The organism is Secundilactobacillus malefermentans, from assembly GCF_008033155.1.
Lineage (GTDB): Bacteria > Bacillota > Bacilli > Lactobacillales > Lactobacillaceae > Secundilactobacillus > Secundilactobacillus malefermentans.
Window position 1 is genome coordinate 1,038,085 of record NZ_CP042371.1, and the last position, 57,671, is coordinate 1,095,755.

Below are 57,671 nucleotides of genomic sequence, written 5' to 3' on the forward strand. Positions count from 1 at the left end.
CAAGCATCATCAAACACCACCTACATAAAAGTTGTATTCATCGATTCACTCATCTCAATTTTCAATACACGACTTTAATAGCCAACAGACTTCGAGCGAGCTCATTGGTGAACCGGATGAAGTTGCCGTTTTTTGTTACGACGTCACCGTAAGGTGCGCCAAAAAGCAATTCGACATGTCAACTTCATTTCCACTTTAACAGAATATAAAAGTGGTGAATCATAATTCCGTCGAATTATGATTCACCACTAATGTTAGTCAGTTTTTGTATATTCAAAAGTAAAAATAGGTCAAGGTAGTTAAATTGGGTATCTGAGCATTGCACAAATATCTGAATTTACCGGCATTTGTTCCTTCTGGAGGACAATCAAATGACCGCTGTTCTCTATCACACAATTAGCAATGTCATTATATAGATTGTTATGTTGTGAGTATTCAGATTCAAATTCTAGACCACCAGAAGTAAGTGAACCGGAACTAAACGCACCCTCACAAACAATTAAGGTTTCAATTTGACCTTTAAGGGCACAATCAACGATTTGACTGAGATCTTCAGTGGTCTGTTGAGCGTCATTTAAATTCTGATAGTCAGTTTGAAGGTCAACTAATGAATGCTCGACACCTTTTTTAATGACTGAAGAAACGCGTTGTGAAATTTCAGCCAGTGAAAGTTTAGAAGGTGAGCTTGGTTCAGTTAAGTGACTGATTAAGGAGTCATCGTTCATCGCTTCCCTAAACACAGCAATATTTTGCGGTAAGGCAAATAATATTACCGGTAGTTTCGTTAATGGATAGTGATCAGACAAATATGCTGCAATTTTTTGATAGTAATTTAGTTGATCATTCTTAACTTCTTGGCTTTTCTCGTTATTTCCGTGGAAATTAACGCCGCCATTGAATGATCGTAAATTCAATTGCCCACCCTTTAGCTCATTACTACCAAGGGTCTCTGGTAAAGTACCAGGAGCATCATCGTGTAACGAAAGTTCAACTAAATGATTGTCAGTACCTTGGAAGACTTTATAACTGTCCTGATTTAACGCCAGAATTAAGTGTTCCTGTTCTAACGTATTCTTACCAAGTGTTAACCAATCAGGGTGATCTGAAACAGATACGATAGAAGCTGTTACCTCGTGGTTTAAATCAACCACTTGAAGGTTATCGGGACCAATGATGATGGCACAAGACGGGCTTGTGACGTCAGACCAGTTATTGATGTCTGATAAATAGGGTCCCAATTTATCGAGATAATCACTCATATCAATTCCAGGATAGATTTGCATAAGCTGTTCAGTTGCATCGGATAGGACCTGCTTCATTTTGATTTTGGCCTTACTCCGATCACTGACAGTATTGGGATTTGGCATAACAACCGTTAAATACGGACCAGTAGTCGTACTAATAATATTTGTTAATCGATTTATATCTCGCATATGGTCGCCTCCTAATAGTATGGGGGTAGCTCTACTATGATTTAAGCGTAACATATTGAAATAGGTGACAAAATAAAAACGCCTAAGGAAACCTTAGACGTTTGCTATTACGATTTCCAGTAGGCGTACTGGTACTGAATGCCAGATAGTGCGGTAAAACTGATGCCACCTAATCGTTTATCAACTAGGTTAGATTGAGCAACCTGGTATAAAGGAACGATACCTTGCTGTTGCATAAGATACTTGTCGGCTTTGATCATTAAATCATAACGCTGTTTTTCAGAATATTTCGTTGTATCATTAATTTGGCTAATCAATTTTTGATAGGTGGCATCCTTCCAATTTGAGAAGGAGAGGGCGTTGCCGTACTCTGCCATTTGGAGAAAATCAGCAGGATCATACAAACCGGTAGACCAGCCATCCAAATTAATTTCGTAGTTTTTGTCGCTACCCATTTGGATGTGTTGCGCTTGAGGAACGGCTTTTAACGTTAAGGTTAGTCCTGGTAATTCCTTTTTGACGACGGCTTGCATATATTCACCCACTTGTTTGCTGGCATCATCATCGCCAGTCAGCAATTGAACGGATATCTGCTTTTTACCTAATTCGGATTGAGCCTTTTTCCAATACGACTTAGCGGCCTTTGTGTTGACTTTTAGTTTGTTGCCCACTTCTTTTGCAAAATCTTCACCGGTTGTTGGATTCGTTGCATCGCCTTGCGGAACCATGCTCCAGGCTGCTACTGAACCATCCTGAAGCACACTCTTGGTGAGCTGCTCACGGTCTAATGCGTAACTAATCGCTTTGTGCAAATTGGTATTATTAGTTGTTTTACTTTTGCTATTAAATTCAAGATACGCATTTCGCAAAATTTTAGTTGTTTTCAACGAAGAATTGTTGGCATTAGCTTTCACCAATTGTCCCGTTAATTGCGTAATTTGTACCTTATTCGCTTTAAATAGGTTCAATGCAGTGCTGCTGTCCTTTTCAACCTTAACGTTAACAGTCGAAATTCGTACTTTACGAATATTATAGTTAGGATTTCGTTTTAATTTAAAAGAGGTACTCGTCCCATTCCATCCGATCAATTTGTAAGGGCCATTTGTCACTAACTTATCGGAACTAGTTCCGTAAGAGGAGCCGAACTTTTTAGCTGCGGACTGGTTAATTGGGTAGTAATCCGTTAGCAAATAATTGAAATAGGGAACTGGAGCAGGAAGTTGGATTTCAAAGCGATATTTACTAAGGGCCTTGACGCCAAATTTAGAAACTGGGGCCTTCCCGGTTGAAACAGCTTTGAAATTCTTGATAAACTTGTAGTTTGCGAGTCGCTGGGACTTCGTTTTAGGGTTAACGGCGCGCTGAAATCCCGCAACAAAATCTTTTGCAGTGACTTCTTGCCCGTTGCTCCACTTCGTTTTCCGTAAGTTAAAAACGTAGCGTTTACCACCATCAGTTGGCTTCACAACTTGTTTAGCGACACTAGAAACAACCTTTCCTGAAGAACTCAATGTATAAAGTCCCTGCATCGTTTGCGAAACAATCGTTGAACTATTAACGTCGGTCGTCTGCGCGGGATCAGCTGTTGCTGGTTCACCACTCAAAGTTACCGTCAGCGGGCGATTCTTGTCCGAACTGGCACTGGACTGACCACACCCCGTTAAAACGATTGCCACTAGAACACTACTAAACAATGTTGCGATATATTTAATTTTCATGAAAAATTTCTCCGATCTCGAGAGACACTTGCAACAATTCTACAAGTGACTATGATGTCGAGATCCTTTATTGTTTAGAGAAATATCGCATGAAAATTGCCAAATTATGGACATGTAAACTCACCACTTTCTTTTTAAGTTGGACTAAACTTATCACACGAAAAATGAGAAGTCAATGAGGAAAATAGAATTAAAGCTAATTTCGTTTTAATTAAGTCACAAACGAATAATTATGCTAAAATATGAAAGTATGGTTTTAAAATAATTAAAAATAGGTAAGGTATAAAGGAGAATATTTATGAAGCGGTATCGAGCTTATCGATTGACCTTGGGGTGGCAAATCTTAATTGGTCTTGTTTTGGGGATTATCCTTGGTGTTATTTTCTATCAAAATAAAACGGCCATTACGGCTATGCAGAACATTGGAACCATGTTTATTAGTCTTATCCAAATGATTGTGCTGCCAATCGTTGTTTCGTGTTTGACGGTTGGGATTGCTAATATGGGTGATATTAAGAAACTGGGCCGAGTTGGTGGCAAGACTTTAATCTATTTTGAAGTGATGTCAACGATCGCAATTATTTTGGGTATGATTGTTGCGAATGTGTTTAAACCTGGTGATTTTATCAATATTCATGCATTACATAGTCAAGACATTAGTGCCTATGTCCAAACTGCAAAGCATGCTTCTGATAGCGGGATTTGGTCAACGATTATGGGCATTATTCCGACCAACTTTTTTAACTCATTAAGTACTGGAGACATGATGCCTGTCATTTTCTTCTCCGTATTCTTTGGTTTAGGAACGGCCGCAATTGGCAAACAAGGCAAGGTCATTATTGATCTCTTGGATGCCATTTCTCAAGTGATGTTTAGAGTCACTAACTGGGTGATGCATGTGGCGCCAATTGGTGTTTGTGCTTTGATTGGTGTAACGGTGGCACAATTGGGGCTATCAGCACTTGCACCACTTGGCTACTTCATTTTGTTAGCCTACGCGACGATGGCACTATTTATCGTTGTTTTCATGGGAATTGTGGCAAGAATTTTCAAATTTAGCATTTTTGATTTGCTACGAGTGATCAAGGATGAAGCAGTTCTAGCATTTTCAACTGCCAGTTCTGAAGCAGCACTTCCAAAAATGATTGATAAAATGGACAAATATGGTGTCAGCAAGGGGATTGTTTCCTTCGTTATTCCAACGGGGTATACTTTTAACCTAGATGGGTCAGCAATTTACCAGTCACTGGCAGCTTTATTCCTCGCTCAGGCCTATCATATCCACCTGAGTCTCGGTCAACAGCTAACACTGCTAGTTGTTCTGATGATTACCTCAAAAGGAATGGCCGGCGTCCCAGGGGCCTCATTTGTCGTTCTGCTAGCGACTGTCTCAACAATTGGTGTTCCAATGGCCGGATTAACGTTTATTGCCGGAATTGATCGGTTGGTTGATATGGGTCGAACAGCAGTCAACGTTGTGGGTAATTCATTGGCAACTGTTGTCATTGGCAAGTCTGAAAACGAATTTGACGAGGAAAAGTCAGAGGCGTACTTAAAGAAAATTAAAGCAGATAAGGCGAAGGCCTAAGCTGTCTAAAAGACTACTCATATGAGTGGTCTTTTTTTGCAACAAAAATGGTGAGGGTCATTGACCACTCACCATTGGAATTCTATTTGTCGTTATGGCGATCATCTAAATCGTTAGCCTTATCAGCTACCTTGTCTTGTGCCTCGCCAGTCCGTTCCTTAATGTTACCCTTTGCCTTTTGGAGTTTACCCTTAAGCTCGGTACTTTCGTTACCAGTTGCTTTGCCAAGTTTTTCTTTAGCAGAGCCCATTAATTGGTCCTTCTTACCATCAAGTTTTTTAGGCATAATATTGCTCCTTCCTATGGGGGATAATTTTAGTGTAAACGAATTGGGTGAGGTGTGGCAATAAATATACCTACTGAAAAGTTGCGAAATAAAAAAGGAGCTCCATTCAAATGAAGTTCCTCTTATGCCGGCGTCATCACCATCTACACCAAACACATGGCAGGTTGATTCCCATCAATCTATGTTTGTGTTTGCTGCTATCATGATGATAGTGACAACGTTATAGTAAAATTTATTGTGATTCACGATCAATTCTCCAAGCTGACGAGTGGTACAAGCAGTAAATGCCAATTCCTCCGAAGGTTCCCCAAACGGAAAGTGCCATGTTTCTATTCTGTACGATCACGTCAATGATCTTAGGCGCAGAACGACACTGAAATTAAAATTTAATGCTTACTCAATCAGCTAGAATAGAGACTTTGCAATAGACTGCTAACGATATACTAGAGGTTTTCGCTTATCGATCGACTATAACGCCAATCACGAAATTAAAAGCAGTGATCTATGCAAAACTCAATCAGTGAATCTAGCTTGATTACTTGTGTAATCCGGGAAAATTGGATCAACACATGTGATTTAGGCCACCAAATCATAAGAGGCGTTGATAGCCAACTTTCCCTTCAGCTGTTTATAATTAGACGATCCAGGGTCTTGTAATTCAGTTGTCATATCAATCACCTCCTAAAGTGGCTCGTTAGTTAATCAAAAAAGGCATCCAGCCCACAATCGGCTGGATGCCATCGAAATCGTTCTTCAATGCACCTGTTACCACCCCAATTATGGAGTGGTAGCGCCAATCGTTGAGCTTTAGCACTATATGGCGTAGTTATCATACAATAACAGCTACATTAGACCAAGCCTTGTTTTAACTTGGACAGCTGACTCATTGGCGTTTTTCGACGTTTCTGAGCAGTAGCATTTTCCATATAGGATCCTCACCCAACGGCCTATTCTTTCTATCATTAATTATACACTATTTTTTAAAAGAATACAATATAATGCTTGAATCTAGCACAAAAAAATCTCATCTTTCTATTGGCGCTCAATTCTTAAATAAGTTGAATAGTCAGAAATTTAACAATCCCTTGTTTGAGACCTATAATGAGGGACGAGAGGCAAAAAGGATTGTTAAATTGTAGTCGCAGAATTAGGTCAAATGAGGAGGATTACTGATGTCAGAGGACGCAACAGTTACTGTACGGCAATTGAGTGATGCAGCAAAACATCACGCGGTCGGATTATTTGCTAAATTTTATATTCAAAGTTTTCGTCGTAACAAATTGGAAATTCTAACGGATTATCCAATTGTGCCTGAAATGGAACAAATTAATCACTATATTACTCAAAATAACAGTTTCCATCCAGAACAACTTTTGAGCCAAATTCAACAAAGCTATGGAAGTTATTTTTATGATATTTTGATTCAATTGAAACAAAATTTTCGGGATGACGGCACACCATCTGCAGGTTCATGGACAAAGTGGTACTCAGAAAAGTTTCAAGGATTAAGAGTGGAAGAATAATGGATAAAACGAGTTCTCTTGTTAGAGAACTTTTTATTTTGCCTTGAATCGATTTTTAAACTGCGGTACGGTTAGAATGGTTCTAATTAAGTGAAAGGAGTGTTCGAAATGCACAAGAAATATTTTGGAAATCAAATTAGGGGGGTAAAAGATAATGAGTAAAGATATTGAGCCAAAGCAAAGCCATAAACTGATTGAGTATGCTAACGGACCATCGCTGGAAGAAATTAATAGTACGGTGAAGGTTCCACAGGGAAAAGGGTTCTGGAGGACGTTACTCGCCTATTCAGGACCTGGAGCTTTGGTAGCGGTCGGCTATATGGACCCTGGTAATTGGTCAACGTCAATTACGGGTGGTCAAAATTTTCAGTACTTGCTCATGTCGGTGATCCTGATATCAAGTTTAATTGCGATGCTATTGCAATACATGGCGGCTAAACTTGGAATTGTGATCCAAATGGATTTGGCACAAGCCATTCGAGCGCGTACGAGTAAAACGTTGGGAATCGTTTTATGGCTTTTAACTGAATTAGCCATAATGGCGACGGATATTGCGGAGGTTATTGGAGCGGCAATTGCGCTGTACCTTCTATTCCGTATCCCACTAGTTATTGCGGTATTTATTACCGTTTTTGATGTTTTATTGCTATTACTATTAACGAAAATTGGCTTCAGAAAAATTGAAGCAATTGTCGTTGCTTTGATAGTGGTAATTTTTGTGGTGTTTGCATACGAGGTTGCACTATCAGACCCTAATTGGGTGAGTGTCGCTAAGGGATTAATTCCTCGTGGTGCAGCATTTTCAACGCATCCAGCAATTGGCGGACAAACACCTCTAACTGGTGCGCTGGGAATCATAGGTGCTACGGTGATGCCTCACAATTTATACCTGCACTCTGCAATTTCACAGACGCGCGATATTGATCATCATAATAAAAAAGAAGTGGCCCAAGCAGTTAAATTCTCGGCCTGGGATTCAAATATTCAACTGACTGTTGCCTTTTTTGTTAACGCATTACTTTTGGTAATGGGAGTTGCCGTATTCAAAAACGGTGCAGTAAAAGATCCATCGTTCTTTGGACTTCATCAAGCACTCTCGAATACCTCGATGTTGAGCAATGGTATTTTAATTGGAGTTGCTAAAACGGGTATTCTTTCAACGTTGTTTGCAGTTGCTTTGCTAGCTTCTGGCCAAAATTCAACAATCACAGGAACCCTTACCGGACAAGTGATTATGGAAGGATTCATTCACATGCGGATGCCATTGTGGCTAAGACGATTAGTGACGCGTTTAATTTCAGTCATTCCCGTTTTGATTTGTGTTGCAACGACAAGTGGCAAATCGGCAATCGATCAGCATGAGGCGTTGAACACCCTGATGAATAATTCACAGGTGTTTCTGGCCTTTGCCCTACCATTTTCAATGTTACCTTTACTGATGTTTACGGATAGCCGAGTTGAAATGGGGAATCAATTTAAAAATGCATTTTGGATTAAAATTCTCGGTTGGATTTCAGTGATTGGATTAACTTTCCTAAATATGGAAGGATTGCCTGGACAAGTTGAAGCCTTTTTTGGTGCTGGTGCATCAAAAGGACAACTGGCCTTTGCCGATGGAATTGCGTACATCCTTATTGTCATTATTTTGCTTTTACTCATATGGGTAATTGTGGACCTGCATCGTGGTAACAAACGATATGAAGCGCAATTAGCATCTGAAAATGAAAAAGGTCGTGATTAGAATGATGAATGAAATGAATCCAAAGCAGTTTAGTCATATTTTAGTTGGTGTTGACGATTCCGCCGATGCCCAATTGGCATTTAGGTATGCGATGAATCGGGCAAAAAAAGATGGGGCTAAGTTGACGATTGTTTCGATATTGGAATCTGATGAAATGAACGTTTATCAAGCGATGAGTAAGGATTACGTTCATGGTCAACGGGCACAATTAGAAAAGCACATTGGAGAGTATCGAAAATTAGCAGAGCAGTTTGGCGTAAAACGGGTTGAGACGGTCGTTTCGGAAGGTGATCCGGGAGAAACCATTGTCAAAAGGGTTATCCCAGCAGTAAAGCCGGACCTTCTAGTAGTTGGTTCGTTGTCTAAAACTGGGATTCAGAAGCGATTTGGGTCCCAAGCGGCCTACATGGCTAAGTACGCTCCAATATCGGTTTTGGTTGTTAGATAAATTTATGAAACGCTTTTGTAAAATACAAAGGCGTTTTTATTTTAGTTCTATCCCGGAACAGATATACTAAAATAGGAGGTGCTAAGAGATGAAAGTATTTGTAATTGGAGCACATGGGAATGTCGGCCATTTGGTCGTTTCTCAATTAAAGATGGCGGGACACGAAGTTACCGCTGGTATTCGTAAACCTGAGCAAAAGGAATCATTTGAAGAAGAGGGAATCAAAACGGTTCACGTTGATTTGCTAGACAAACCAGAGGCGTTAGCAGTTAATTTGGATGGTTACGATGCCGTCGTCTTTTCAGCTGGATCGGGTGGTAAAACTGGTGACGATATGACGATGCTCATTGATTTAGATGGTGCAGTCAAAAGCATGCAAGCAGCTGAAATTGCTGGTGTTAAACGCTACGTCATGGTTAGTGCTTTATTTGCCGAAGACCGAAATCGGTGGAATAATATTAAACCATATTATGCGGCTAAATTTTATGCAGATGAATGGCTTCGTTATCGAACGGGCTTGGATTACACCATATTGGAACCTGGCCGCCTAACGTTTGACGAAGGAACTGGCAAGATTAACACCGACGGAATTGAAGGCGGCGCTATCCCTCGGGAAGACGTTGCTGCAGCAGTCGTTGCTAGTTTAACGACGCCAGAGACGATTAAGAAAACGATTCCGATGGTTAGCGGGCAGAATGGAATTAAAGATGCACTTGCTTCAATTTAGGTAACTGCACTCAATTAAGGAGGTCAGCATGATGGCAAAAGAAATAAACTTGGATCCACAAAAGGCAAAGCTATTGGAACACCATTTAGACGAATGGACAAAGTGGCGGCAACAAGTTGATCCGGATACCGCTGACACCGATTGGGATACATTTATTTTGAAGAGTCAGCAAAAGGCAAAAGCTGAACAATTGCAAATGGACCGTCAAATTGCTGAATGGCAACAGCTACATGACCTGCAAACGGAGTTAAAGAGCCGAATTGCGGGGGATGCGCACGGCGGACAAACGATGCAATAAAAATAAGCGCTCAACCACTAATGACTAGTGGTTGGGCGCTTATTTATTTTTTGTTTACGATTCCTCATACATATAATCACGCGTCATTGGCAATCCTTCACCACTTGGTGCCTTTGTCAGCAAAAACTGCATGACATCAATGTTGCCAGATTCAAATGAGGCGGCAGCGGCTTGCAGATAAAGATCCCACATTCGGCAAAAACGCTCGTCAAACATGTTGCAAACCTGATCTCGAACGTCATTGAAGTTGTGATCCCAGATTTCAAGCGTCTTTTGGTAGTGACGACGCAGCGGTTCCAAATCATCAATCTGAAGGTTGGCTTCAATCATGTAGTCAACGTTTTTGGAGACACTGGGGATGTAACCACCGGGGAAGATATATTTTGTTAGCCAAGGCTCAACGCCGGGGCCGTTATGTTGACCGGTAATTCCATGAATCAGGGCTCGATCGCCTGGCTTAAGCAGGTCATGAACCTTCTCAAAATAGCCCGGCAGGTTATCTTTACCAACATGTTCGAACATACCAACGCTGGTAATGTAGTCGAACTGACCGGTCGTTTGCCGGTAATCTTCCAAACGAATTTCAACTAGATCCTCAAGGCCTCGTTTTTGAATTTGTTCTTTCGTGTAGTTATATTGCTCCTCACTCAGCGTAACCCCAGTGGCGTGAAGCCCATAATCTTCGGCAGCAACGTAGAGGAGGGTTCCCCAACCTGATCCAATATCAAGCAGGCGTTTGCCCCGTTCTGGCTTTAATTTTTTCAAAATATGATGAATCTTATTTAATTGGGCCTGTTCTAGTGTATCATCGTCATTTTCAAAGTAGGCACATGAGTAGGTCAACGTAGGGTCTAGCCATAGTTTGTAGAAATCGTTACCGATGTCGTAATGACTTTGAATATCCTTGGTATTTTCCTTTTCTGAATGACCTTGTTTAGGCACAAATTTCAAGAAGCGCTTATCATGCATAAAACTAGTTGTTGACCGATACGCTGAAGCAACGACTTGTTGGATTGACCCTTTGATATCAATATCGCCATTCATATAGGCTTCACCCAACGTTAAGGTGGCATGCTTAGCAATTTCCGTCATCGGGAGTTCTTTGTTAATGTCAATTTCAGCTTGAGGAGTTCCCTCACCGTAAACTTCGGATTTACCGTCCCAATACTTGACCGTGACAGGAAAATCGAATGCATGGCTTAATAGTTTTTTGTAAATTGTTTTTTCTAACACAAATTGTCACTCCATTTCAAAAATTTAACATGATTATTCTAAACTTTTTTGAGGAGGTGGCGCTAATGATTTGGTCAAAAAAAGCAAAGTCCAATTGGACTTTGCTTAGAGGTTGCTTAATTAGTCTATTGTTCTTCATACCATGGGTAATGGAAGTTACCTTCACGGTCAGTACGTTCGTACGTATGAGCACCGAAGTAATCACGTTGCGCTTGTAGTAAGTTAGCGGGAAGAACTTCTGCACGATATGAATCGTAGTAAGTGATTGCGGCACTGAACCCGGGAACGGGGACACCAGCTTTAACAGCTAATGCAACAACGTCACGAACGGATTCTTGATATTTGGCAGCAATATCCTTGAAGTAGTCATCAAGAAGTAAGTTAGTTAAATCAGGTTTCTTGTCAAAGGCATCAGTGATGTTTTGTAAGAAACGAGCACGGATGATACAGCCGGCACGCCAGATTTGAGCTAATTCACCAAACTTAAGGTTCCAGTCGTTCTTATCAGATGCAATTCGAAGCTGTTCGAAACCTTGAGCATAACTCATTAACTTACTGAAGAAGAGGGCTTGACGAATCTTTTCAATCAATACCTTCTTTTCGCCTAGTTCAACATTGCCTTTAGGAGCAGGAAGTTGCTTAGATGCTTCAACCCGTTCGTTCTTCATCATTGAAATGTAACGTGCGTAAACAGCTTCAGTGATAACTGATTGAGGAACTTGGATGTCTAAGGCATCCTCTGAGCTCCACTTACCAGTTCCTTTGTTGTTACCACGGTCCAAAATCATATCAACGATTGGCTTAGACTTGTCATCACCAATGTCATCTTTACGAGTTAAGATATCAGCAGTAATTTCGATTAGGTAGCTGTCGAGTTCACCCTTGTTCCATTCTTTGAAGATGCCAGCCATTTCATCAACGGAAAAACCAGCAACGTTACGCATAATGTTATAACTTTCGTCGATTAATTCTTCATCGCCGTATTCAATTCCATTATGAATCATCTTAACGTAGTGACCTGCACCGTTAGGTCCAATGTAGGCGACACATGATTTGCCGTCTTGAGGAGCCTTAGCGGAGATTTGTTCCAAGATAGGAGCAACTAGGTCGTAAGCTTCTTTTTGACCACCTGGCATTAATGAAGGGCCTTGTAGGGCGCCAAGTTCACCACCAGAAACACCCATACCGATAAAGTTGATGCCTGATTTATCCAAACGGGCGTTACGGGCCATTGTGTCGTGGAAGTTTGTGTTACCACCGTCGATTAAAACGTCACCCTTATCCAAAAGTGGTAAGAGTTCGTCAATAACGGCATCGGTTGGTTTACCAGCCTTAACCATCATCAAAATTCGACGAGGTTTTTCAAGTGAATCAACAAATTCTTCAATTGTATGAGATGGGATTAATTTCTTTTCGCTATGATCTTTCATAACCTCATCCGTTTTTGCAGCGGTACGGTTATAGATACCAACGGTGAAGCCGCGGCTTTCAATGTTAAGGGCTAAGTTTTTACCCATAACGGCCATTCCAACAACACCAATGTTTGCTAATTTTTCAGCCATCATTACCATCCTTTTTGAACCAATTTTTAAGAGTACTTAGTTATTTTAGCACTGGAATGAAAATAAGTGAACCGTTTACATTATATTTTGTTAAAAAATGAGCAATCTTTTTTATTATCATTTTAAAAGAAGTAAAAAGAGGCCACATTCTTAAAAATCAGAATGTGACCTCTTACATTAATTATTTATTTAAACGATAAACCCATTGACGATGATCGCGTTCGATCAATTCGTCGGCTGCAGCTGGACCCATTGATCCTGGCGTGTAGTTAGGGAAGTTAGGTTGTTGTAAGTCCCAAACTTTGCGGATTTGATCAACAAATTTCCATGCGTATGAAACTTCTTGCCAACTTGAGAAGTTGGTACCGTCACCCTTAAGAGCATCATGAAGCAAACGTTCGTATGGTTCTGGCGTTTTCTTTGAGTCTTCAGGATCAACGAAGTATTCCATGGTAACTGGTGCAGTTTGGAAACCTTGGTCGTTGTTCTTAGCATTGATTTTAAGGGCGAATCCGGCCTTAGGTTCAATGTAAAGAGTCAAGACGTTAGTATCCAAAGGCTTCGAAGTTGAGCTACCTGGGAATGAGAAGATATCAACAAGTGGCTTCTTGAAGACAACGTCCACACGAGTGAACTTGTCAGCAAGAACCTTACCCGTTCTAATGTAGAATGGGGTACCTGACCAACGATAGTTATCAAACATTAATTTACCGGCAACGAATGTTTCAGTGTTGGAGTCGGCAGGAACATTGTCCTCTTCACGGTAAGGGTTAATCTTGCCACCAGCATCGTATTGACCACGAACAAAGTTAGTAGCGGCTTCGGCAACGTTATAAACGCGAAGACTACGAAGTGCCTTAACTTTTTCAGCCCGAATGTCGCTGTCAGTAAAGGCAACGGGTTGCTCCATAGCAAGCAGACTAACGATTTGCATAATATGGTTTTGAACCATGTCACGTAAAGCACCAGACTTGTCATAGTAGGAAGCACGTTCCTCAACACCCAACTTTTCGGAAAGGGTGACTTGAATGTTATCAATGTAGCGATTATTCCAAAGGGATTCGATGATTGTGTTACCAAAGCGAAGGGCTTCGATATTTTGAATCATTTCCTTACCTAAGTAATGGTCGATACGGAAAATTTGTTCTTCATCAAATGATTGAGCAAGAGCTTCGTTAAGTGCCTTTGCGGAATCATAGTCCCGGCCAAATGGCTTTTCAATGACAAGACGGCTAAAGCCCTTGTCGTTGACGAGGCCTTCACTACGAAGGTAGCCAGCAACAGTGCCAAAGAAGTTTGGTGCCATTGAAAGGTAGAAGATTTGGTTGCCTTGAAGCTTGTATTTTTTATCAAGTTCCACAGCACGTTCTTTTAGAACAGAGTAATGGGCTTTGTCAGTAACATCATGTGCTTCATAATAGAAGTGAGAGATGAACTTTTCGGCTTCTTTACTATCTGAACCAATAGATTTTTGAACCCTTTCACGGAATTTTTCGTCAGTAAGCTTGTCGCGGGCAGTTCCAACAACGGCAAACTTTTCACGTAACGTTCCCTTTTGGTATAAGTTAAACAATGAAGGGTAGAGCTTACGATAAGCAAGGTCTCCAGTACCTCCAAAGAAAATAAATAGTGCACTTCTTTCAGATGCCACTAATAGTCACTCCTTAATATAGTTAAGTATTTAAAAACGGTTTAATAGATTTAAAACGCGATTGTGTGCAACCGACTGCATTGGGTCGCACCATAATGTCTAGTACTTGCTTATTATATAACATTTCCTACTGTTGAACAGCTATTTGACGAAAGTTTTCTTGAGTCAACAGCGAGTGTCCAAAAATAGGTCGTGCTAACCTATATGAAAATTGCTTTCATAAAAATTAACAAAATTGAAAGAAAACGAGTAAAAACGGTTTTCATAGTCAAAAAAGACAAATATTTCATTAAAATTGTTAAAAAGACATAAGGATTTCTAAAGTTACCTTACTTTACACCTCATTGAGACTATACTATTCAAGTTGAATCAAGTAAATTGAAGATAATTGAAGGAGATCAAGAATGAAAAATATTAAATTAATTGCGGTCACATTTTTAGCGGTAGTTGGTATCATCACTTTAACAGCAACTGTTAGAGCATCTGCTGCAACAACAACTGCGACCCCAAGTTTAAGCGTTAATGCGATTTACTCTGGTGCCAAGACTGTTTCAGGTAAGGCAACTAAGGGTGTCAATATTACCGTTAAATCTAGCGCAAAGAAAAATTTAGGAACTGCGGTTGCCTCAAAGAGTACCGGTAAGTATACGGTTAAACTTTCAAAGGCCTTAAAGTCAGGATCTTCAGTTTATGTTTATGCGCGTGCAAAGGGTGCAACTAAGTACTTCTACCGAATCATTCACGTTCAAGCAGCTAAGAGCAAGACAAACGTTACCAAGGTAACCAAGACGGCTACTAAGGCAACAACAGCTAAAACAACGACGACCAAAACAACAACGAGTACAGTTAAGAAGGTTTCTCCTGCAACACCAACTGGCACTTGGACTTCAAACTCAGTAAACGGCTATAAGCTTCGTTACACATTTAGCCAAAAGACTGGTTTTTCATCAAACGTCATTAAGTCAGGTAAGAGCAAAGCCGTTATTTCAAATGCGACATATAACGTGACTGCAAAAGCAACGAACTTCTGGAAGATCACAACTAAGACTCATAGTGGTAAGAAGGGAACGTTCTACGTTCGCTTTAGCTCAAACAAGAAATTTACGCTCGTTAACAGTAAAAACCAAAAAGTTAAGGTCAGCATTGGTAATGCACCAAAAGCTGTTTATACATTAACTAAATAATTAACCATCTGAGGGTGGCCGAGACTAAACTTTTGTCTCGGCCATTTTTTATTGTCTATTACTTATCCTAATCGGGCTCCAAAAGACACCTCCCTACGCCTAACTACGATTAACAAACAATCCAAGTACAGGATTATTTGTTAATCTAGGTTACGCTCGGAAGCTAACCGTCTTTCGTCGCACCTCCCTTTTTTTGTACTATAATTTAGTCATACTCAAAAAAGGAGTGCGGCTATGACAAAAATGATGAAGGCGGTTGGCTTTTACGAAGGTCTGCCGGTCAGCGATTCTAAGGCATTTGAAGACGTTCAACTGGAGAAGCCGGTTGCAACGGGCAAAGATTTGTTAGTCAAAGTTCAATCAGTTTCGGTGAATCCGGTTGACACCAAAACACGGGAGGCAACCCCCAAGCAAGCAACGCCAAAAGTAATTGGATTTGATGCAGTTGGAGAAGTTGTTGGCCTAGGAGAATCGGTCACTAAATTTAAGGCCAGCGATCAGGTTTACTACGCGGGATCGATTATCCGATCTGGCAGCAATTCTGAGTTTCAATTAGTTGATGAGCGGCTCGTAGCTGCTGCACCCAAGAAACTGACGGTTAATGAAGCGGCAGCAATGCCACTCGTCAGCTTAACGGCGTACGAGCTCCTATTTGAAAAGATGGGCTACACATTTGGTGAAGGCGCTAATACTGGTAAAACGATTTTGATTATCAATGGCGCTGGTGGCGTTGGCTCGATTATGACGCAACTAGCAAAATGGAGCGGTTTGACGGTAATTGCAACGAGCAGTCATGGTAAATTTGACTGGCTAAGGGAAAACGGAACTGATTTTCCGATTGATTACCGTGATGATCTGGTGCAATCCGTTTCTAAATTACCGGTGGGACTCATTTCTGGAATTGCAATTCTACACGTTCCCCAACCTTACCTTGAGGCAGCAAGTGAACTTATTGCACCATTTGGCCACGTTGCGACAATTGTTGGTGCTAACGTGGAATTACCAGTGGATGTTTTGAAAGATAAGGCCGCAAGCTTTGACTGGGAGTTCATGTTTGCCAAGAGTAAGTACCACTTTAATGAAGCATCGCAAGGTCAAATTCTAGCGGACATGGCAAGCTTGTTTGATTCTGGAAAACTGCACTCAACGATGACGGAGATCATCGCGAATGGAATCAATGCGAAAGTGATGCGTGAGGCTCATAAAAAAGTTGAAAGTGGACATATGAGCGGCAAGTTAGTGGTGGCTGGACCATTTAATGCTGATTAGTGTTCAACGTAGCAGCTGAGAAGCTGCTTTTTTCTACGATTAGTCAAGAGAAACCTCTATTTTATGGGGTTCTCTTTTTTTTGAGCAGTACTTTAAGATTTTTTCCCGTGTTTTATAGATTGTATTACCGAATAAATGTATGATAAATAGCACCTCTGGTGTTATTGATTTTTTGAGGTGTTATAATTGTGTGTGAATGAATTATGATTTATTTCTCTGGTGAGAATTGTGTTGAATCATATAATTCATTATTTTTAATTAGGTGGTAGATGGTCCTAATCAGACGTCCCATCGCAGCTATGGCAATCTTCTTAGTGTGTGATTCACTAGAAGATTGCTTTTTGCGTTGATAAAAAATACTGATATTCGATGGATGATATTTGGCGACACTCATCATGTTTAAGACAGCTTTAAATAATATTTTTCTTGCATATGGATTACCGCGCTTTCGAATATGCTGCATCATCTCGAAATCCCCAGATTGATACTGGATCAAATCAATTCCAACGTATGCATTAATGGCATTGGAGCTATGAAATCGGCTAATATCACCTAACTCAGCTAAGAGACAAACTGCTGTTTTAATACCGAATCCCGGAATTGATTCTAAGATTGGGATTTCGGCAAGTAAGCTTGAAATCTTAGTCATTTCCTCAATAATATCTGCCTTAAGTCCGCTTAAGTGTTCAACCTCGTTAGCTAGATAAATAACGGAGTGAACTGCGTGAGCGTTGTAATCAACTGCGGGGGCAGATTGACTTGCCAAATCATGAAGATGCCTAGCTAGAGCGAATGCACGCTTCTCACTCATGTTTTTTGGTGTAGCCTTTAAAATGAATTGGGCTAACGCTGGTAATTCGATTGCTAATACAAGGCTGGCATGTGGAAATTGTTGCACGACGTGCCAATACAATGCACCATCGGTCGTGCTTATAAATTGTTCCACCTCTGGGAAAGTAAGCTGCAACTTTTGATGTAATCGATTTTTAGCTCGTACAATATCTTCGTTGAATTCTTGATAGGTTCGCTCCAAGTCGTGAAGCTCGCCATACACAGCTTTTCCTTAAAGGTCGACTGATAATGATGTTGTGCCATTGCCATTGCTAATGAAACGGCATCTAACCGATCATTTTTATTATGCCTAAACCCATCCATGTCTTTTTTTGCTGCTAATGGGTTAATTTCCGTATAATTCCAATTTTCCCTTTGAAGAAAGGACCGTATACTTCGGGAATAGATGCCAGAAGATTCAAAAATTACCTTCGGCGATCTAAAACTGTTAAGCGCATCATCAAGTATTTTGTAACCTGGTCGGTTATTGGTTATTTTAAATTCTTTAAACGTCCTGCCATCAATCAAAATGGCTACGTTTGAACTATGTTTACTGACATCAATACCAAATATGATTTCCATATCAAGCATCATCAAACACCACCTACATAAAAGTTGTATTCATCGATTCACTCATCTCAATTTTCAATACACGACTTTAATAGCCAACAGACTTCGAGCGAGCTCATTGGTGAACCGGATGAAGTTGCCGTTTTTTGTTACGACGTCACCGTAAGGTGCGCCAAAAAGCAATTCGACATGTCAACTTCATTTCCACTTTAACAGAATATAAAAGTGGTGAATCATAATTCCGTCGAATTATGATTCACCACTAATGTTAGTCAGTTTTTGTGGACGAAAATCCCTTAAATGGATGAAAACCTATGTCAGTTGTGCCATAATTAGGGTAATAAATAAACGGAAAGCGAGCAGAAGATGCAAAATAAGAAAACAGAAATTAGTTTGCCAGCAGTGTTCTTATCGACACTTCTGTTGAATGCTGGGGCGTCATTCATGTGGCCGCTAGTCACGGTTTATATGCATAATTACTTGGGTAAAACACTCACGTTAGCCGGCACAACCCTTTTGGTCATGTCCCTCTTCATGATTTTGGGAAACTATATTGGAGGATATTTATTTGATCATTGGTCTCCTTACAAAACGGCAATTATCAGCTGTTTGATATCGATGGCTGGAATGATTCTCCTCATTTTATTCCATAGTTGGCCAATGTTTGGCATTCTGTTAGCGGTTGTTGGATTTGGCGACGGCGCCAGTATGACGGTTGGTAATTCGTTTGCGGCTTCGGTTAAAAGTAAAACGACCCGCTACGTTTTTAACGCATTGTACATCGGCATGAATCTTGGTGTGGTTGTTGGGACGCTATTAGTCGGTTACCTCCTCGACTTTGGCATTACAATTGTACTGAGTGTGACAACCCTGTGCTATATCGGATTACTTGTGATTATTCTGATTGAGTTCCCCGCAACGCTGAAAGCGCGGAAGGGTAAGGGCAGCAAAAAGGAAGTTGTTAAACGATCAAATAAACTGGGATTGATGATTCCTATTTGCGTGATGGTATTCAGTGTTTACTTGAGTTACACGCTGTGGGAAAGTGTCCTTTCGGTGCACATGACGAACCTCAATATTTCATTTGAAAAGTACAGTTTACTTTGGACGTTAAACGGCCTAATGATTGTGGTCTTGCAACCAATTGCGAATCGAATTGGTGCCAACTATAAATTGAGTTCCCAAATAATCCTTGGGGTTACCATCTTTGCAAGTTCGTTCTTCTTACTCGTATTCGCAGATCGCTACCCAATCTTCATTGCCATTATGGCTATTTTAACCATTGGTGAAATGATTGGTTTTCCGGGAATTCCGGCTTGGGTGGACTCGCTTTCTGATGAGAGTCAAAAGGGAAAGTTTCAGGGCTGGTTTAACATGGCAATCTCGGTTGGCCGAGCGATTGGTCCACTATTTGGCGGGGTGATGATTGATGTGTTCAATTATCAAATTTTGTTTATTTCGGTGACGGTTATTATGTTAGCGGCGTTGGGAGTCGTCCTACTCAGAAGGCGACAAAGTTCAGTGAGGGATGAGTAAATGAGCCCCGAAAGCTTAAAAAAATTACGAAGTGAGCAGCATGAAAATGAGCAATTATTACTGACTCAAATTGGCAAACGGACATTTACCTATTCAGTTGATGCCTCAGAGGCTGATAAAATGCAGGCAAAGCTCAACTTTCTGCGCACACTTAAGCAAAGCCTTCAAAGTAGTTTCCGGTTTACCAATTTTCAAGCAGAGTTTATCGTCAACGAATGTATGACGGGAGTGCTGTTACGGAGCAATGAGTTCATGCTGGTTGCCCCGCAGGACACAAAAAAAGCAGAAAAATTGGTTCGCGCCAGTTTCCTGCTTGCTAATCACTATTTTCGATTTATTGAAACGATGCTGGATTAATCGGCTAAGAATCCTTGACCAGCAATGACGCCTTTGAGTTCTGCTCGGAGCTTTGGATCCCGCGATAATCCTTGCACAATGTGGTGCGTGAAGGATTCAGGACGGGCATTAGAATTTCGACTTTGATAGTAGGCATTCAAAGCGGCATCGTAGCCATTTAATTGCGTTGAAAAGTCGGCAGGAAGCTTGTAGCCACCCTCAAAATGCATCATCGCTTCTGGCATTCGGGGTTTCAAACCAGGGGTGACAGCTGGATGCCCTAGGGCAATCCCGAGAAGTGGAAAAGTTAATTCGGGAAGGTTAAAGGTATCAATGACCCGTTTGGAATCATTGAGGATACTGCCCATAATGGTGCCACCCAGTCCTAAGCTTTCAGCTGCAACCATGATATTTTCGGTTGCGATTGCCGCATCCATAACACCGGCTAAGAATTTATCAGTTGTTCCCAACACATCAGCAGGAATTCCCTCATTCTTGGCAATTTGTAAATTACGATACTGGTCCACCACCATTAATAGGAAGTGGCCACTCTTTTCAAGCCAATGATGACCGGAAATTTCACCAAGAATTGCCTTTTGTTTGGGATCGGTCACGCTTATAATGGAGTATTGTTGGGAAAATGTACTGGTAGAGGCGTGCTGAGCTGCAGAAATTAACTGAGCAACCTCTAATTTAGTTAACGGTTGATCCGTAAATTGGCGCACGCTGCAGTGGTTCTCAAGTTGGTCGATAATTTTATTTGCCAAAGAACTAAGCCTCCTCAGCAACGACTTCAGTTAATCGCTCTAACAGGGCATTGTAGACGCGGGGTTCGTCACGCGGAACGCCTCGAAGTTCGTAGTCAGCAAGGAATGGGGCTTCGTAATCGGAAGCGTAACGCTTTGCAGTTAAGCAATATTGTTCATTAAAGTTTTTATTGCCACTTCCAACCACGCCAATTAAGTGGTTACGGTTGGTTGAATAGGCGATATACTCACCCATAACGTTGGTCATCAATTCTTTAACACCAGTATCAATACCATTGCCACCGTCTAAATAGGTTGGCACAAAACAAAAGTAATCTTTCGTTTCCTTTTCAAAGTCGGATTGCTCTGAAATTTCGGTTGCTTCGATGAGTGGTTTTTCGGAATCTTCACTGTGCTGTTTCTCGGCAAATTGGGTCAGATGGGTGATAAAGTTGCGGGTGTTTCCTTCGATTGAGATGAATAAAATTCTAATTGGTTTCAATGAAAATCCTCCGTTCAATTTAGGTCATTATGATATTCTATCTTTAGCTAGTATTTTACACTTTTAATCAGGTAACTTCATTCAAGATTACACAAAACAAATATTATTAAATGGGGAAGTTGTTATTATGGCAGAAGAAAAAGTTGATTTACGTACCAGAAGAACCAAAACGCAAATTGAAATGGCGTTCTTTAGATTACTTAAGAAAAAAGGATTTAAGGCGCTGACGGTTCAGGATATCAGCAAGTCAGCAGGAGTAGGTCGTTCGACATTTTACAGTCATTACTATGATAAATACGACCTTTTGGAGAAATTGGTTTCTACATATACTGATCAATTTGCAGCGGTTGTTCGCCAACGGTTCAATATCAAAGATTCTAATGCTGCCTCAGAAACAATTAAAATGTTACTCCTCGTTTTGCGTGAGTACCAAGAAGACTTAAAACTATTGCTGGAGGTCCACACGGAAGAAGCCGATTTAAGTAGAAGCTTCCAACACGTGCTAAAGGTAACGGTTAAGGAATACCTAACGGGCATTCAGGAAACAAACGATATTTCGTTACCAATCGATTATCTTGCTGAAATGTACGCGATGAACGTCATGACCTTCTTGACGTGGCAGTTGCAACATGGTCGCGATGATAAGGTGATTGAGTTTGGTGATCGGTTGCAGGAAATTGTACTAGATCCTAAACTATTGGATCAAATTACATCGGGTAGAAAGTAAATAGGGTCAAGCAAAAAGGGAAGTGTCCAACTAGTGGGCGCTTCCCTTTTTAGTGATTAATCATCATCTTCGTCATCATCATCTTCGGTAACGGGATCGACTGGTTTTTGGACCGTGACCTCAAACCAATTGATAAATGAGTTTTCATAATCTAAGACTTTAAAATCAAAGTTGGCAATCTTGATGATGCTTCCCTTTTTCAAATTGGGCTCAAGATCGATAATATATCCAGCAATTGTGACGTTGTCCGCATCTTCAAATTCTTTGATGTCGGTCTGGAAGTAACGCTCAAAGTCGTAAGTTGTCATCTTCCCATTTACTTGGAAAGAGCCGTTTGGTTGCTTGAAGATGTCTTCAGTAGAAGAATCATCAATTTCATCACGAACGGTGCCAAATAACTCTTCGTAAATATCCTTATCAGTAATGATTCCGGAAGTTCCACCGTATTCATCCACAACGACCACAATTGGTGTTCGTTTCTTAATCATTTGCTGGAGAACTGTTGCGATTGGCGTTGTTTCGGGTGTCGTCGAAATATCACGTAAAAGGCGATCAATGTGCATCGTTGAATCGACCTGTGATTGACGAATTAAATCGTAGTTATAAACGTAACCTAAAATTTTATCTTTATCGCCATCGGCAACAACTGGCAAACGGCTGAATTTTTCCTGCAGGTAAACGTTGATTGCTTCCTTAACGTTTGATGTAATATCTAGGACGATAAGCGCAGTTCGGTCAATCATGATGTCTTTGGCAACTTTATCGTTTAATTCAAAGGCACGCTGCATGTAAACTAAATCATTTTGCTCAAGCTGGCCACCCTCAACGGCATTTTTAGAAAGGCTCAGGATTTCTGATTGTGAGAAAACCTCATCACTTTCATTTGCGACAGGTAGACCGATTAATTTAACAACGCCGTTTGAAGAAGCATTGAGTAACCAAACGAATGGGTAAAATAGGATATGGAAGAAGTGAAGCGGATTGGTAACAACTCTTAAAACCTTCATTGGCATATCAATCGAAATGTTTTTTGGAACAATTTCGGTGAAGACCACTTCTAAGTAAGTTAAGACCAAAATACCGACAACGGCACTAACGGCGTGCATTGTGGCGCCACCCGGATTTAAGTGGGTGATGTTCAACAAGTCCACCAAAATAGCCACAACGGTGGATTCACCTAACCAACCCATGATAATACCGGCAACCGAAACGCCGACTTGAGTTGTTGATAGGTATTCGTTCAAATTAGTAACCATCTTCAAAGATCGATTAAGACGTACAGATGGTTTGTCCAGCTGTTCCATTTCGTCTTGCAGTGCACTTGGCCGCGTTTGGACCAAGGCAAATTCGCACGCTACAAAGAACGCGGCAAACAAGAATGTGATTAACAATATAATTAAATTAATAACTATGTGACCACTATCCAAAAAAATCATTCCTCATTTCTTATCTCGTCATTATTATGTTTATCCTTCATTATACTGCTGATGACCTAAGATATTAAGCAGTTAAGTGAAATCGGCAAAAATAATTAGGAAAAAGGTCGGAAAATTGATTCTACAATATCTGTTGTTGGTAATAGATTTTCATCTATTACTGATGACAGATTTTTTATTTATGGCTAGAATAAAAAAGCGGACATTTCCTGTCCGTTCATCCAAGTCAACCACCACGAAGATTTTTCAGAAAGAAGGAAATGCCCTATGTGTCATGATACTACAAAATTATTATTAGGAATAGCTGACGAGAACCTAAAAATTACTGACGGTGAAACTGGAGAAGACGGGGTTATTCGCTTAACTGGCCACTTGGATTACACGCCGAAGGCTTGTCCCAAGTGCGGGATTATCAATGATCAAAAGATTATTAACTACGGCTGGCGCAATACCACTATCAGATTCTCGAAGGTTCTGAGCAACACCGTCATCTTAGCCTTAAAGCGCCGCTATTTCCACTGTAAAGAATGTCACGGCAACTTTCTTGCACAAACAGTGGCAGTTCCGAAACACTGTACAATTTCAAACACCAGCCGCAAAGAATGCCTAGAGAAGCTCGGTGAACCGGTCTCTTTGAAGCACATTGCCAATGAAGTATCGGCATCAGATTCATTTGTGGGCCGCCAGTTAATGCGCGCTGAACGAGACTTTCAAACCAATTGGCACTATTTACCAGAGATCATCTTAATGGATGAGGTGAAGAGTACCAAGAGCGCTACTGGTGCCATGAGCTTTGAGTTCATGAATGGCGAAACCCATGAATTAATCGACTTACTCCCTTATCGAACCATCAATAAACTAGAGAAGTATTTTTACCGCTTCGATCAAGCTGCCCGAGAAAACGTCAAAATTATTGTGACTGATATGAATTATACCTACCCCAAGCTTGTGCAGACCGTGTTCCCCAATGCCATGGTGGTCATGGACAAGTTTCATATTATCAACGCCCTAAATCGGGCGTTTAACAAAACCAGAATCAAGGTGATGAAGAAGTTTACCCCGTCTTCTCGCGAATTTCACGCCCTTAAGCGCTACTGGAAGCTGTTGTTAGTACCAACTGAACAGCTTAACTTTGAACAATTCAAAAAGTGGACTAATTTTCCTTACTGGATGGCTGCCACCGATGTTGTCCATCAGCTGTTATCGTTGGATTCAGAACTAGAACAAACTTATCAAGTCTTAAACAGCGTCCGGTCAGCTGTCCAACATCAAGATTGGCATAACTACAATGCGGCATTTTGGAATAACAAAACGTATTCTGAAGAAATGAAGAACACGATTAAAACACTTGAAAGCCATCATGATGAGATTCGTAACACCTTTACCACACACTATTCAAATGGTCCTTTGGAAGGTTCTAATAATAAAATCAAGGCGATCAAACGAGCCAGTTTTGGCTATCGCAGCTTCTGGAGGTTTAGAACTCGAGTACTATACGTTTTCAAAATCAAAACAAAAAGAGCCCTAATCACGAAGTGATTAGAACTCGAAATATGGATTCACCAACAACAGTTGACGAAGAGCCGGAAAATTTAACGTTTGCAAAAATCAGTGCTATGTTTGAGATGGAGTTAAATTAATAAGGAGATCTTAGACATGGCAACAAAAGAAGCTGTAAAGAAAGAAGAAGTCACTTTTAAGTATGATGATGCGGATGTTGAAAAGGGTGCCAAGATAATTGACGACCGTGGCTACATCACGAAAAAAGACTTTCCAAAGATGGATAATGCACTTTGGTCAGCTGGTTTTGAAAAGAAGATTGACGAGTACTTGTTAAACAAGGACGAGAGCCACTACATGTACTTTGAGAAGTTCGATTTTGCAGGTGGCACTATCGAAAATATCATCTTCGACATGGATAAGATTAAAACCCGTACCGCAGCGTTGAACCAATTGGGTGAGACACTGGATTTGAAAGTATTTTAAAATAAAAATTGAAAGTAAGTTAAAAGAGTAAAAAAAAGGGCCGGGACAAAACAAATGTTTTGTCCCGGTCCCTTTACTATTTCCGAATATTCTTGCTTAGTCGGGTTCCAAAAGGCTGCTTTCTCCGCCTAGCTACGATCAACAAACAATCCCAAGTGCAGGATTATTCGTTAATCTAGGCTGCGACTTGGACTGTCGTATTTCGACATAGTCCAATCGACATCGTAGCGAAGCGTAGTATGCTCAAAAGCAAACCGCCTTTTGTCTCACCCTCATTTTTTGCTTATTAACCATCCTCAGCATCTTCTTTTGAATCAATCAGCTGAATCTGAAATGTTTGACCATTTGCCTCAAAGGTTTCTGAAATCAAACTGTCCTTTTTAAATGGAACAATAATTCGGTCATAAATTTCATCGTCTTTATCTAGTAATTCCAAATGAATGCCGTACTGAATTTGGTAGAACGGACTAACGGCAACGTCATACTTAAAACTCGTGCCATCACGGTAACGGTAGGTTAGTAATTGATCTAGGATTAAGGGTAATTTTACGAGATGCACCATTAGTTCGGACTCCTTTCAACTTTACTATTGCCATTATAGCAGGTATTTTTGGATTACTTTTAGCACTCTTATATTTAGAGTGCTAAATTCTTGCATATCTGATCAATACTGACTAATATAGAAAATGTAAAGAGATAAAAGAAATTGAAAGGGGTTTTTATTTATGGCTAACAGTTTAATGAACAAAGATTTCGGAATGTTTGATCCAATGGATATTTTCAGTGACTTTGATCATGGGTTCATGAAGGAATCCCAAATGAAGACAGATGTTCGCGAAACCGACAAGACTTATGAGGTTGCATCCGAGTTACCTGGCTTCAAGAAGGAAGACATTCACTTGGATTACCGTGATAATACCTTGAGAATTAGCGCGGTTCACAATTTGCAAAAGGATGAAAAGGACAAGAAGGGGCAGTTGCTTCGTCAAGAACGATCATCGAGTAACGTTGTGCGTTCCTTCTATCTTCCTGGCGTTGATAAAGACAATGTTTCCGCAAAGTATGATGGTGGAATTTTGACGATTTCCTTGCCAAAGGTAGATGGGCAAGTGGAAGATGATCACCATATTGAAATTAACTAGTAAGTGACAAAGAGCTGATCTGCAGATGCAGACCAGCTCTTTTTTGTTAATATTGCTTTCCTAATTCATAAACTAGTTCAGGTTCATTTCCCGTTCGTTGGTTCTTATTCAAGAGGTCAATCATCGTCATTTCGTCTTCAGTCAATTCAAAATCAAAGATGTCGATGTTTTCTTTAATTCGTTCTGGGGTCTTTGACTTCGGAATGACGGCGACACCTTGTTGAATTTCCCAACGAAGAATGACTTGGGCAACGGACTTGCTGTGGTGGGCCGCAATTTTAGCAATCATTGGGTTGTCGAGAACGGCACCACGGCCAAGCGGGCTCCACGCCTGCGTTGCAATTTTTTCTTGTTCATCAAATTTGACGAGTGGTTTGTTTGTCAAATAGGGATGCAGTTCAACTTGGTTAACCGCTGGCATTTCCTCAGCTTTGGTGGCCAATAGTTGCAAATGAACTTGCTGGTAGTTGGAAACTCCGATGGACTTGACTTTGCCATCTTTTTTCAACTGTTCCAGTGCTCGCCAAGTATCGAAAAATTGGGTCTGGATTGGCCAGTGAACCAGCAGTAAATCGAGGTGGTCAGTCTGTAGCCGTTTGAGCGAATCGTCAATACTGGCAATGGTTAAATCGTAGCCTTGGCTATATTCTGCAACCTTTGATGTGATAAAAATTTCATCGCGGGGAATCTGCAGATTAATGAATGATTGGCCTAAAAGGTCCTCATTTCGGTAAAGTTGAGCGGTATCAAATAGGCGATAACCAGCGTCGTACGCCGTTTTAATGGATTGATCCATTGTTTCTTGGTCAGTAAGAAGGTAAGTTCCGAAGCCAACGAGCGGCATCTTATTACCATCTTTTAGGGTGAGCGTCTTTTCAATTTCTGACATTATGCTTCCTCCAATAGTTGAATAGCACTATTATAACATTGAAAGCGCATTAACTAAGTTCCAAATTTTTGGTAAAACTAGGCGGAAATGGTGCGAAAACTTGTGATTATTGAGTACAATAATGGTAAAAGTAAACCGAGGTGACCTAGATGACCGAAGCAAAAAGCTTATCCTTAACCAATTTAGATCAAGGATTAACCGCAGATGAAGTTCAGCGGGCGGTTCAATCTGGTCAAAAAAATGCGCCAACCAAGCCCCTGACAAAATCGATTCAACAAATTGTCAGCGGAAACTTTTTGACGTTATTCAATTTGATTAACATTGTGTTGGGGGTTCTGATTGCATATACCGGCAGTTATAAGAACCTGTTGTTTTTGGGAATCGCCATTGTCAACACGGCGATTGGAACCTTCCAGGAAATCAGATCCAAGCGCCAAATTGATAAGATGACGATTCTGTCCGAAGGCAAAGTGAAGGTGCGACGAAACGGAGAAATAGTTGAGTTGCGGCGAGAAGAACTTGTTTTAGGCGATTTGCTGATTGTTGCGCGAGGTGATCAAATACCGCTTGACGGAATCGTTCGCACAACGAAGGGAATTGAACTCGACGAATCCCTCATTACTGGTGAACCTAATGCCATCAGTAAGCAAACTGGCGATCAAATGACATCTGGCAGCTTCATTGTTAGTGGGCAGGCGGTCGTTCAAGTAACGGCGATTGGTGAGAAAAGTTATGTTCATCAAATTACCGCGGCTGTCCAAACTGAAAAACCGCATGATAACAGCGTGTTACTCACCATCATCAACCGAATCATTAAAATATTGACCATTGTGATTATTCCCCTAGGCGTTATTTTATTTATATCAAAACAAATGCATGGCAGCTCGTTTAACCAGGCAATTTTGGGGACGTCTGCCGCAATGATTGGGATGATTCCAGAAGGATTGGTATTGTTGACCTCCGTTGCGTTAGCGGTCTCTGCAAGAAAGCTGGCCAACCGCAACGTGCTGGTGCGAGAATTGCCCGCTATCGAAAATTTGGCACGGGTGGATACGCTTTGTTTAGACAAAACGGGAACCATTACGAGTGGTAATTTAATTGTGGATCACATCATTCCTTTGGGAAGCGCTCATTCAGATACGGAAATTAAGACAATCATGGGCAGTTTTATTAATGGAATCGATGACCATAACGAGACGGCTGAGGCACTTAAAAGAGTCCTACCAGGAAAAACGGGCCAAATTCAAACCGTTATTCCATTTTCTTCTGACCGGAAATGGAGTGGGGCCGCGGTCAATAATCAGAATTACGTCTTGGGAGCACCTGAATTTATTCAGACTGATTTACCAAAAGAATTAGCAACGCGCATTATGAATTATTCCAAGGAAGGTTTCCGAGTTTTGTGTTTTGCCAGCACATCGGAATTAACCCCGACAAATTTAGGCAAAGTGATGCCGTTAGCGCTCATTTTGATTACGGACGAATTACGAGAAAACGCCAAAAACACGTTTGAATACTTCAATAACCAAGACGTTGCGCTCAAAGTGGTTTCCGGTGATAACCCAGTTACCGTCAGTAAAATTGCCCAAAATGCAGGAATTAAGAACACGGATAAGTTCGTTGATATGAGCCAGTTGGGAGATCAACCGGATTATGGCACGTTGGTTGCAACCTACACCGTTTTTGGCCGAGTTAAGCCTGAACAAAAGCAACAATTAATTGCCGCTTGGCAGGATCAAGGCCACAAGGTTGCCATGACGGGTGACGGTGTGAATGACATTTTGGCTTTGCGTCAGGCCGACTGTGGTATCGCGATGGCAAGTGGAAGCGAAGCCGCAAAGAGTATTTCTGACTTTGTTCTCATTCACTCCAACTTTGATGCAATGATTGCCGTTCTAAATGAAGGGCGCCGGGTTATTAATAATATTGAGCAAGTTGCGTCGCTATATCTCATTAAAACGATGTACTCCGTTGCACTGAGCCTCTTATTTATCTTCTTAAAGAGTGGCTATCCGTTCCAGCCGATTCAATTAACGCCGATTTCAACGCTGATGGTTGGAATTCCGTCCTTCGTGTTGGCATTGGAACCAAATTATGGTCGAATTACGGATCGGTTTATGAAACAAGTAATGGAGGTCGCAGTTCCAGCGGCAATTTGCGTGGTCGGGTACATTTCGGTCATTTTCATCGTTGGTGGCGGGGTGTTTGGCTTGAAATATGCGCAAACCTCAACGTTGAGCGTCATTTTGACGGGGGCGGTTTGTCTCACTGCTCTGATCACGGTTTCAAGGCCACTCAATCGACTAAAGGTTTTACTGCTGACGACGATGGCAACCCTCTTTATTATCACCGTTGTTTTCTTTAGTCACTTGTTCTCACTGGTCTCACTCTTCAATTTGGGATTAGCGATGCTTTACATTCCATTGCTGGTAACCGTTTATCCGATTTACTTTGTGGTACAGGAACTCTTGGGAAAACGCGTATTTAGTAAAATCAAATGGAAGACCATTAAATAATCATAAAATAGCAGATTACCTAGTGTAATAAACTAGGTAATCTGCTATTATTTAGGTAACAGCTAAAGGAGTGATTTTTTATGAAGGGTTATGAAAAATACCAACAGTGGGAACGGCAAATTCGCCAAGTTTCCCTGCCACACTGGTCAGAATTACCAAAATTTGATTTGTACATGGATCAAGTACTGGCATTTTTGAATGGCACGTTGGGGGCGCTTGGGCTTGAAACTGTGACGGCTCCTATGGTAAATAACTACGTGAAGCATAAAATTATCATCGCGCCAGTCAAGAAGAAATACCAAACGATGCATTTAGTCGACTTGATTATGATTAGCCTCTTGAAGCCAATGTTTTCAATGGAAACTATTCGATCGGGGATGGATCAAGTCACTGCGGGCGATTTTCCAAAACAGGCCTACGATAACTTCATTGATGCACTGAACGATAGCCTCGCCCATTTGGGTGAAGATCGGAAAGAGCCTCAGTCGTCTAACTTAAATCAAAAATTGATGCAGGTGGCGGTGGATGCAGTTGTTGATAGTATCCAAGCAAAACAATTATTGTCATTAATTGAGCGACCCTTGAGAAAAATAGATAAGGCAAAAAAATAAAAAATTTTATGATGAGTCCAACTTTATTGTTGGGCTCATTTTTTGTGTCAAAAGCCAGACAACGTTCAATCATTCACATAACAGCAAAGAAACCGCTTTCAAAAGTTATCACTTTTTATAAAGCGATACAAGTATTGATATAATAGTGTTAGATAGACAATAAAAAAATAAAAAAATAGTTCATCAAATTGGTTTACATTTTAAAAAGGTGTGATAATATAGAGAATGTGAAAAACATAACAATAGAGAAAACAATTTATTGGAGGTTATTGATAATGCTAAAAGAGATTAAGAAGACCACAATTAAAATAGATAAAAATGAATCAGTTGACCAAATGATTGACCGTTTAACAAAGAAAGCCCATGAAGCCCTTTGTGCCATGGATGATTTTACCCAAGAACAAGTTGACCACATCGTTCACCAGATGGCGATGGCCGGACTTGATAACCATATGAAGCTTGCTAAACTCGCATACGCTGAAACTGGCCGTGGTGTTGTTGAAGACAAAGCAATCAAGAACATTTTTGCAACAGAAGAAATTTGGAACAGTATTAAAAATGACAGAACCGTTGGGATCATTAATGATGATCGTGAACGTGAATTAATCACAGTTGCAGAACCACTCGGTATTTTAGCCGGTGTGACACCAGTTACCAACCCAACTTCAACTACTTTATTTAAGGCATTAATTGCTGTTAAGACGCGTAACCCAATTATTTTCGCCTTTCACCCACAAGCTCAAAAATCTTCCGTTGAAGCTGCCCGAATCGTTGCCGAAGCTGCTGTAAATGCTGGAGCACCTGAAGGCGTTGTTCAATGGATTGATAAGCCAAGTATTGAAGCAACTTCAGCTTTGATGAACCACCCAATGGTTGCGTCAGTTCTTGCAACTGGTGGTCCTGGTATGGTTAAAGCAGCTTACTCAACTGGCAAGCCTGCTTTAGGGGTTGGTCCTGGTAATGGCCCAGCTTACATTGAAAAAACAGCCAAAATCAAGCGTGCTGTAAATGATATTGTACTTTCAAAAACGTTTGATAACGGAATGGTTTGTGCTTCTGAAAACAGTGCCATCATTGACGCGGACATCTACAAAGACGTTAAGGATGAAATGGAGAAACGGAAGGTTTACTTCATTAAAAAGGCAGACCACAAGAAATTAGCCGATGCAATGTTTGATACAAAGCGCGGCGGTGTAAAGGGTCCAATCGCTGGTATGTCAGCTGTTAAGATTGCTGAACTTGCTGGAATTGATGTTCCAGAAGATACAAAGGTCTTGGCTGCAGAAATTACCAAAGTTGGCCCAGAAGACTGGTTATCAGCTGAAAAACTTTCACCAGTGCTATCAATTTACAAATCAAAGGATCACAAAGATGCCTTTAGATTAGCTAACGACTTACTTCACTTTGGTGGACTCGGTCATACGGCTGCCATTCATACGGAAGATGACGATTTAGCAACTGAATTTGGCATCAAGATGAAGGCAAGTCGAGTTCTTGTTAACACACCATCAGCAATTGGTGGGATTGGGAACATTTATAACGAAATGATTCCTTCATTAACACTTGGAACTGGTTCATGGGGTAAGAACTCCGTATCACATAACGTTTCCTCATTTGACCTGCTTAATATCAAAACGATCGCAAAGAGGCGGAATAACATGCAATGGGTTAAGTTACCACGAGTTTACTTCGAAAAGACGTCAGTTCGTTACCTTAACTCTATGCCAGGCATCAGCAAAGTATTCATCGTCGCTTCTCCTTCAATGATTGAACACGGATACGTTGACAAAGTGTTAGGTGAGCTCAAACGCCGTCCTAATGAAATCGAATACTCACTCTTTGCCGTAACGGAATCAGATCCAACAACGGATACAGTAAATAAGGGAACTGAACAGATGCGGACTTTCCAACCAGACACGATTATCGCACTTGGTGGTGGTTCTCCAATGGATGCTGCCAAAGGAATGTGGTTATTCTACGAGCATCCAGATGCAAGTTTCTTCGGCGCAAAGCAAAAGTTCTTGGACATCCGTAAGCGAACTTACCAACTTGAAAAGCCTAACAAGGCCCAATTCGTTGCAATTCCAACGACATCAGGTACTGGTTCAGAAGTAACGCCATTTGCCGTCATTACTGACGCTAAGACCCACGTTAAGTACCCACTTGCTGATTATGCATTGACACCAGACGTTGCCATTGTGGACTCTCAATTTGTTCAAACGGTGCCAAAGCGTACGGTTGCGTACTCAGGTTTGGATACCTTAACTCATGCGATTGAATCATTTGTTGCCAACATGGCTTCAGATTACACGAGACCATTGTCACTACAAGCAATCAAATTAGTGATGGAAAACCTCACAGATTCATACAATGGTGATGCCCAAGCTAGAGAAAAGATGCATAATGCGGCTACTTTAGCCGGAATGGCATTTGCCAACGCCTTCTTGGGAGTTGACCACTCAATCGCCCACAAACTTGGTGGCGAGTTTGGCCTACCTCATGGTTTGGCAATCATCATCACCTTGCCACACGTTATTCGTTACAACTTCAAGGAACCTAAGAAGTTGACGATGTGGCCTAAGTACGAGTACTTCCGTGCCGACGAAGACTACGCAGAAATTGCGCGTTACCTCGGCTTGAAGGGCAATACGAAGGAAGAACTCAAAGAAGCCTTAGTTAAAAAAGTTATCGATTTAGCACACTCAGTCGGCGTCACCCTTAGCTTAAAGGCTAACGGCGTTGACAAAGCCCACTTCGATGCAGAAGTTGATCGTTTAGCTGAATTAGCTTACGAAGACCAATGCACGACTGCTAACCCTAAGGAACCACTCATTTCAGAATTGAAACAAATTATGATTGATGAGTACGACGGTAAGGGTGTTGAAAAGTAAAATTAAGTAACAAAAACTGACTAACATTAGTGGTGAATCATAATTCGACGGAATTATGATTCACCACTTTTATATTCTGTTAAAGTGGAAATTAACCCATTAGCAGCAAAAAAAGACATGGATGGGTTTAGGTATGATAAAAATGATCGGTTAGATGCCGTTTCATTAGCAATGGCAATGTCACAACATCATTATCAGTCTGCCTTTAAGGAAAAAGCTGTGTATGGTGAGCTTCACGACTTGGAGCGAACCTATCAAGAATTCAACGAAGATATTGTACGAGCTAAAAATCGATTACATCAAAAGAGGTGCTATTTATCATACATTTATTCGATAATACAATCTATAAAACACGGAAAAAAGCCTTAAAGTACTGCTCAAAAAAAGAGAACCCCATAAAATAGAGGTTTCTCTTGACTAATCGTAGAAAAAGCGTGTCACACTAGATGAAAGCTAGCGTTGACACGCTTTTTGTGTATGTGGTTTAAGATGCTTTATTTGGTTCAATCATTACGGTAATACTATTCCCCATGTGAATCGTATTCGAATTAGTTAAAGTTTTATTGCCATTTTTTAATGATACGAATGAGTAACCGTTCGGAAGAGCTCCCGAAGAAGTGGCCGCCGCTTTCAGCGTATCATAAGAAATAGATGATACATCATAGTAAGGACCTGCAGTTTTGTAGGAAATTATATTTCCAGTTGAAACTACTTTGTAGGCTAAAGCAACACTGTTTCCGCTGTAGTAGTTTGAATCTAGCTCATTACTAACAGCACCGCTGTAGATCCATCCGTTAATTGAGGGATGACGAGCATCCTTAATGTAATAGTATACTGAGCCTTCACGCGTTTTCTTTACCGCTTTAGTAATAGTCAGTTGATCAGCGGTATAAGGCTTTCCGGCCGTTTTCCTTGGATCTACATTTGATAGAATATTTTTTGACTTGTATTGGGTATATTGTGGTGCTGACCAAATACCATAGGTTTTGCTCCGAATGGAGTTAAAGTATACCGTTGTATTCTTAGGTAGTGCGACGGATTGAGTGGTTTGCGCTGAGACAACACCACCAGCAAACTTATTTAATTGTTTGCCTCCGTACACGTAGCCTCTATATTTGCTATCCATGGAAACAACACGATAGTAAATTTGGCCCGTGTTGGTTTTTTCATAACCGTAAGCTCTGAAATATTTTTTTGAGCTATTTGATTTATTGAAAGCCTTCATTTTTGCCTTAGAAATAATAATTTTTGCACCCCTTGTCGTACCGGGCTTGGTATACAGTGCATTTTCACCAGTAGACTGAACATTCCGTTTGGTTCCGGAAGTTTTCAGCGCAGTATAGTCAGTAGTAATTGTTGCTGCTGAGATTGAAGCGGGTAGAGTGCTAGATATTGTAGCAGCCAGTGCCATTGCTGAGATGCCAAGTAATAAATGTTTCGTTTTATTAATCATTTTATAACGCCCCCTGTTTTGTGGTAATTATATACTAATTAAAAAAAGTTTAGCGCGTAAAAAAACAGTCCTCAAATGCAGTGCTTCATAATTGTTAGACAAATAAGTCTAACAATTATGAAGCATTTTTGTATGTTTAAATACAAACAGGTACAAAAAGTTTAGGTGGTGTCAAAAATTTAAAACTGATCTTTAAACTAAACATCGTAATATACTCCCAAATTTTTTTACTTTTTAAAAGAAACGGAAGGGATCTTGCTCATTGAATGATGGAACCTTAAATGCTTTAAAAGCTTATGAGGCCAAATCGGACACTTGACAAATTCTCATAAAGTTTTAATGTTCGATATAATAAGAGGACGCGTTGTATGATTTATAGCATAACTATTTTTTTATGATTGATGTCAAAGATGCTACTATTTTTCAATCCAATAACTGTGTGGCAGACTCTGATATTACTTGAGCTAATAGGGTTATATCCTTGAAAGATGGCAATACTGCTTATATGGGAGATACTGAATCTTTCAAAAGAATTTATGTCAAAACTCATAAATATCTTTATATTTTACGGGGGGGAGAATAATGAAAAAAATAATCATAAAACAGTATTTCATATATTTACTAAAAGGAATTTTTATCATGCTAATTTTGCAAACGTGGTCTCTACAAAAAGTTAACAACTCATGGGTGATGCCCATAACGCCAGTAACTATATGGAATTTTCTGAGCTGGTTGCTATGCTATCCCATCTTGCGGAAAAGGTTTGCTGTACTCTTTAGTAAAGATGATGCTGGAATGGAATCTTATAAAAACAAAGCGTTGAAACTGCATCAGCAAGATATTTCGAATAACCATAAGCACCGGCAATGGACAAGCGATGGCGTGGTTGTTAATCCTTGGGCCTTCCAATATTTAGGCACCCAGACTACTGATGAAATCGTAAATCCCATTTTTGTTTTTTTTGAACATTTATGGATCTCATTTTTATTAATTATTTTGGGACCAATATTTATTGTTAGTTTGATGTTTATAAAAATAACCAAATATTTAGTTAAGAGAATCCACGTGAAATCACATTGACGACTGTACATACTTAATTAAGAAGTAGGTGATATGTTGTATTTGCACTTTATATGTAAAACTTTGAGTCTACTTTGAATAATATAAAAAATTAAAGGATCGTCCGCCTAGATACTCAGTGTAAACAAGCGCATAGGTTAGATGTAGAAAGTCACAAAAGGACCTGACATCGCTGTCAGGTCCTTTTGCATGTAATACTACCAATTTCGAAACGCCTTTCCATTTCGACCAAAATCTTTGCGATAGAGGACAAAGCCAATTGCAGCAGTAATCACATCGGCAATGGGTTGGGCAACAATCACGCCCTGATAACCCATAATTGTGGCGACAATGAAGATGACGCTGACAAACACAATTCCTTGGCGCGATATTGACATGATGAACGCATCAAGTGGCTGATTAACTGACTGGAACATGGTGGTGAACACGAGTGAAATTCCGATAAAAGGGGTTGTAATCAGGAACCAACGCAGCATATAACTGGCGGCGTGAACAACTTCCTGATCATTCATAAATAAGCCGCACAGCATTGGAGCAATGGCAATCAGAATGAGGGCGATGACAAAGGCAAAGCCGGCATTCACTAAAATATCAAATTGAATAATTTTATTGAGGCGTTCTTTATTTTTGGCGCCATAATTATACCCAATGAGTGCCTGAGAACCGAAACAAAATCCGACCAATACCATGGTCACAATTGTTTCGATTTTTGTGGCGATACCAAAACCAGCCACTTTGCTTGCTCCGTAAGCAATTAAGAAATTATTCATGATGGCCGTTCCGAGCATTGTCATGAAATTGGTGACGGATGCTGGAATGCCAATCATGAGGACGTCTTTAATTTCAACAGATGGAATTCTCATTTTATGAATATTAATATGAATGTAGCGGGTTCGCCGGATGGTGTAGGCAATTAAAATTGAATCGGTTACGAGATAGCCAACCACTGTGGCAAGTGCTGCACCGGCGGCTCCTAGGTGAAAGGTAAAAATAAATAAGGGATCTAGGAATATTTTTAAAACGGTTCCCGAGGCAGTCCCAAGCATGGATTCTTTGGCTAAGCCTTCCGTTCGCAGCGTATTGATTGGAACTAAGGAAATGATAATTAGGATTCCTGCTGCCGCCATGATTTCGTAGTAAATGGCCGCGTACTGATAGGTGGCTTGAGTGACACCTAACCAGCCTAAAACCTGCTGTTTAAAAATGAAGAGACAGATCGTCACAATGACGGCTAACACGGTAGCACCATAGAAGCAGAAACTATTAACCTTACCCGCTAAATCATACTTTCGTTGGCCCAGTAGTCGCGAAATGGCCGAACTACCACCAAGACCAAACATGTCACCTAGCGCAATCATCATTGAAAATAGCGGCGTACAGAGTGTAATCCCGGCAACAAGGTTCGCATTTTGCGTTTGGGCAACGAAGAATGTATCGGTTAGGTTGTAAATCATCGAAACGACAGTTCCCAAAACAACTGGCAATGCCAATTTAAAGTAGGCCTTGGGGATGGGGGCCTTTTCAAATAATTCTAAAATGAGATCATCACCTAACTTATTTCATAATAATTATTATCTTACCACTATTAGAAACGCTTGTTCAAAAGCGTTGGCGCCGTTTTTATTGGGTGATTATGCTATACTTTTCACCGATATAACTTGTACAGTCGGGGGACGTTATTATGGAAACAGCACCACAATCAACCAACTGGAAGTCGAACGTCGGCTACTTCTTGGCCGCACAAAACTTCTTTTTATTCGGATCATCATCCGTATACTTTGCAATTCTGTGGTATATCGCACTAAAGGCATCATCGGGGACTTGGATCATGCTCGCAACAATGGCAACAACGCTCCCACAAATCTTAATTTCGCTATGGGCGGGGATTTGGGCGGATCAATATAATCGAAGAAAACTAATTATCTTATCAAGTTCTTTCGTGACAATTTTTACGATTGGGCTTGCGCTACTCTACTTTTTTGAGGTTCGAAGTCTGTGGTTGTTGCTTCTAATCGCGGCAATTCGGTCGTTGGGATCTGGGGTGCAAACCCCAGCCGGAAACGCACTACTGCCGGAGATCACACCCAAGGTTGAACTATCCCGCATGAACGGGCTGAATCAATTTATTAGTTCAATGCTCTTACTCATTTCGCCGATACTAAGTGGACTCATTTTGGGCAAACTTGGCATCATGTTTGTTTTCGTCGTGGATTTAGTGACGGCAACGACTGGGATTATTTTGATGGCACTGGTTCGTTTACACAATCAAGATCGCAAAGTAGTGGGTCACAGTGCCGTTCTACCCGGAATCTGGGATGGTATCAAATACACCTTTTCCCGCCAATACTTGCGAAACTTCATGTTGTTCACCGTTGTGGCATTTGCGCTCGTAGCACCGTCATCACAGCTATCCACGTTGTTTGTGAAACGGACCTTTGGCTCAGCCGTCTGGCGATTGACGCTCAACGAGTTGCTATGGACGATTGGGGCTTTGCTGGGAAGCCTGTACATCACCACACACAAAAAATTACCAAATAAAATCCGACTCATCACCATTGGGTTTATCGGATCAGGAATTAGTTTTGCCGTCATGGGAATACCGGAACCATTCTGGGTCTACCTGCTCTTCATGTTTTTCTCGGGAATCTGCATGCCCATTATTCAAGCCTCATCCAATATTTTAATTCAAGAAAACGTGCCAAATGACAGACTAGGCCGGGTGTTCTCGATTCTCCAAATTTTGTCGACGGGGATCTACCCGATTGCCATGCTGTTGTATGGTCCTTTGGCGGATCAAATTGCAATCAAGTACATCCTAATTGCTACGGGGCTCATTTTAATCGTGGTCGGGTTTATGTTTTACAAACGTCTCTCAGGATTGGCGGATAAACTAGACGAACTGAAGTAGCTTTTCCTGATGATTTCTTAATGCTATCATTAGCTAACTTATAGTGGGATGTGACTTTATATGGAGAAGACCACGCTTAAGCAGCAATTAACAACCACACTTAGCAGCGCGCACCGAATGGCCTCCAAATTTGGCGGGCAACACCGCTTAATCTGACCCATAACCTCATTTATACGATTGATAGTGGTAAAATAACGAATATGATTTTTGTGCTGTTGTGGCATTAGAAAAGGCTCGCCAATTGGCGAGCCTTTTGCTTACTTCAAATCCCGTCTACGATAACCATACAACCCAACAACTAGCAGTATTGCGGCGACAATTAACATCCAGCTAAATGTAACGCCATTGAAATCCTTAAGCGGAACTTTTGGCACCCATGCAAATGGGGTAAACTGCTTGGCCCAATTTGGCATGTCTACCAAATTGCCTAGGTACATGGCAACAACCGCATAGACAATGTAGAGCCACATTGCGCTGCCAAACCGAGGGATGAAGCCAACAATGACGGCAGTAATACCAATCATGATGAGTAGTGCGGGAATAAAGGCGGCGAAGCTTGACCACAAAAGATCATAGCTGAGCTGATTTGCGGAATCCAAAACCGAATTTCCAGTCACAATCAGACTGCCAATTCCGACGAACCAAAGGAGAATGCCGCTAATAGCGCTAATGAGATAGTAGCTTAGGTACAAGCGGGTTCTGGATAGCGGCTTTGCGTGCAGCAACTCCAGCCACCCTTTGCCTTCGTCTGACTTCAATTTGAGCATGAGTTGAACACTCGGAATTGAAGAAACGATGACGATGATAATTGAAATAATAGCGATAAAATTGAGTAAAATTTGATGGCTGGCAGCGTTAGAAGCTCCCTTGGTGAATACCTGCTGCATGGTCGAATTACTTTTCAAAATTTGGCCAATATTTTTGAAGATGGAGCCGTAAGACGCGCCCAATGCTGCCACGCCGATAAACCAGGAAATAATGATGGTGCGATTTAAGCGCCACCCTAAACTGATTGGGCCGCGGAGGAAGCGAGACGCTGTGCGGCGGCCAGAATGTGTCGCGACCAGGCCACTACCGGTGTCCCGATGCTGATTCAGAAAAAAGGCCAGAATGACCAACACCATCGATAAAATCAACATGTAAATAAGCGGGAGCCAGTTATTATCCTGATAAGCGGACGTCTTTTCAATCCAGCCTAGTGGAGACCACCAAGTGTAGCTGGGGTTTTGAACGTCAGTCATCATTCTCACAATATAGAAAATGCCAAAAATAAGGTAAGACCACATCGTAGCCCCGCTTGAGTGATCAGAAATTTGAGCCATAACCATGGCAATGGCACCAAACATGAAGCCAACGACACCAAGTGAGAGACCTAGCAGAAAGTCGCCGGTTAACTCACTACCGTTCATGTTTGCAAAATAAAGACCGAGGGATAGAAGAACCCCAATCACTAAGTTGTACAGGAAAATTTCCCAAGTCGATGCCGCCAATGAAGCCAGTTTTCCAGTTGATTTAGCCCTAAGTAGCTCCGTCAGGCCGCTATCTTCCTCGGACCGAGTGGCCTTAACCGTAATCGCAATATTTAAGACAATCATGACAATTGCCATGAAGAGGGTCATTTCGTTTGCAAAAACGTGGGCGGTATCAATTGAATTTAGCGGATAGCTAAAGGTTCCAAACATGGCGACCATGGATCCCTCACGCAAAGTGGGCATAATCGAGTTAATTTCTGCGGTGGTTCCATACATATCCGTAAATTTGTAAGCAATTGTGGTCATGAGAATGACGATAATCGCGAACCACAGACAAAGTTTCAACCAATCACGACGCAAACTTACTCGGAACAAAAAGTTGGTTTTATTAAACAGATTCGACATTTTGCTCACTTCCTTCATCGTAGTAACGGAGGAACAAATCCTCAAGGGTGGGCGGTGTGCTTTGTAGGCTCGTAATGCCATGGCCTGAAAGGTAAGTCATAATGGTTTCCAACTGGTCGGAGTCAGCGGAGAAAGTGATTTTAGTACCTGTATCTGCTGACTGCGGATTATGAACGCCGGGTTGTTGCGCCAGGTCACTCATTTCTTTTTTCGTTGAAACGGTGATGATTGTGCGAGTTAATTGTCTCATTTCATCTAAACTGCCGGTTTCAATAATTTCTCCTTCACGAATAATCGCAATGCGGTCACACATTTTTTCGACCTCTGACAAAATGTGACTCGAAAGCAGAACTGATTTGCCAGCCTTCTTTAGGGCTAAAACGTGACGTTGAAAAATTTCTTCATTCAACGGATCTAGTCCAGAGGTTGGTTCGTCAAAAATGAAGAAGTCTGCATTGGTGGAAAGTGCAGCAATCAAAGCAACTTTTTGCCGATTTCCTTTTGAATAAGAACGGGCCTTCTTGGATGGGTCTAAGTTAAATTCTTTGATGAGTGCATCGGTTTTTGCTGAATGGGATTCATTGCCCAGTTTTAAGAATAAATCAATAATTTCGCCACCGGTCATGTTTGGCCAAAGATAGACATCACCAGGAACGTAAGCGAGCCGGTCGTGAATGGTGACACTATTTTTCCAAACATCGTCCCCAAAAATAGTTGCGGAACCGCCACTTGGTTTCAGAATTCCCAACAGAGTTCGAATCGTGGTCGACTTTCCCGCACCATTTGGGCCAATGAAGCCGAAGACCTCCCCAGGTTTCACTTCAAAACTAATATCCTTTAATGCGGTAAATTTACCGAATTTCTTTTGTAAATGGTCAATTTTTAATACTGACGATTGAATTGTCATTGCAATCCCCCTCCTCCTAATTTCGCCATAATCATAAGGCTAGATTGTGGGGAAGTCAACAAAAAAGTGAAATATATTTTTAAAATATTTCACCCTTATAAATCCGATTAAATTAGGAACTTAAACTAAAAAGTGAAATATAAGTGTGCTATAATTTCACTGTATGGAATACGAAGGTGGCAATTGAAATGGCAACACAACAAGAACGAAAAAAACAGCGACGAAATCAAATTAAAGCTGCCGCACAGAAATTATTATTTGAAAAGGGATATCAGGCAACCAGCATTGCGGATATTGCGAAAGTTGCCGAGATATCTCCAGTGACCTTGTATAAATATTTCGAAAGCAAGGATCAAATTGGTGAGGAAATTGTTCTCAGCTTGATTAATGATGGCTATGCGGACTATCAAAAAATGATTGATAATGAGAAAATTTCGTTTGAAGATCTCATTAAAATGATGATGCGTGGCGGTGTGGGGATGACTTCAAACATGAGCGTTGGTTTCTACAAATTCATTGTTAAGGAACTGCGCGAAAACGAGACAGTGAAAGCAGCCTACAATGATCGAAAGGGTTACTTTTGGAATTCATTAATCAAACGGGGCAGGGATGCTGGCTTAATTAGTCCGACGATTTCTAACGCGGCCTTGATGGTTTATTTAGATATGTATATTCAATATGCACAGAATCCCATCAATAAGGACCAGTATGAAGCCCATTCAGAAGTGATGTTGTCGATGTCGGAGGAGTTAAACCATTTGTTCTTTTACGGGTTTATGGGAGTGCCAAAGGAAGAAAATAAAGAATAGCGTATAAAAAACGACTGAAACTCCGAAATGAGCTTCAGTCGTTTTAATTATTCACCCACCTGTACCGAACTAATTCCGGTTTCATCCAAAGCGGTTAAGAATTGACGGGTTTCCTCGACACTTAGGTGACCAGGTAGCGACGATCGTTTTAAATCAGCGAACGTTGCCGCACTGTTGAATGATCGCCCCGATAGACGGGTAATCGTTCCCATTGGGCCTAGCGCAACCGATACTAACGGCTGATCAATCGTTTCACTCGCCGTTAGTGTGGCTTCCATTAGGTTTAGAATATCACGATGTTGATTTGGTTGAACGGCCAGTTTGATGAAGTCGACTTGTTCGTTTGCCATTTGACCCAACACGTCTTTCAAGTCGACCAAACTTGGCGTTTCTTTCATATTGTAGTAGCTTTCCAAAACGGGGACGTTATTAACCGTTGCCAAATTGTGGAGCTGCTGGCGAATGCTAACGGGGCGTGACCAGTTTAGTTCAACGGCGTCCGTCAAATGGTTGCTGATCAGTTGGCTGGTCAGTTGCTGATAAGTAAGATCATCGATGTGTGCATGACCGCCTTCGCTTTTATCCCGGAGCGAAATGACAAGCGGAAGATCTCCCAATATTTGCTGAAGTTTCTCGGCCGTTTCGCGGATTTTTTCTGAATCATTGACGTCATCGAAATAATCGAGTCGCCATTCGACTAAATCGGCACTAGTGGACAGGATTTGTCCAGCGAAGGCAATCACTTCACTAGCTGATCGTTCTGAGATTGGAACGCATATTTTTGGTAATCCCAGACCTAAGTATAATTTTTTTAACTTTGCAGGTTTCATCGTGTTTCTTCCTCCATCATATCAAAAAATGATATTGTTCTCATTTTTAAAACTAGCATTATTATTCGTATAACACAAGGATTATAGCTAGTTTCAGCAGTTAATTTTCAATAAGGGTTGACTATAAATGAGAATAGGGTTAAATTTAATCTAATCAATTTTAAAGGAGAACTTTCAAATGACTAAATCAACTCGCTATTATTACTATTGGTTTATCTAGTGTTTGTGCCGCGGAAGGTGCAGACACTTGTTTGCATCCGATGCGGCCAATAGTTGATTTGGAAAGATCTCTTGGTCTCGCAGACGATTTATGGAAAGAAAATCTGCAGGCCACACAGCCGTCTTTAATTTATAAATGTGTGAATCCCGCAGAATAATCTGCGGGATTTTTTTAATTCAAAATGGAGGGTTTCAAAATGAGATATGTCACTGCGGGAGAATCCCACGGACCAGCGCTAACAGCCATCATCGAAGGGTTGCCAGCTGGATTAACAATTAGTGAAGCACAAATAAACGAGGACTTACATCGACGTCAGCAAGGTTATGGGCGGGGAAATCGCCAAAAGATTGAGTCCGACCATGTTGAAATTTCATCCGGAGTTCGCCACCAGTTAACCATTGGATCACCAGTAACACTCCGAGTTGTAAATGATGATTTTCGCCACTGGCAGGAAATTATGGATCCCAGCAGTGAAGCTACTGCAGAAAACTCAGTTCGTAAGGTTGAGCGGCCCCGTCCCGGTCACGCCGATTTAGTGGGCGGAATGAAGTATCGCCATCACGATTTACGAAACGTTTTGGAACGTTCGAGCGCCCGGGAAACAACCATGCGGGTGGCCGTTGGGAGCGTTGCAAAGCAATTATTAGCGCAAATTGGGGTTGAAGTTTTAGGATTTGTTTGCCAAATCGGACCAGTCAGCGCGGATCCCACCAAGCTAAATACATTTGCTGATTTAGCGGCTTTAAAGGTCGCCACTGATCAAAGTGAAACGCGCACATTCGATTCTGACGCAGAAACCAAGATGAAAGTTCTGATTGATGAGACCAAAAAAGCCGGCGATACGCTGGGCGGCATCGTTCAGGTCCTAGCAACTGGCTTACCAGTTGGGCTAGGAAGTTACGTTTCCGCAGAGACAAAAATGGACGGCAAATTAGCACAGGCAATCATCGGTATCAACGCGTTTAAGGGCGTGGAATTTGGTGAAGGATTCCAATTTGCTAATCATCCAGGTAGCGAAGGAATGGACGAAATATTTTGGCAAAAGGATCAGGGCTTCTATCGGGAAACCGACCACCTTGGCGGATTTGAAGGTGGGATGACAAATGGCATGCCGGTTAACATTAAAGCGGTGATGAAGCCGATTCCGACTTTATACAAGCCGCTACGAAGCGTGGACATTAAGACGAAGGAAGCCTATAAGGCTAACGTTGAGCGTTCCGATACGACGGCGGTCACCGCGGCGGCGGTAGTTGCGGAAGCGATGACGGCAATCACATTGGCAGAAGCGGTCCTTGATAAATTTGACGCCGATTCAATGGCACGATTACAGGAACAACTGACTAATTACAATGAAGAAATTAAGAATTTCTAGGAGGAATTTGAATGGGACATACACTGTTAACGAATCAGCGCAATTTGACTGGGACCATTCAGGTTCCTGGCGACAAAAGTATTTCTCACCGAAGCTTGATGTTTGGTGCAATCAGTGAAGGCAAAACGGTGGTTGATAATCTCCTGTTTTCGGAGGACTGCTTGCATACTTTGGCGGCATTACGACAACTTGGGGTTCCAATTCAGGTGGATGAAGCACATCAGCACGTGGAAGTAACCGGTGTTGGTCTTGACGGATTACAAGCCACAAATCAGCCACTAAATATGGGAAATTCGGGGACGTCAACCCGGCTATTGATGGGGCTACTAGTGAATCAACCATTTCCACTGACATTTGTCGGGGATGGGTCATTAAGTCAGCGTCCACTCAAACGGGTGACTGATCCCCTCCAACTGATGGGTGCAAAATTCGAGGAAAATGAGGGACATTTACCCATTACGATGGCCCCAAGTAAGGGACTAAGCGCCATTACTTACAAGCTCCCAGTCGCAAGTGCGCAGGTGAAAAGTGCCATTTTGCTGGCGGCAATTCAAGCGGATCAACCAAGTGTATTGGTCGAAAAGACAGTCACGCGGGATCACACGGAACGAATGCTTCAACGATTTGGTGGCGAGATAAAGCGAGAAGGGTTAACCCTTACGGTGACGCCTAAACCTCATTTAATCGGGCAACGCATCACGGTTCCGGGAGATTTCTCTTCAGCAGCATTTTTCCTCGTTACTGGTCTGTTAGTTCCCAACAGTACCCTAGTTTTAAAAAACGTGGGGCTAAATCAAACGCGAACCGGACTGCTCAAATTATTAGAACGCATGGGTGCGGTTATCGAAATCTCGGAACGCGCCGATGATTCTGAACCAACAGCGACGCTAACCGTCCATCAGCAAGTCCTACACAGGATCACAGTTGATGCGAATGATGTGGCTCTAGCCATCGATGAGATTCCACTGGTTGCGCTGTTGGCAACCCAGGCAACGGGTCAAACGGTGATCACAGGTGCTGAGGAACTTCGATTTAAAGAAACCGACCGAATCAAAACGGTTTCTGAAGAGCTTAATAAATTAGGTGCACACATCGCACCGACAAAAGATGGCATGGTGATTGAAGGCCAGACACCGTTGAAAGTTATCGGTAAGCAAAACGTTGACAGCCATGGCGATCATCGGATTGCGATGATGCTGGCAGTGGCGGCACTCATCACTGAAGGTCAGGTCGACTTGCAGGATGCAGAAGCAGTTGCCGTTTCATACCCAACGTTTTTGACTGAATTGGAACGACTTTGTGGAGGTGTCATCGCATGACACAACTGATGATTGTTGGCCTGGGTGAAATGGGGGGCTCACTGGCTGCCAGCCTCAAGGCCAAAAAAGTGGCCGTCGACATTACGGGCGTTGATCAAAACCAGCAGTCACTCACGGTTGGCCTTTCGAAGGGCTGGATTGATCAGGCTGGAACGTTGGCTGACGCGAGTGAAATGGACTTCATTGTTTTGGCCACACCAGTTACAATCATTCGCCAAACGTTAGCCCAACTCGCAAAGCAGCCACTTAAATCAACGGTAGTGGTAACTGATTTGGGAAGTACCAAGGGTCAAATCACCCAGATTGGCGATCAATTGGGGGCACGTTTCATTGGTGGCCATCCGATGATTGGTAGCCAAAAGGCGGGAATTGAAGCGGCGGACGCAAAGTTGTTAGTCGGCTGCCAGTACTTTTTAACGCCGACCACGCCGACCGTCGCAATGGTCAAATGGCAAACGCTACTAACGCCACTGCAAATTAGCTGGCACATCATGAGCCCTGCTAATCACGATCAAATGATGGCAACGCTGAGTGATTTGCCACACGTTGTCGCCGCGACTTTGGCAGTGACAGCCAGTGAGACCTTCCAGGATGATGCTAGTAAGTTCAAACTCGCTGCGGGTGGTTTCAAAGATACGACCCGAATTGGCGCAGCAGATCCAACCATGTGGCGCGATATTCTTTTATCAAATCAGGAGAGTACGTTAGCGGAGATTGACCATTTTCAAACTAAATTAGCAAAACTAAGGGAAGCAATTGCGGCAAATGATGGACAGGCAATCATGGACTATTTTAAACAGGGTCAGGCCGTCCACAACAAATTGAAGGAGTGATTGAAATGTCATTAATATTAGTCGGATTCATGGGAGCAGGAAAAACCACCATTGGGCAACAAATTTCACCATTGATTCATTTACCTCAACAAGATTTAGATGATTTGATTATCAAAAAGGCTGGTAAGCCAATCCCCCAAATATTTGATGAAGTCGGTGAGGCTGGTTTCCGCCAATTGGAAACCCAAGTCCTGGAAAGCACGATTGATGATGCAGCCGTTATTTCGACCGGTGGGGGGGTAATTATGCAGACAATTAATCGACATTTATTGCAGGGAGCACTTGCACCGGTGGTATACTTAAAGACGAGTTTTGAAACTATTTTGGCCCGAATTCAAAATGACGACAACCGACCATTGGCAACCAACATTACGGCCATGGCTAGACTATTCAACCAGCGTCAAAGCCTTTACGAGGAAGTGGCGGATATCGTGGTGGATACGGATGCAAAATCTCCCGCATTCATTTCGACGGAGATTATGAATCAGTTGGCAAGCGTCAGCGAATTAAGGCACAGTGCAATGTAAGGAGGCACCTTTGTGGCAGAGGATCTTGCACAATTAAGACAGCAGATTGATGATTTAGATGACCAAGTGCTCACGATTTTGGCAAAACGATTTGAAGTTGTTAAGCGAGTTGCGGCATACAAAAAGGAACACAAACTGCCTGTCGTTCAGGAAGATCGAATGGCGGGAGTCGTAACGCGTTTAGCGACGGTACATAAAAGTGCAGAAATGACGCCTGAATTCATTTCAAAACTGTATCGGTTGATTATGAATCAGGCGGTAACGGCTGAGAATTCATGGGTTGATGAGTCAAATTAACAACAAATTAAGGAAAAGGGTGGCTCTTTTGGAAACTGATACACAATTAGCAGCGGTACAACAATTTACGAAAGCACGGATGGCTGATGACGAAACAGGTCACGGCTATGATCATATTCAGCGAGTCGTCAATAACGTTAAACAGCTATTGGCAAAGGAAACTGGTGCAGACCAGTTAGTGACAATTAGCGCCGCCTATTTACACGACGTAACGGACGACAAGCTTGTCGAAGATGTTAACGCAGCGACGGATGAGTTGACGAACTTTTTAAAGGAAACTCATTTTTCAGAGGACCAAGTTGCTGAAATTTTAGAAATTATTGCGAACATGTCGTTTAGTAAATCGCTAAATGGTCAGAATGCAAAGCCACTTCCCATCGAAGGGCAGTTAGTTCAGGATGCCGATCGATTAGATGCAATCGGGGCAATTGGCATTGCCCGCGCGATTTATTTTGGCGGTCATTTTGGTGAAAAATTGTATGATCCCGAAATTGCACCTCGCGTAGAGATGACGAAGGCGGATTACCGCGACTTGTCGAACGAAACGATTATTAATCACTTTTACGAGAAACTATTGAAACTTAAGGATCGAATGAATACCAACGCTGCAAAGGAAATTGCAACGGGACGTCAAAAAACGATGCTGGAATTCTTGGATAATTTTAAGGATGAATGGGACGGTATTCAGTAGTATATTAAAGAAGCTTCCGACAAAAATGTCGGAAGCTTCTTTTTATTTAATTTTAAAATAATAAACCAACCGCACCAGCCCATGCGCAATCAGCGAAATAACTAGTGAGTAGCCCAACACAATCAGGATAATGAGGCCAAACTGGGTAATTAGCTTAATCCACCAAGTCGAAACCCCAACAAATGTGAGGAGCAACGTCACAAGTACAATTAACACGGTGAAACTGATAAATCCTTGCCAGGAATTATTCAAATCGGCGCGACTTAGGTCGAAACCACCAATGCTGATATTTAGCGAAATAACGATGAATAGAAGCCACAACCAGAATGATTGATTTGAAACGGTTAGGTTCATAAAGAAGAGTGACCAATCTAAACTTGCGGGAGATTGAAGTAGGCTCGTCATCGCATTGAACAAACTGGGAACCAGTAGGCGAGCAAATCCAAGCAGTGCCAAGGTGCAGCCAAAAATAGGGGCAATCCCGATAAATAGATTTCCCAAAACTTGATAAATGTTTCGCTGGTTCCACGTGTGGTTCACGTAGCCCAAAGCGCGATCCCGAGAATCGACTTCTGGTTGATAGGCCGTATGTTTTTCGGATTTGGGGAGTTTTAAAAATCGGACAGCCACGATTTTATGGCCAAATAATTTTGCAACTAAGTAATGACTAAATTCGTGCAGAAAAATACCGATGAACCCAAAGTAAACCTGACTATTCATGCTAAAAGCCGTGGCCAAAAGTCGTTTGGTATTCCGGTTGACCAAGGTGAGGCCAAAGATAAGGGCAGCGGGGATGACAAATAGATACAGGCCGACTGCCATAAAGTTACTTATGAGTTCATGTCCCATGCGAACGCCTCGATTAATCTTCTTTTATATCAACAAATTTTCCGTGAACGAGTTTCCGAATATCCTCAGCTTGGACGGCAACTGAGCGACCGACCTGGCCCGACGAAACGATAATTTCACCCTGCTTTTTGGCAGTTTCATCGAAATAAATGGGATATTTAAATTTTTCCCAGATGCCAATGGGGGTGTTGGCGCCATGCTCGTAGCCAGTTGTGGCCAGGAGCTCTTTAAGTGGAACCATGCCCACTTTTTTGTTGCCGGAGACCTTTGCTAATTTTTTGTAGCTAAGGTGTTCGTCTAGCGGAACAACGCCGACCAGTGGCCCCGTTTCCTTGCCAGTCAGGACCAACGTTTTATAAATTGTATGCTCATCAACGTCATCGTGATCAACATCAAGTTGTGCGACGTCGCCTTCTTCATGAGTTGGGAAGACGTGTTGTTTGTAGCTAATGTTGGCTTTGTCTAAAATTTGTTCAACCAACGTCTTATGAATTCGCGATTTTTTATTCTTTTTTGACATCTTAAGCCCACCTTTGACTATTTTGATGAGAATAAAAACCAACCAATTTTTAAAATGGTCCGAATTATTCCCAAAATTGATTTAAAACTGGTATACTCAATTAGATTAACATAATTTGGTACGAATTAGTTTTGAGGAGATAGGATGGCAGATCTAATTTATCGCAAGGTATTGCATGATTTGAAGGATCGGATTCAAAATGATCAGTTCAAAAATCAGCGCCTTCCAGACGAGCGGAGTTTAAGTGAGCACTATGGCGTTAGTCGTAGTTCTATTAAACGTGCGCTTAGTGTGCTAGCAAACCAAGGAATTATATTTAAAAAACGGGGATCTGGAACCTTCATTAACCCATTATACAGGAAGAATGATTCAATTTTTCACTATGAGGGGTCGAATTTAGGAATTACGGATAGTTTCAAGAGTGATAATCAAACACCGAGTATTAAACTACTGAACTTTAGCGTTGTTCCGGCAACGGAAGAGTTGCAACAAGAGCTCTTTTTGGAACCGGGTGACTTTGTCTATGACATTAAAAGACTGCGGTTGTTTGACGACCAGCCGTTTATGATTGAACAGGGATATATTCCAATAAAAATTGCGCCAGAATTATCGGCAAAAATTGTGTCGGAATCCATTTTTAATTATCTTGAAGAACAACAGGGCAAAGTCGTTACGAAGTCCTTTATGTCAATACAGGCAGCACCATCAACGGACGAGGATCAGAAATTATTAAACCTCAAGCCCATTGAGCCGGTGGGCTTGATGGAAGGAATCTTCTTCCTTGATGATGGGACGCCGTTTGAAGTATCGAATATGCGGCTGCACTACAAGTATCTTCAATATAATACGTTTGTGTCGCTGGATGAAGAATGAGCGTCACACAGCTGACGAAGCCGTAACCAATAATAGGACTAATGAAACAGCACTTACGCAGTGCTGTTTTTTATTTGTCTGCCCATTTTGAAGGGCCATTAATTGGACCGTATCAATTTTCATAAAAGTTGACTTTTGGCAAAATCAGACTATCATAATCACTGTAAATTGACCGTTGAGATAATTGGAAAATTTACTTTCGAAAGATGTCCTGATAATAATTTATTTTCAGAAGGAGTGTTTATTTAATGGCAGTAGATTTTGATTCTAAAGAATACCTAGAAGGCCTCGACAAGTACTGGCGTGCCGCTAATTACTTATCAGTTGGGCAATTATTCTTGCGTGACAATCCATTGTTGAAACACGACTTAACCTCGGACGATGTAAAGATTAAGCCTATTGGTCACTGGGGAACAATCGTTTCTCAAAACTTTATTTATGCGCACTTAAACCGTGCCATTTTAAAGTATGATTTGAACATGTTCTATATCGAAGGTTCAGGTCACGGTGGTCAAGTCATGGTCTCAAATTCATATCTTGACGGTAGTTATAGCGAAATTTATCCAAATATTTCTCAAGATGAAAAAGGGATGCAGAAGTTGTTCAAACAATTCTCGTTCCCAGGTGGTGTGGCATCTCATGCTGCCCCTGAAACACCAGGTTCAATCCACGAAGGTGGCGAGCTTGGCTACTCACTCTCTCATGGTACCGGTGCTATTTTAGATAACCCAGACGTTATCGCCGCCGTTGAAATTGGTGATGGTGAGTCAGAAACTGGTCCGTTGGCTGCTTCATGGTTCTCAGACAAGTTTATTAACCCAATCAAAGATGGTGCGGTTTTACCAATCATCAACATGAACGGTTTTAAGATTTCAAACCCAACCATTTTATCTCGAATGAGTGACGAAGACTTAACCAGCTATTTCAAGGGAATGGGCTGGAAGCCTTACTTTGTTGAAGTGGCCGATCCTGAGAAGCACATGCCAGTTCACGAAGACATGGCAAAGGTCATGGACCAAGCAATCGAAGAAATCAAACGAATTCAAAAGAATGCCCGCGATAACAATGATGAAACGTTGCCAAATTGGCCAATGATCATCTTCCGTTCACCAAAGGGCTGGACCGGTCCTAAGCAGGATCTTGATGGAAACCCAATCGAAGGGTCATTCCGTGCTCACCAAGTACCAATTCCAGTTGATGCTGCTCATATGGAACACGTTGATCAGCTCACAAATTGGTTAAAGGCGTACAAACCAGAAGAACTATTTGATGAAAATGGAACTTTGAAGTCAGAAGTCCGCGCCTTTGCACCTAAGGGCGAGCAACGAATGGCGATGAACCCAATCACAAATGGTGGGATTAAACCTGAACCATTGAAGTTGCCTGACTACAAAGACTTTGCCGTCGACGTTAGCGAACACGGTAAGACAACTGCCCAAGACATGATCATTTGGTCAAATTGGTTGGCAGCTGTTGTTAAAGAAAATCCAAACAACTTCCGAGCTTTCGGCCCTGATGAATCCAAGTCAAACAGACTCTACAGCTTGCTTGATGAAGGCAAACGTCAATGGATGGAAAACATTAAGGAACCTAATGACGAAAACATGGCGCACCAAGGTCGAGTCATCGACTCACAACTATCAGAGCATCAAGCTGAAGGTTGGCTTGAAGGATACGTTTTGACCGGTCGTCACGGTTTCTTCGCCACATACGAATCATTTGGACGTGTGGTTGATTCAATGTTGACTCAACACATGAAGTGGTTGCGTAAGGCTTCAGAACAGTCATGGCGCAAGCAGTATCCATCATTGAACTTCGTGGACACCTCAACTGTCTTCCAGCAAGATCACAACGGCTATACTCACCAAGATCCAGGTATGCTAACACATTTGGCTGAAAAGAAACCTGAATTAATTCGTGAATATTTGCCAGCTGATGCGAATACATTGTTGGCTGTCGGGGATGTGGCTTTCCAAAGCAAAGAGAAGATTAATCTAATCGTTACTTCAAAGCATCCACGTCCACAATGGTTCTCAATTGATGAAGCCACTAACTTAGTCCACAATGGCTTAGGCTACATTGACTGGGCATCAACTGATCAAGGTCAGGAACCTGATTTGGTATTCGCCGCCGCTGGTAGTGAACCAACTTGGGAATCATTGGCCGCAATATCATTATTGCATGATGAATTTCCTGATATGAAGCTTCGATTTATTAACGTTGTTGATATTTTGAAACTTCGTTCACCAGAACGCGACCCTCGAGGCTTGACTGATGATGAATTTGACCGCTACTTTACAACTGACAAGCCAGTTATCTTTGCATTCCATGGCTACGAAGATTTAGTACGGGACATCTTCTTTGATCGTCATAACCGCAACGTTCACGTTCACGGCTATCGTGAAAATGGTGATATCACAACGCCATTTGATATGCGAGTCTTGAACGAACTTGACCGTTTCCACTTGGCTAAGGACGCTGTACTTTCAATCCCTCGATTCGCCGTTAAGGGTAGCTACTTTGCTCAACGGATGGACGATATGGTTGCTAAGCATACAGCTTACATTCGTGAAAATGGGACAGATATGCCAGAAATTAACGATTGGCAATGGAAACCATTGAAATAAAGTAAAGTAATCAAAAGAGGGTGAGACAAAAGGCGGTTTGCTTTTGAGCATAGCCTAGATTAACGAATAATCCTGAACTTGGGATTGTTCGTTGATCGTAGCTAGGCGGAGAAAGCAGCCTTTTGGAACCCGACTAAGCAAGAATATTCGGAAATAGCATAGGAGCCGGGACAAAACATTTGTTTTGTCCCGGCTCCTTTTTTGTGTCATTGGTTAATGTTAAGGGTTAACGACAAACTTAGCTGCTTGACCACCATCAACTAACGTAACGTTGTTGGCGACAATTGACCCCATTGCGTCACGAGCTTCAACAGTTGCGTTACCAACGTGAGGCGTCAAAATGACGTTGTGGTAAAGTTCTTCGAATCCTGGGGTAAGTTTTGGTTCGTTCTCGTAAACATCAAGCGCAGCACCGCCAACTTCACCAGCCTTGAGGGCGGCAAGGAGGGCAACTTCATCTACGATTGGGCCACGACCAACGTTGACGATTGAGGCAGTTGGCTTCATTTGCTTAAAGACATCGGCGTTGAATTGGTGATGATTGTCCTTAGTTTGAGGGGCATTAATACTGATGAAATCACTCGTTTTAACTAGCTCATCAAATGGAACATATTTGGCGCCAATGCTTCGGGTTTCAGGATCCGAAACAATGTGTGGCTGCCAGTACTGAACGTTCATCGATAAAGCACGAGCCTTACGAGCAACGTCCCGGCCAATGTTACCAAAGCCGACAATTCCAAGGGTCTTGCCAGCGACCTCATTGCCTAAGAAGTAGAGGGGTGCCCAGCCTGGGAATCCAGTTGTCCGCATCTTATGGTCACCTTCCACAACTCGATGGCTAAGTGCTAAAATGAGACCAACAGTAACTTCAGCAACGGCATTTGTCGAAACGGCAGGTGTGTTGGTTACTGGAATGCCCTTGCTTTTGGCATAATCGGTGTCGATGTTGTTGAAGCCGGCACCAAAGTTGGCGATTAATTTGAGTTTAGGAGCGGCATCAATGATTTCTTGGTCAACCTTCGTTGAAAGCGGGGTGATCAAAAAGTCGACATCAGTAACGTTCTTAAGTAGTTCGTCGTGCGAAATAAGTCCTTCGCCGTCAAATGCTGAGACCGTTAATCCGGCATCCTTAAGAATTTTCACAGTTACATCTGGCAATTTTGCAGAAAGATAAACTTTACTCATTATAAAAAGCCTCCTAATTTGTTTGTATTACTGTACACTTATATTATCGGACGAAAGCGCTTACTATGCAATAGCGCACTTTTTAGTAACCTGAAAGGAAGCTGACCTATGACTGATCAAGTTAGAGAAGAAACGTTACAAAAACTGGTCAATGGGGAGTTTAACTGCCCCAAAGAATTGACGCTATCAATGTTTAGTGGCAAATGGAAAGTTAATATTATTTATCATTTGGGCCAGGAGGGTGCGTACTACTACAACGAACTCCTAACATTATTACCCCAGGCTTCCCATAAAATGATTTCGGAGAAGTTAAAGGAACTGATGGCGGATGATTTAATCGAAAGAACCGAAGAGGACGGTGGGCCACGAGTGAAGGTATCGTACTCACTTACGCCGCTTGGAAAATCATTGTTACCCATCATTAACGCAATGTATGATTGGGGCACGGCGCGGTTGAAGGAATTGCAAATGAACGATGTGCCGTTTAGTTTGGGAAAAGTGAAGTAAACCTTGTGCTGCCTAGTAGTCAATGAAAAAATAGACCAAGATAAAATGTTAATTTATCTTGGTCTATTTTGTTTGTCTTTCAAACAGTTTAAAATCATCAGGTTCGTTTGCCTCAATTTCAATGGGTTCAAAGGTAAACGGCAACAACAGCCCCATCTTCCACGAATGCAGCAACAATCGCTGCTTTCCGTCAGTTGCATATAAGGGATCACCAACAATTGGATGATTCAGGGATGATAGATGTACCCGAATTTGGTGGGTGCGGCCCGTTTCAAGCTGGACTTCCAGCAAACTGGCATCGTTAACCTGACGCAACACCCGATAATGAGTCACTGCATTTTGCGGGTTTAGACCGTTGACGAGCCGTTTACGTTTATCCTCGGGGTCTCGACCAATCGGTGCATCAATGATTCCCTCGGCTTGGTCGAAGTGACCGTGAACCCACGTGAGGTAAGTACGCTTAATGCGCTTTGTTTTGATGAGTTCCGTCATGATGGGGACGACAACTGGATTTTTAGCAATCAAAAGGGCGCCACTCGTCTCCTGATCGAGCCGATTCAAGATGTAAGGCTGTTCACCCTTGGGCTGGAGGTAGGCTGCAACGTGGTTTAAGGTCGTACCAGTTTCCTCGGGCTGATTCGGATGGGTTTTGCTTCCACGCGTTTTATTGACGACGAGTAGGTCATCATTTTCAAATAGAACTTCGACTGTTGCAGCGCTATCTGGCGTTGTCTGCGGATTGGCGTGAGCGAAGTCACTGGGTTCAAAAGTTAGCTGAATTTGGTCACCGGCCTTCACCTCAAAATTAACTGGTAAATAACCGCCATTAACTAGCACCCGTTTGTCCTGCTTTAATGAAAAAATTAGGTGTTTTGGTAACAGCCATTCATTAATGAGTAATGAGCGCAGTGATTGCGTCACAAATTCAGTTGGCAGGATGAAATTAAATTGCCAAGTCATTTAAATCCTCCGTAGCAAAAAAAGCTGGAACAGTTCGTTCCAGCTTTTTTTGACTTTATTTTATTTTTTACTAAGCTTGGATAATTCTTTAGGCTTAACGATTAAAACATCGCAAATAGCTGAACGACTCACGTAGTTTGTTACGGAACCAACCATTAAACGTTCTACGGCTGAAAGGCCGGTTGAACCGATAACGATTAATTGCGTATTGTGATCAGCTGGGAATTCGCGCGCGATAACGGGCTTTGGATTACCAAAACGAACGTGAATTGAAACTGAAGATAATCCGGCATCTTCTGCCTTCTTCTTCAACTTAATCAGCTGGTTTTGAACGTCCTCTGATAGTTTATAGATTACATCGCCACTAACAGCACCGCCATAAGTATCGCTAAATTGGTTAACTTCCAAAACGTTTAGGATATCCAAATGGGTATCGTTTAGCTTTGCAACTTCAATTGCTTTATCTAAAACTGGGTCGGTTGCTTTTGAACCATCAACTGGAGCCAAAATATTATCATATTGTTGTGCCATAGTGATTGCCACCCCTCTTGTAGCTTTTACTTCTTATATGTTAACTATATCATGAAATCCATTTCATGTAAGTAATTTAATTTGAGAAAGTGGTAAATGAAACCGTTTTCTTGTTAAACACCATAAAGAGGTTATAATAAAGTTGGAACCGAATGGAGACCACGGCCTCCATTAATTGCCGCTTAACCGGGTACTCGGTTAGGTGGTTTTTTTGTACATAACAGGAGGGATAACTGAATGATATTTTATCGTATGAAGTCGCATGATATTGGTCGTAACTTGGCAACCGAACAGTATCTCATGAATCACTTGAACTTGACTGAACCACTCTTACTTTTTTATTATCAAACCCCATGTATCATCGTTGGTCGCAACCAAAACACGCTTGAAGAAGTGAATCAAGATTACGTTGCGGAACATGATATTACCGTAACCCGGCGCTTATCTGGCGGGGGAGCAGTATTTGATGACTTGGGCAACTTGTCATTTAGTTTCGTGATTAATAATCCGGATGAGTTTGGTGATTTCAAAACCTTTACCCAGCCAATTGTGGATGCCCTTCACGAAATGGGTGCAACCGGTGTTGAGGTGTCAGGACGGAACGACTTACTTGTTGACGGCAAGAAGTTCTCCGGCAATGCGATGTACACTAAGAATGGCAAGATATTCTCGCATGGCACTTTAATGCTCGATGTCGATCTGGACGTGGTCACCCATGCATTGAATGTTCCAGAAGATAAAATCAAATCAAAAGGAATTAAATCGGTTCGTTCGCGGGTCACTAATTTAAAGCCGTATTTATCACCAGAATATCAAGATTTAGCAGTGCCAGAATTTCGCGATACCATTTTAAAGAAACTGTACGGTGTTGACGACGTTGCCCAAATTGCTGACAAAGAATATCAATTGACTCAAGAGGATGAAGCGGCCATTGAGGATTTAGTGACGAAGTATTATCACAACTGGGAGTGGGTCTACGGCTCATCGCCAGAGTTCACGGTCAAGAAGCGTCAACATTTTGATGCAGGAACGATTGATGCTCGAATTTTAGTGAAGTCCGGAAAAATTCAGCAGATTACGTTCTTTGGCGATTTTTTTGGAACCAAAGACGTGGCG

Annotated in this window: 55 protein-coding genes and 1 riboswitch (2 of these 56 only partly in view); of the genes, 31 read left to right on the top strand and 24 right to left on the bottom strand. The window is 41.7% G+C overall.

Features of this window, described 5'->3' with window-relative positions:
- The 3 genes from FGL90_RS04960 to FGL90_RS04970 form a co-directional block, all read right to left on the bottom strand.
- Positions 1-10: the start of an IS110 family RNA-guided transposase gene (locus FGL90_RS04960; protein WP_010620874.1), read on the bottom strand. Its footprint begins 1,208 nt before the window's first position; 10 of the gene's 1,218 nt are visible here — the first part of the coding sequence; it begins with the start codon at positions 8-10; its stop codon lies off the left edge, out of view.
- Between the two features lie 289 nt (positions 11-299).
- Positions 300-1,433 carry a baeRF6 domain-containing protein gene (locus tag FGL90_RS04965; protein WP_147657159.1) on the bottom strand — a complete coding sequence of 378 codons (1,134 nt, stop codon included), beginning with the start codon at positions 1,431-1,433 and terminating at the stop codon, positions 300-302.
- A 107-nt stretch (positions 1,434-1,540) separates the two neighbouring features.
- Complete coding sequence (locus FGL90_RS04970; protein ID WP_147657161.1) at positions 1,541-3,151, bottom strand: peptide ABC transporter substrate-binding protein; 1,611 nt, start codon at positions 3,149-3,151, stop codon at positions 1,541-1,543.
- A 298-nt stretch (positions 3,152-3,449) separates the two neighbouring features.
- Between FGL90_RS04970 and FGL90_RS04975 the strand changes: the two genes are divergently transcribed.
- Positions 3,450-4,739 carry a dicarboxylate/amino acid:cation symporter gene (locus FGL90_RS04975; RefSeq protein ID WP_056973871.1) on the top strand — a complete coding sequence of 430 codons (1,290 nt, stop codon included), beginning with the start codon at positions 3,450-3,452 and terminating at the stop codon, positions 4,737-4,739.
- Between the two features lie 82 nt (positions 4,740-4,821).
- Here the strand turns inward: FGL90_RS04975 and FGL90_RS04980 are convergent, their stop codons facing one another.
- On the bottom strand, positions 4,822-5,025 hold the full coding sequence (locus tag FGL90_RS04980) for a CsbD family protein (protein WP_010620480.1): 204 nt from the start codon (positions 5,023-5,025) through the stop codon (positions 4,822-4,824).
- Between the two features lie 785 nt (positions 5,026-5,810).
- A riboswitch (M-box (ykoK) riboswitch) is annotated at positions 5,811-5,979 on the bottom strand.
- Between the two features lie 218 nt (positions 5,980-6,197).
- Here FGL90_RS04980 and FGL90_RS04985 point away from each other — a divergent pair.
- The 5 genes from FGL90_RS04985 (at position 6,198) to FGL90_RS05005 (ending at position 9,762) form a co-directional block, all read left to right on the top strand.
- Positions 6,198-6,548: a hypothetical protein gene (locus tag FGL90_RS04985; protein ID WP_010620479.1), complete on the top strand. Its 351-nt coding sequence runs from the start codon at positions 6,198-6,200 to the stop codon at positions 6,546-6,548.
- Between the two features lie 154 nt (positions 6,549-6,702).
- A complete protein-coding gene (locus FGL90_RS04990) occupies positions 6,703-8,289 on the top strand; it encodes an Nramp family divalent metal transporter (RefSeq protein WP_147657163.1) in 1,587 nt (528 codons plus the stop codon).
- A 4-nt stretch (positions 8,290-8,293) separates the two neighbouring features.
- Positions 8,294-8,737: a universal stress protein gene (locus tag FGL90_RS04995; RefSeq protein ID WP_147657892.1), complete on the top strand. Its 444-nt coding sequence runs from the start codon at positions 8,294-8,296 to the stop codon at positions 8,735-8,737.
- A gap of 88 nt (positions 8,738-8,825) precedes the next feature.
- Positions 8,826-9,464, top strand: coding sequence for an SDR family oxidoreductase (locus tag FGL90_RS05000; RefSeq protein ID WP_010620476.1), 639 nt, complete (start codon positions 8,826-8,828; stop codon positions 9,462-9,464).
- 31 nt (positions 9,465-9,495) lie between these two features.
- On the top strand, positions 9,496-9,762 hold the full coding sequence (locus FGL90_RS05005) for a hypothetical protein (protein WP_010620475.1): 267 nt from the start codon (positions 9,496-9,498) through the stop codon (positions 9,760-9,762).
- Positions 9,763-9,816: 54 nt separating this feature from the next.
- Here FGL90_RS05005 and FGL90_RS05010 read toward each other — a convergent pair whose 3' ends face one another.
- The 3 genes from FGL90_RS05010 to zwf form a co-directional block, all read right to left on the bottom strand.
- A complete protein-coding gene (locus tag FGL90_RS05010; RefSeq protein WP_147657165.1) occupies positions 9,817-10,995 on the bottom strand; it encodes a class I SAM-dependent methyltransferase in 1,179 nt (392 codons plus the stop codon).
- A 125-nt stretch (positions 10,996-11,120) separates the two neighbouring features.
- The gene (gene gndA / locus FGL90_RS05015; RefSeq protein WP_010620472.1) at positions 11,121-12,557 is read right to left on the bottom strand and encodes an NADP-dependent phosphogluconate dehydrogenase; all 1,437 of its coding nucleotides are present in this window, start codon (positions 12,555-12,557) and stop codon (positions 11,121-11,123) included.
- A gap of 181 nt (positions 12,558-12,738) precedes the next feature.
- The gene (zwf, locus tag FGL90_RS05020) at positions 12,739-14,208 is read right to left on the bottom strand and encodes a glucose-6-phosphate dehydrogenase (RefSeq protein ID WP_147657167.1); all 1,470 of its coding nucleotides are present in this window, start codon (positions 14,206-14,208) and stop codon (positions 12,739-12,741) included.
- A 404-nt stretch (positions 14,209-14,612) separates the two neighbouring features.
- Between zwf and FGL90_RS05025 the strand changes: the two genes are divergently transcribed.
- Complete coding sequence (locus FGL90_RS05025) at positions 14,613-15,392, top strand: Ig-like domain-containing protein (RefSeq protein ID WP_010620470.1); 780 nt, start codon at positions 14,613-14,615, stop codon at positions 15,390-15,392.
- A gap of 234 nt (positions 15,393-15,626) precedes the next feature.
- The gene (locus FGL90_RS05030) at positions 15,627-16,661 is read left to right on the top strand and encodes a zinc-binding alcohol dehydrogenase family protein (protein ID WP_010620469.1); all 1,035 of its coding nucleotides are present in this window, start codon (positions 15,627-15,629) and stop codon (positions 16,659-16,661) included.
- A 208-nt stretch (positions 16,662-16,869) separates the two neighbouring features.
- Here FGL90_RS05030 and FGL90_RS05035 read toward each other — a convergent pair whose 3' ends face one another.
- Both FGL90_RS05035 and FGL90_RS10485 read right to left on the bottom strand, forming a co-directional pair.
- Positions 16,870-17,694, bottom strand: a complete 825-nt coding sequence (locus FGL90_RS05035) for a transposase (RefSeq protein WP_225423025.1) — start codon at positions 17,692-17,694, stop codon at positions 16,870-16,872.
- Positions 17,592-18,086, bottom strand: a complete 495-nt coding sequence (locus FGL90_RS10485; protein WP_225423026.1) for an IS110 family transposase — start codon at positions 18,084-18,086, stop codon at positions 17,592-17,594. Before FGL90_RS10485 ends, FGL90_RS05035 begins: the two co-directional genes overlap by 103 nt.
- 342 nt (positions 18,087-18,428) lie before the next feature.
- Here FGL90_RS10485 and FGL90_RS05040 point away from each other — a divergent pair, with 342 nt between their 5' ends.
- Both FGL90_RS05040 and FGL90_RS05045 read left to right on the top strand, forming a co-directional pair.
- A complete protein-coding gene (locus FGL90_RS05040) occupies positions 18,429-19,598 on the top strand; it encodes an MDR family MFS transporter (protein WP_010620468.1) in 1,170 nt (389 codons plus the stop codon).
- Positions 19,599-19,955, top strand: coding sequence for a hypothetical protein (locus FGL90_RS05045; RefSeq protein WP_010620467.1), 357 nt, complete (start codon positions 19,599-19,601; stop codon positions 19,953-19,955).
- Here FGL90_RS05045 and FGL90_RS05050 read toward each other — a convergent pair.
- Together FGL90_RS05050 and nrdI are read right to left on the bottom strand one after the other, a co-directional pair.
- Entirely contained in the window at positions 19,952-20,701 is a 750-nt protein-coding gene (locus FGL90_RS05050; protein WP_147657169.1) for an NADPH-dependent oxidoreductase, read from the bottom strand. The two genes, FGL90_RS05045 and FGL90_RS05050, sit on opposite strands and share 4 nt — an antisense overlap.
- A 4-nt stretch (positions 20,702-20,705) precedes the next feature.
- Positions 20,706-21,182, bottom strand: a complete 477-nt coding sequence (gene nrdI / locus FGL90_RS05055) for a class Ib ribonucleoside-diphosphate reductase assembly flavoprotein NrdI (protein ID WP_010620465.1) — start codon at positions 21,180-21,182, stop codon at positions 20,706-20,708.
- 127 nt (positions 21,183-21,309) lie between these two features.
- On the opposite strand from nrdI, the gene FGL90_RS05060 reads away from it, so the two are divergent.
- Entirely contained in the window at positions 21,310-21,909 is a 600-nt protein-coding gene (locus FGL90_RS05060; protein ID WP_010620464.1) for a TetR/AcrR family transcriptional regulator, read from the top strand.
- Between the two features lie 56 nt (positions 21,910-21,965).
- Here the strand turns inward: FGL90_RS05060 and FGL90_RS05065 are convergent, their stop codons facing one another.
- Positions 21,966-23,345, bottom strand: coding sequence for a hemolysin family protein (locus FGL90_RS05065; protein WP_187240399.1), 1,380 nt, complete (start codon positions 23,343-23,345; stop codon positions 21,966-21,968).
- 267 nt (positions 23,346-23,612) lie between these two features.
- Between FGL90_RS05065 and FGL90_RS05070 the strand changes: the two genes are divergently transcribed.
- Both FGL90_RS05070 and FGL90_RS05075 read left to right on the top strand, forming a co-directional pair.
- Positions 23,613-24,884 (top strand): ISL3 family transposase, encoded by a 1,272-nt coding sequence (locus FGL90_RS05070; protein ID WP_035457977.1) that lies wholly within the window; start codon positions 23,613-23,615, stop codon positions 24,882-24,884.
- Between the two features lie 117 nt (positions 24,885-25,001).
- The gene (locus FGL90_RS05075) at positions 25,002-25,331 is read left to right on the top strand and encodes a hypothetical protein (RefSeq protein ID WP_010620462.1); all 330 of its coding nucleotides are present in this window, start codon (positions 25,002-25,004) and stop codon (positions 25,329-25,331) included.
- A 286-nt stretch (positions 25,332-25,617) separates the two neighbouring features.
- On the opposite strand, the gene FGL90_RS05080 is transcribed toward FGL90_RS05075, so the two are convergent.
- Positions 25,618-25,893, bottom strand: a complete 276-nt coding sequence (locus tag FGL90_RS05080) for a hypothetical protein (RefSeq protein WP_010620461.1) — start codon at positions 25,891-25,893, stop codon at positions 25,618-25,620.
- Positions 25,894-26,056: 163 nt separating this feature from the next.
- Between FGL90_RS05080 and FGL90_RS05085 the strand changes: the two genes are divergently transcribed.
- The gene (locus FGL90_RS05085) at positions 26,057-26,473 is read left to right on the top strand and encodes an Hsp20/alpha crystallin family protein (protein ID WP_147657173.1); all 417 of its coding nucleotides are present in this window, start codon (positions 26,057-26,059) and stop codon (positions 26,471-26,473) included.
- A 46-nt stretch (positions 26,474-26,519) separates the two neighbouring features.
- Here the strand turns inward: FGL90_RS05085 and FGL90_RS05090 are convergent, their stop codons facing one another.
- A complete protein-coding gene (locus FGL90_RS05090; RefSeq protein WP_010620459.1) occupies positions 26,520-27,362 on the bottom strand; it encodes an aldo/keto reductase in 843 nt (280 codons plus the stop codon).
- Between the two features lie 149 nt (positions 27,363-27,511).
- Here FGL90_RS05090 and FGL90_RS05095 point away from each other — a divergent pair, with 149 nt between their 5' ends.
- The 4 genes from FGL90_RS05095 to FGL90_RS05110 all read left to right on the top strand — a co-directional run bounded on the left by FGL90_RS05095 (position 27,512) and on the right by FGL90_RS05110 (position 33,749).
- Positions 27,512-29,878, top strand: a complete 2,367-nt coding sequence (locus FGL90_RS05095; RefSeq protein ID WP_010620458.1) for an HAD-IC family P-type ATPase — start codon at positions 27,512-27,514, stop codon at positions 29,876-29,878.
- A gap of 80 nt (positions 29,879-29,958) precedes the next feature.
- Positions 29,959-30,489: a DUF1836 domain-containing protein gene (locus tag FGL90_RS05100; RefSeq protein WP_147657175.1), complete on the top strand. Its 531-nt coding sequence runs from the start codon at positions 29,959-29,961 to the stop codon at positions 30,487-30,489.
- A gap of 275 nt (positions 30,490-30,764) precedes the next feature.
- Complete coding sequence (gene adhE / locus FGL90_RS05105; RefSeq protein ID WP_010620456.1) at positions 30,765-33,380, top strand: bifunctional acetaldehyde-CoA/alcohol dehydrogenase; 2,616 nt, start codon at positions 30,765-30,767, stop codon at positions 33,378-33,380.
- 117 nt (positions 33,381-33,497) lie between these two features.
- Complete coding sequence (locus FGL90_RS05110; RefSeq protein ID WP_263862573.1) at positions 33,498-33,749, top strand: IS110 family transposase; 252 nt, start codon at positions 33,498-33,500, stop codon at positions 33,747-33,749.
- A gap of 115 nt (positions 33,750-33,864) precedes the next feature.
- On the opposite strand, the gene FGL90_RS05115 is transcribed toward FGL90_RS05110, so the two are convergent.
- A complete protein-coding gene (locus tag FGL90_RS05115) occupies positions 33,865-34,833 on the bottom strand; it encodes a hypothetical protein (RefSeq protein WP_147657177.1) in 969 nt (322 codons plus the stop codon).
- 582 nt (positions 34,834-35,415) lie between these two features.
- Between FGL90_RS05115 and FGL90_RS05120 the strand changes: the two genes are divergently transcribed.
- The gene (locus FGL90_RS05120) at positions 35,416-35,913 is read left to right on the top strand and encodes a hypothetical protein (RefSeq protein ID WP_147657179.1); all 498 of its coding nucleotides are present in this window, start codon (positions 35,416-35,418) and stop codon (positions 35,911-35,913) included.
- Between the two features lie 197 nt (positions 35,914-36,110).
- On the opposite strand, the gene FGL90_RS05125 is transcribed toward FGL90_RS05120, so the two are convergent.
- Positions 36,111-37,451, bottom strand: coding sequence for an MATE family efflux transporter (locus FGL90_RS05125; RefSeq protein WP_147657181.1), 1,341 nt, complete (start codon positions 37,449-37,451; stop codon positions 36,111-36,113).
- Between the two features lie 143 nt (positions 37,452-37,594).
- On the opposite strand from FGL90_RS05125, the gene FGL90_RS05130 reads away from it, so the two are divergent.
- On the top strand, positions 37,595-38,821 hold the full coding sequence (locus tag FGL90_RS05130; protein WP_147657183.1) for an MFS transporter: 1,227 nt from the start codon (positions 37,595-37,597) through the stop codon (positions 38,819-38,821).
- Between the two features lie 257 nt (positions 38,822-39,078).
- Here the strand turns inward: FGL90_RS05130 and FGL90_RS05135 are convergent, their stop codons facing one another.
- Together FGL90_RS05135 and FGL90_RS05140 are read right to left on the bottom strand one after the other, a co-directional pair.
- Positions 39,079-40,698, bottom strand: coding sequence for an ABC transporter permease (locus FGL90_RS05135; RefSeq protein ID WP_010620448.1), 1,620 nt, complete (start codon positions 40,696-40,698; stop codon positions 39,079-39,081).
- Positions 40,682-41,605, bottom strand: coding sequence for an ABC transporter ATP-binding protein (locus FGL90_RS05140; RefSeq protein WP_010620447.1), 924 nt, complete (start codon positions 41,603-41,605; stop codon positions 40,682-40,684). The genes FGL90_RS05135 and FGL90_RS05140 overlap by 17 nt, the downstream gene beginning before the upstream one ends.
- A gap of 188 nt (positions 41,606-41,793) precedes the next feature.
- On the opposite strand from FGL90_RS05140, the gene FGL90_RS05145 reads away from it, so the two are divergent.
- A complete protein-coding gene (locus tag FGL90_RS05145) occupies positions 41,794-42,414 on the top strand; it encodes a TetR/AcrR family transcriptional regulator (protein ID WP_147657185.1) in 621 nt (206 codons plus the stop codon).
- A gap of 47 nt (positions 42,415-42,461) precedes the next feature.
- Here FGL90_RS05145 and aroD read toward each other — a convergent pair whose 3' ends face one another.
- Positions 42,462-43,244, bottom strand: a complete 783-nt coding sequence (gene aroD / locus FGL90_RS05150) for a type I 3-dehydroquinate dehydratase (protein ID WP_147657187.1) — start codon at positions 43,242-43,244, stop codon at positions 42,462-42,464.
- A 416-nt stretch (positions 43,245-43,660) separates the two neighbouring features.
- Between aroD and aroC the strand changes: the two genes are divergently transcribed.
- From aroC to FGL90_RS05180, 6 genes are read left to right on the top strand one after another with little or no spacing between them, the layout of a single operon-like run.
- Positions 43,661-44,836 (top strand): chorismate synthase, encoded by a 1,176-nt coding sequence (aroC, locus tag FGL90_RS05155; RefSeq protein ID WP_147657189.1) that lies wholly within the window; start codon positions 43,661-43,663, stop codon positions 44,834-44,836.
- A gap of 11 nt (positions 44,837-44,847) precedes the next feature.
- Positions 44,848-46,155, top strand: a complete 1,308-nt coding sequence (gene aroA, locus FGL90_RS05160) for a 3-phosphoshikimate 1-carboxyvinyltransferase (protein WP_147657191.1) — start codon at positions 44,848-44,850, stop codon at positions 46,153-46,155.
- Positions 46,152-46,988: a prephenate dehydrogenase gene (locus FGL90_RS05165; protein ID WP_010620442.1), complete on the top strand. Its 837-nt coding sequence runs from the start codon at positions 46,152-46,154 to the stop codon at positions 46,986-46,988. The genes aroA and FGL90_RS05165 overlap by 4 nt, the downstream gene beginning before the upstream one ends.
- A 5-nt stretch (positions 46,989-46,993) precedes the next feature.
- Positions 46,994-47,515 (top strand): shikimate kinase, encoded by a 522-nt coding sequence (locus FGL90_RS05170; RefSeq protein WP_010620441.1) that lies wholly within the window; start codon positions 46,994-46,996, stop codon positions 47,513-47,515.
- Positions 47,516-47,527: 12 nt separating this feature from the next.
- Positions 47,528-47,812, top strand: coding sequence for a chorismate mutase (locus FGL90_RS05175; RefSeq protein ID WP_010620440.1), 285 nt, complete (start codon positions 47,528-47,530; stop codon positions 47,810-47,812).
- Entirely contained in the window at positions 47,799-48,503 is a 705-nt protein-coding gene (locus FGL90_RS05180) for an HD domain-containing protein (protein ID WP_010620439.1), read from the top strand. Before FGL90_RS05175 ends, FGL90_RS05180 begins: the two co-directional genes overlap by 14 nt.
- 42 nt (positions 48,504-48,545) lie before the next feature.
- On the opposite strand, the gene FGL90_RS05185 is transcribed toward FGL90_RS05180, so the two are convergent.
- Together FGL90_RS05185 and FGL90_RS05190 are read right to left on the bottom strand one after the other, a co-directional pair.
- Positions 48,546-49,352, bottom strand: a complete 807-nt coding sequence (locus FGL90_RS05185) for a hypothetical protein (protein WP_010620438.1) — start codon at positions 49,350-49,352, stop codon at positions 48,546-48,548.
- Between the two features lie 13 nt (positions 49,353-49,365).
- Entirely contained in the window at positions 49,366-49,872 is a 507-nt protein-coding gene (locus FGL90_RS05190) for an aminoacyl-tRNA deacylase (RefSeq protein WP_010620437.1), read from the bottom strand.
- Positions 49,873-50,016: 144 nt separating this feature from the next.
- Here FGL90_RS05190 and FGL90_RS05195 point away from each other — a divergent pair, with 144 nt between their 5' ends.
- Together FGL90_RS05195 and FGL90_RS05200 are read left to right on the top strand one after the other, a co-directional pair.
- Complete coding sequence (locus tag FGL90_RS05195) at positions 50,017-50,745, top strand: GntR family transcriptional regulator (RefSeq protein WP_010620436.1); 729 nt, start codon at positions 50,017-50,019, stop codon at positions 50,743-50,745.
- A 248-nt stretch (positions 50,746-50,993) separates the two neighbouring features.
- Entirely contained in the window at positions 50,994-53,372 is a 2,379-nt protein-coding gene (locus FGL90_RS05200; protein ID WP_010620435.1) for a phosphoketolase family protein, read from the top strand.
- A 219-nt stretch (positions 53,373-53,591) separates the two neighbouring features.
- Here FGL90_RS05200 and FGL90_RS05205 read toward each other — a convergent pair whose 3' ends face one another.
- Positions 53,592-54,557, bottom strand: coding sequence for a 2-hydroxyacid dehydrogenase family protein (locus FGL90_RS05205; RefSeq protein WP_010620434.1), 966 nt, complete (start codon positions 54,555-54,557; stop codon positions 53,592-53,594).
- Positions 54,558-54,665: 108 nt separating this feature from the next.
- On the opposite strand from FGL90_RS05205, the gene FGL90_RS05210 reads away from it, so the two are divergent.
- Positions 54,666-55,064: a winged helix-turn-helix transcriptional regulator gene (locus FGL90_RS05210; RefSeq protein WP_010620433.1), complete on the top strand. Its 399-nt coding sequence runs from the start codon at positions 54,666-54,668 to the stop codon at positions 55,062-55,064.
- 63 nt (positions 55,065-55,127) lie between these two features.
- Here FGL90_RS05210 and FGL90_RS05215 read toward each other — a convergent pair whose 3' ends face one another.
- Both FGL90_RS05215 and FGL90_RS05220 read right to left on the bottom strand, forming a co-directional pair.
- Positions 55,128-56,024: an RluA family pseudouridine synthase gene (locus FGL90_RS05215; protein ID WP_010620432.1), complete on the bottom strand. Its 897-nt coding sequence runs from the start codon at positions 56,022-56,024 to the stop codon at positions 55,128-55,130.
- Positions 56,025-56,084: 60 nt separating this feature from the next.
- A complete protein-coding gene (locus FGL90_RS05220; RefSeq protein ID WP_010620431.1) occupies positions 56,085-56,555 on the bottom strand; it encodes a universal stress protein in 471 nt (156 codons plus the stop codon).
- A gap of 237 nt (positions 56,556-56,792) precedes the next feature.
- Between FGL90_RS05220 and FGL90_RS05225 the strand changes: the two genes are divergently transcribed.
- Positions 56,793-57,671, top strand: partial view of a lipoate--protein ligase gene (locus tag FGL90_RS05225; protein WP_147657193.1) — the 5' portion only. It continues 129 nt past the right edge of the window; the window shows 879 of its 1,008 coding nt (coding positions 1-879); it begins with the start codon at positions 56,793-56,795; its stop codon lies off the right edge, out of view.

Excerpts from the sequence above, each read along its gene's own strand:
- aroD (WP_147657187.1), bottom strand. The coding sequence starts at position 43,244 with ATGAAACCTGCAAAGTTAAAAAAATTATACTTAGGTCTGGGATTACCA.
- FGL90_RS05190 (WP_010620437.1), bottom strand. The coding sequence starts at position 49,872 with ATGTCAAAAAAGAATAAAAAATCGCGAATTCATAAGACGTTGGTTGAA.
- FGL90_RS05165 (WP_010620442.1), top strand. The coding sequence starts at position 46,152 with ATGACACAACTGATGATTGTTGGCCTGGGTGAAATGGGGGGCTCACTG.
- FGL90_RS05170 (WP_010620441.1), top strand. The coding sequence starts at position 46,994 with ATGTCATTAATATTAGTCGGATTCATGGGAGCAGGAAAAACCACCATT.
- FGL90_RS05045 (WP_010620467.1), top strand. The coding sequence starts at position 19,599 with ATGAGCCCCGAAAGCTTAAAAAAATTACGAAGTGAGCAGCATGAAAAT.
- FGL90_RS05030 (WP_010620469.1), top strand. The coding sequence starts at position 15,627 with ATGACAAAAATGATGAAGGCGGTTGGCTTTTACGAAGGTCTGCCGGTC.
- FGL90_RS05005 (WP_010620475.1), top strand. The coding sequence starts at position 9,496 with ATGGCAAAAGAAATAAACTTGGATCCACAAAAGGCAAAGCTATTGGAA.
- FGL90_RS05215 (WP_010620432.1), bottom strand. The coding sequence starts at position 56,024 with ATGACTTGGCAATTTAATTTCATCCTGCCAACTGAATTTGTGACGCAA.
- FGL90_RS04990 (WP_147657163.1), top strand. The coding sequence starts at position 6,703 with ATGAGTAAAGATATTGAGCCAAAGCAAAGCCATAAACTGATTGAGTAT.
- aroC (WP_147657189.1), top strand. The coding sequence starts at position 43,661 with ATGAGATATGTCACTGCGGGAGAATCCCACGGACCAGCGCTAACAGCC.
- FGL90_RS05130 (WP_147657183.1), top strand. The coding sequence starts at position 37,595 with ATGGAAACAGCACCACAATCAACCAACTGGAAGTCGAACGTCGGCTAC.
- FGL90_RS04980 (WP_010620480.1), bottom strand. The coding sequence starts at position 5,025 with ATGCCTAAAAAACTTGATGGTAAGAAGGACCAATTAATGGGCTCTGCT.
- FGL90_RS05080 (WP_010620461.1), bottom strand. The coding sequence starts at position 25,893 with ATGGTGCATCTCGTAAAATTACCCTTAATCCTAGATCAATTACTAACC.
- FGL90_RS05090 (WP_010620459.1), bottom strand. The coding sequence starts at position 27,362 with ATGTCAGAAATTGAAAAGACGCTCACCCTAAAAGATGGTAATAAGATG.
- FGL90_RS05075 (WP_010620462.1), top strand. The coding sequence starts at position 25,002 with ATGGCAACAAAAGAAGCTGTAAAGAAAGAAGAAGTCACTTTTAAGTAT.
- FGL90_RS05180 (WP_010620439.1), top strand. The coding sequence starts at position 47,799 with ATGAGTCAAATTAACAACAAATTAAGGAAAAGGGTGGCTCTTTTGGAA.
- FGL90_RS04975 (WP_056973871.1), top strand. The coding sequence starts at position 3,450 with ATGAAGCGGTATCGAGCTTATCGATTGACCTTGGGGTGGCAAATCTTA.
- FGL90_RS05025 (WP_010620470.1), top strand. The coding sequence starts at position 14,613 with ATGAAAAATATTAAATTAATTGCGGTCACATTTTTAGCGGTAGTTGGT.
- FGL90_RS05195 (WP_010620436.1), top strand. The coding sequence starts at position 50,017 with ATGGCAGATCTAATTTATCGCAAGGTATTGCATGATTTGAAGGATCGG.
- FGL90_RS04995 (WP_147657892.1), top strand. The coding sequence starts at position 8,294 with ATGAATGAAATGAATCCAAAGCAGTTTAGTCATATTTTAGTTGGTGTT.
- FGL90_RS05065 (WP_187240399.1), bottom strand. The coding sequence starts at position 23,345 with ATGATTTTTTTGGATAGTGGTCACATAGTTATTAATTTAATTATATTG.
- FGL90_RS04970 (WP_147657161.1), bottom strand. The coding sequence starts at position 3,151 with ATGAAAATTAAATATATCGCAACATTGTTTAGTAGTGTTCTAGTGGCA.
- FGL90_RS05140 (WP_010620447.1), bottom strand. The coding sequence starts at position 41,605 with ATGACAATTCAATCGTCAGTATTAAAAATTGACCATTTACAAAAGAAA.
- FGL90_RS05070 (WP_035457977.1), top strand. The coding sequence starts at position 23,613 with ATGTGTCATGATACTACAAAATTATTATTAGGAATAGCTGACGAGAAC.
- gndA (WP_010620472.1), bottom strand. The coding sequence starts at position 12,557 with ATGGCTGAAAAATTAGCAAACATTGGTGTTGTTGGAATGGCCGTTATG.
- FGL90_RS05200 (WP_010620435.1), top strand. The coding sequence starts at position 50,994 with ATGGCAGTAGATTTTGATTCTAAAGAATACCTAGAAGGCCTCGACAAG.
- FGL90_RS05040 (WP_010620468.1), top strand. The coding sequence starts at position 18,429 with ATGCAAAATAAGAAAACAGAAATTAGTTTGCCAGCAGTGTTCTTATCG.
- aroA (WP_147657191.1), top strand. The coding sequence starts at position 44,848 with ATGGGACATACACTGTTAACGAATCAGCGCAATTTGACTGGGACCATT.
- FGL90_RS05060 (WP_010620464.1), top strand. The coding sequence starts at position 21,310 with ATGGCAGAAGAAAAAGTTGATTTACGTACCAGAAGAACCAAAACGCAA.
- FGL90_RS05110 (WP_263862573.1), top strand. The coding sequence starts at position 33,498 with ATGGATGGGTTTAGGTATGATAAAAATGATCGGTTAGATGCCGTTTCA.
- FGL90_RS10485 (WP_225423026.1), bottom strand. The coding sequence starts at position 18,086 with ATGATGCTTGATATGGAAATCATATTTGGTATTGATGTCAGTAAACAT.
- FGL90_RS05100 (WP_147657175.1), top strand. The coding sequence starts at position 29,959 with ATGAAGGGTTATGAAAAATACCAACAGTGGGAACGGCAAATTCGCCAA.
- FGL90_RS05135 (WP_010620448.1), bottom strand. The coding sequence starts at position 40,698 with ATGTCGAATCTGTTTAATAAAACCAACTTTTTGTTCCGAGTAAGTTTG.
- FGL90_RS05185 (WP_010620438.1), bottom strand. The coding sequence starts at position 49,352 with ATGGGACATGAACTCATAAGTAACTTTATGGCAGTCGGCCTGTATCTA.
- FGL90_RS05115 (WP_147657177.1), bottom strand. The coding sequence starts at position 34,833 with ATGATTAATAAAACGAAACATTTATTACTTGGCATCTCAGCAATGGCA.
- FGL90_RS04965 (WP_147657159.1), bottom strand. The coding sequence starts at position 1,433 with ATGCGAGATATAAATCGATTAACAAATATTATTAGTACGACTACTGGT.
- FGL90_RS05205 (WP_010620434.1), bottom strand. The coding sequence starts at position 54,557 with ATGAGTAAAGTTTATCTTTCTGCAAAATTGCCAGATGTAACTGTGAAA.
- FGL90_RS05085 (WP_147657173.1), top strand. The coding sequence starts at position 26,057 with ATGGCTAACAGTTTAATGAACAAAGATTTCGGAATGTTTGATCCAATG.
- FGL90_RS05145 (WP_147657185.1), top strand. The coding sequence starts at position 41,794 with ATGGCAACACAACAAGAACGAAAAAAACAGCGACGAAATCAAATTAAA.
- FGL90_RS05120 (WP_147657179.1), top strand. The coding sequence starts at position 35,416 with ATGAAAAAAATAATCATAAAACAGTATTTCATATATTTACTAAAAGGA.
- FGL90_RS05095 (WP_010620458.1), top strand. The coding sequence starts at position 27,512 with ATGACCGAAGCAAAAAGCTTATCCTTAACCAATTTAGATCAAGGATTA.
- FGL90_RS05220 (WP_010620431.1), bottom strand. The coding sequence starts at position 56,555 with ATGGCACAACAATATGATAATATTTTGGCTCCAGTTGATGGTTCAAAA.
- FGL90_RS04985 (WP_010620479.1), top strand. The coding sequence starts at position 6,198 with ATGTCAGAGGACGCAACAGTTACTGTACGGCAATTGAGTGATGCAGCA.
- FGL90_RS05000 (WP_010620476.1), top strand. The coding sequence starts at position 8,826 with ATGAAAGTATTTGTAATTGGAGCACATGGGAATGTCGGCCATTTGGTC.
- adhE (WP_010620456.1), top strand. The coding sequence starts at position 30,765 with ATGCTAAAAGAGATTAAGAAGACCACAATTAAAATAGATAAAAATGAA.
- FGL90_RS05210 (WP_010620433.1), top strand. The coding sequence starts at position 54,666 with ATGACTGATCAAGTTAGAGAAGAAACGTTACAAAAACTGGTCAATGGG.